The sequence below is a fragment of the Streptomyces sp. NRRL S-31 genome, assembly GCF_000718775.1.
Lineage (GTDB): Bacteria > Actinomycetota > Actinomycetes > Streptomycetales > Streptomycetaceae > Streptomyces.
Genome location: NZ_JOCB01000053.1, coordinates 1 through 51,408 on the forward strand (window position 1 = coordinate 1; position 51,408 = coordinate 51,408).

The following is a 51,408-nucleotide window of genomic DNA, read 5'->3' on the forward strand; positions in this document are numbered from 1 at the left end:
GCGGGGGACCGCGCGGCCGGCCACGGCGGACCCGCCGCCGTACGACGCCCCGCGCTCCGCCTCGCCCAGCGCGCCACCGGCCGGCCGGCCGTACTCACCCGGACGCATCGCGCCGCCGCCTGGCCCGCCACACCGCCGCGCCCGCCAGCAGGACGACCACCGCGGCGCCGACCGGCAGCCCCAGCGAGGGACCGCCGTCACCGGTCTCTTCGGCGTTCCCGGGGTTCCCGGCGTTCTCCGTGTTCTCCGTGTTCTTCGCGTTCTCCGTCCTCTCCGCCGAGGAGACCTGTTCCCCGCACCCCTGGTGCGGATAGCCGGAGATCGCGCACAGCAGGGCGTTCGAGTCGTAGCGCAGCGGTTCGGCCACGGCGGCCAGCGCCTCCGCGGCCGACGCGTCCCGGGGCACGCGCGCGCACGCCGTGCGGCCCCGCGGCGGCGCCTCGCCGGACGGCGCGTCGGCGGCCGTGCCGAAGTCGAGCACCAGGGCCACCCGCTTGGTCCCGGACTTCGCGGGCGTGTCCGCGCAGATCCTGCCGAAGTCCGCCGCACCGCGCGGCCGGGCCGCGTCCGCGGAGTCCGCGCTCACCGCGAACCGGAACCCCTGCACCGTGCCGTCGTCGGGGCGGGCGGACGCCGGCCCCTGGGTGGCGTACGTCCAGTGGCCGCCGGTGCGCTCCCAGAAGGACCAGTACCGGTAACCGGTGGCGCCGGCCCGTCCGGCGGTGCCGAGGAGCAGCAGCGCGGCGACCAGCACCGGCACGGCACGGCGGACGGCGGTCACGGCTGCCGCTTCTTCCGGCCGCTGAGCAGGAAGCCGATGCCGATGCCGGCGACGAGACCGATGCCGACGATCCACCAGACGCCTGCCTTGGAGTCTTCGCCCTCGGCCGCGTCCGGCGCGGACTCGTGCGCGCCGGAGTCCATCCGCGGGGCCGGTCCCTGCGCGTTGAGGGCGCTGACCAGGCTGGTGCCGCCGAAGTCGCCCGGCTGCTTGCCGAGGGCGTGCGCGGCGAGGATCAGCTGGGCGTACGCGGCCGGGCCGCTCTGCCGCGCCCACGGGCCGGCGTTCTTCTCCAGCCAGGCGTACGCCTTCCGGGCCGGTCCGGTCCGGCCGTTCGCGGCGAGCGCGACGACGGCGTCCGCGGTGTTGCCGAAGTCGGGCTGGTCCGTGGCTCCCGGCAGGGCCGACCGGAGGTGACCGGTCTTCGCGACGGCCGCCGCCAGGTAGGCGCCGGCGTTGCCGGCCACCTGCTCCCGGGTGGGGTGCCCGGCCTTGACGCAGGCGTCGTCGGCCGGGGCCTTGCCCGCCCCGGCGGCGAGGCCCTTGCCGAGCGCGCCCAGCAGACCGGCCGCCGTGGCGTCCGCGTTGGCGACCAGCTCGCCCTTCTTGTCCGGCTGGTAGGCGAGGGCGCCGCCGCCCTCCTGGTCGCAGGGGATGGACCAGGCGGGCAGCGCGTCGTAGGGGGACTTGCCGGACTTGCGCACGTCCGCCGGGTCGGTGCCGGCCGCGGCGAGCGCGCCGATGACGACGGAGGTGGAGTTGGTGTCGCTGGGTCCGGCCGCGTAGTAGCTCCAGCCGCCGTCCGCTTGCTGCACGGACTTCAGCCAGTTCACGGCCTTCTCCACGGCGCCGCCGTGCCCGCCGGTCGCGGCCAGCGCCTGGACGGCGGCGGCGGTGCTGTTGGTGTCGGCCTTGACCGTGTCGTCGCACGGCTTGCCGGGGGCGGCTCGGAAGGCGGCGAAGGCGCCGTCCGCGCACTGCTGCCCGGTGAGCCAGTCCACGGCCGCGGCGGCCGGCCGGTAGCCGAGCGTCCGCTGCGCGATCAGCGTGAGCGACTGCCGCCACACGCCGTCGTACGTCGGATCGGCCTTGCCGTAGAGCCCGGCCGGGGCCGTCGTCTTCGGGGACGGGGACGGGGACGGGTCGGCGGCCGTGGCGGGCGCTGCGGCGGCCAGCACGCCTACGGCGGCGAGAGCCGCGGCGCTGCGGCGGACGTTCATGGTCGGCGACTGCCTCTCCTGCGGGGAGCCGGGCAGCGCGCGGGTGACCCCCCGGGCGGCCCGGCTCCGTGAACCTCGACGGTGCCGTGCGCGGCGGGCCGCCGACGCACGGGAGTCGGTCAACGTCCCGCCCGGGGCGTTCCGGCTCACCGTTCTCGGCGGTTCACGGACCGGGGCAGCCCCTGTTCGGGCGCGATGCCGAGGAACCGGGGAAGGGTCGGCGCCGGAATTGCACCGGCTTCCCCCCGTACGGGTGTGCTGACGACCCCGCCACCTTACCGGCCGCCCCGCGCGCGCCGTGGGGTGGCCGTGGGCACACGGGAGCGGTGACCGGGGTCTCACCGGGCGGCCGGGCCGGGGGCGTACGGCGGCACGGTCGCGCCGCCCGCGTGGCGGGGGGCCGTCGGGTCACGCACCGACGCGGTGATCCAGAGCTGGGCGGGGGGAGTTCACCCGCCCCGGTGTTCCACTCCTCGGGCGTCCCCACTGCTCGGCCACCACGACGGCCGGCTGGCCCGCCTCCTCGCCCTGCTCGCCGAGCCGCTGACCCCCTGGCAGCTCGCCACGCGCATGGAGTGGAACCGCCCCTGGGCGGAGATCCCCCACGGCTCCCGCACCATCGCCGTCTCGGAGGCCGAGTCCCACCTGCGCCGGCTGGTGAAGCTGGGGCGGGCGGAGCCGGTGGCGGGCAGCGAACCCGTGGCGTACGTGGCGGTGTGACGGGCGCCGGTCCCGCCGTGCCGGGCCGGGTCAGGCGGGACCTTCCGCCGCGACGGCCTGCCGGCCGAACCGGTCGACGGCCGCCGTGTGGCACCGCAGGGCGTACGCCACGCACTCCAGCTCCTCCTCCGGGAGGCAGCCGGAGCCGGGGTGGCCGGCCGCGGGCAGCGCGCGGGCCCGGTCCCCGGGCGCGTGCAGGGCCCGTGCCGCGACCCGGATGTCCACCGCCGCCGCGATGCCCCGCGCCGCGGACTCCGGGTAGCCGGCCGCCGTCGCCGCGTGCCGTGTCCGCTCCCGCCGGTCCCGGCTCAGGTGCGGGGCCAGCTTGAGCAGGCCGTCGTTGATGGCGGCCCGGCGCAACTCCAGCCTCAGGGCGGCACCGCTGACCCGGCCGGTCGCGGGCGCGGTGGGCGCGGCGACGGTCACCATGGTCTGCCACAGCGGTTTCAGTCGCCGGTGGGCGCGGACCAGCCGCCGCCGCTCCGCCACCAGCGGACCGGCCTGGCCGACGATGAAGGCCACGGCCACCAGCGCGGCCTCGACGATGGCGAACGGCGGCGCGACGTACGTCGACAGCCAGTCCCAGTCCCGGCCGTTCCACCGCGCGCCGATCGCCGCGAGCTTGGCGAGGTCGAAGACCAGCCCGAGGGCGTAGGCCTCCTGGAGGAAGATCACCGCGCGGCGCAGCCAGGTCTCCTCGACCTCCCGGTACCAGCTCCACAGCAGACGGGCCGCGACCAGCGCGGACACCAGGTGGGCGACGAGGTAGAGCAGCACGAACTCGCGCATCCACGGCGTGTCGGCGTAGTAGGTGTCCAGGTCGCGCAGCCGCTCCACGCGGTGGTCGCCGAGCAGGAACGTCGTCCACAGGCCGACGATGACGGCGGCGTACGCCCTGCGGACCAGACGGGTGCGCCGGCGGCGCGCGGCGGACGGCGGCTCACGCCAGGTGATGATGAGCCACAGGCAGGCGCCGCAGTAGACCGTCAGCAGCGAGTACACCCACAGGGCGGCGAAGTTGGGGATGCCGGACAGGACGTTGATGCGGTGCAGGGCCGTCGGCGGCAGCGAGCCGAAGACGACGGCGCCGACGCCGAGCAGCAGCGCGGTGGCCCGCAGGATCGGGTCCTGCCAGGCACGCCGCAGCAACGGCACTTTGATCACGAAGGCCACGGCGAGCAGTACGGCCGGGACGGCGTAGGCCGCGAGGGAACCGGCGATGTCCCAGCGCATCAGGGTCCGCCGATGTTGCCCAGCGAGGAGGACAGCCGGCCGGTGAGGGTGTCCTGGGTGGTCCGGCCGGCCGCGCCCGGCCCGACGACCTTGGAGAACTTCGCCGCGAGGCGCAGCCCGCACTCCTCGGCCTCCCACTCGGCCGCCGCCGCCGCGGCGGCGGGCGACCGGGTGGCCAGGGCGACCACCCGGTCCCAGGGGATGTCCTCCTCGGCGCGGGCGAGCAGCCGGCGGGCGGCGGCGGGCAGTCCGGCCGGGTAGTGCACGTCCAGCGTGCCGTAGTGGATGTGGCCGATCTCGTGCCCGGTGATGACGAACTTGTGCGGGTCCGGCGCCCGTTGCTCGACCACGACGATGTAGTCCTCGTCCCGGGCGAGGGTGATCCCGGAGATGTCCAGATCCGGCGGGAAGGCGGTGAACCGCAGCCGGACCGGGCGGTCCAGCCGAGGGCTGAGGGTGGCGCACAGCGCGTGCAGGAACGCCTCCGGGCCGGCCGGCCGCGCGAGGGTGCCGACGGTGTCCCGCACCAGCCGGTCCAGGAAGCGCTTCGGCGAGCGGGCGCTGCGCGGGGACTTCGGCCGGCTTCCGGGCGCCGGTGACCGCGCGGACGTCACGGCGGCCGACTCGTCAGTCACGCCCGGTGTCACCCGCCCGCTCCGACGCGACGATCATCTCGGCCAGGTCGGCCAGGGTGGCGAGCTGCCGGGCGTTCATCTGCGGGGCCCGGGCGGCCAGCCGGATCAGACCGCTCTCGCGCAGCCGCAGCAGCGGGTCCGCCTCGGCCTCCAGGCTCTGGAGCACCGGTTGCAGGGCCTCGTGCAGCGCCTCCGGCTCGTCGGCCGTGAAGAAGCCCGCCGGCAGACCGAAGAACCGGCGCAGCCGGTCGGCGTGTTCGAGGCTCGGCATCCCGCTCTTGCGCCACTCGCTCAGCCACTGCCTGCTGGTCCCGGCGATCCTGGCCAGCTCGTCCAGGGAGTACCGCTTGCCGTCCGGCCGGCGCCGGGTCTCCCGGATGAAGTCCAGCCGCCGGCGGACGCGTTCGGCCAGGGAGGTCTCCGTGGCCCGGCCGCCGGAGAGCAGGTCGACGACGACACCCACGGGGACGCCGGTGCGGTAGGACAGGCCGGCCACGTCGAGAGCCTCCGGCAGCCGGCCGGGCCTGCCGGTCAGCTCGCCGAGCCGGTCCAGGACGTCGGCCAGCGCGGCGTAGGCGTCACTCACCGAGTCCCCCCTGGGCGTGCGTCCATTCGGTGGCTTGCCGCGAGGCTACCCGCTCGCCCGTGCGGCGACCAGACGTGACAACGCTCCCTGCCGAAGAGCGCAGCAATCGTTGACAGTTGAGGGCGCGGTGGGTGAGGATCACTGCACGGAGAGCAAGATCCCGACCCGCCTCGGGTGCCGCCTATGGGGGAGCGGCACCCGGGGCGTTCCGTGCCCGCCCCGTCCTCGGGGAGGGCGCGGGCGTCCATGCCCCGGCCTGCCCGGACACCCGCGGCGAGTTCCCGCCGACGCGGATCGCCGCGGCCCGTCCGGTGCTCTCCGGCGCCCCGGACCCGCCCGACTGGGGCCGCCCGTACCTGGCCGGGCGGAGGAGGCGGCCGAGGGGGTGCCGGGGTACGCGGCGCGGTGCGCGGTCGGCGGTGCGCCGGCCCGGTCCGCCGGGCGTCTGGCCGGCGCAGCGCGGATCGCGGGCCGGCCGGGGTCGCCGGGCCCGCCGTACGAGACGGCCGCGGTCCGCGCCGACCCCGTCGCGCCGCGTCCCCTGCCGGCGGGAGGTCCGGGTGCGGGGCCGCCGTGACCGGATCGCCGGGTGAGGACCATGCGCTCGGGGGGCCTGGGAAGGGTCGCGTGGGGCCAGGCTCCGGGGGACGGCATGGAGCCGGTCGGCCGAGTGGGCGGATGAGGTGGCAAATGGTGGAGAACGGTAGGAATTGGGAGGTTCCATCCCGCTCCATCCGTTTTATGCTGGAAGTCGCCTACGAGGCGAGTGAGGGAGTCCAACCGGAGTAGCCGACTCAGGCGAGGCGCACAGGCATCCCGCCCGGGCCGACAGCGACGGTGGGGCTGAGAGGTCGAAAGGCAGCAGTCGGGCCGGACGACGACCCCCATCACCTGATCCGGGTCATACCGGCGAAGGGAACCCGTCTCGTAGGTTTCTCGTTGCCCGCTCAGGTGCGCGGGGCCGGCTCCGTCAGGTCGATCAGCCGGCACACCGTCTCTATGTCGATCTTCACCTGGGCGATGGACGCGCGGCCGGACAGCCAGGTGATGAGGGCCGAGTGCCAGGTGTGCTCGATGACCCGGACCGCGGAGAGCTGCGCGGGGGTGGGGTCCTCCAGGCCCATGGCGTCCAGGATGATCGCGGTGGTCTGGCGGGAGACCTGGTCGACCTCGGGCGAGACGCTGCGGTCGGCGAAGGTCAGGGCGCGGACCATCGCGTCGGCCAGGTGCGGCTCCCGCTGGAGGGCGCGGAAGGCGCGCATCAGGGTCTCCGCGACGCGCTCGGCGGCGGTGGCGCCCGCGGGCGGCTTCTTGCGCAGCGTGCCGTGCATGTGCTCCAGCTGGTCCTGCATGGTGGCGACCAGCAAATGCACCTTGGACGGGAAGTAGCGGTAGAGCGTGCCGAGCGCCACCTGCGAGGACTCGGCGACCTCCCGCATCTGCACCGCGTCGAACCCGCCCCGGCCGGCCAGCTGGGCGCTGGCGTGCAGGATCCGGCGGCGTCGGGCCTCCTGCCGCTCGGTGAGGGGTGGCGAGGCGGGGCGCGGGGTGCTGGCTTCCGCAGGCATGGGCACCGTTCCGTGACAGTCGGTGAGGGCGTCCGCAAGGGCTCGTGACCGGTCGGCGCGGCGGGGTCGCGCGTCGTGGCGTGAATCACCTGATCCACTGCTCACAGCGCCCTTACCTGCCGGTAGATTCAGAGCCTCCTGAACGATCAAGTCTGTAACTTGTTCTAGATTAGCGTCCCGTCGTAATGTCGCGGGACAGTGCAGGCAGAAGGGGGCACGGAGTGACCGCTGAGGCCCGTCAAGCGGGTGCCGACCAGGAACCCGCTGCCGACGGGGAGCGACCGCTCGACATCGCGCTCCTCACCTACAAGGGGAACCCGTTCTGCGGGGGACAGGGCGTCTACGTACGGCACCTCTCGCGCGAGCTGGCCCGCCTCGGACACCGGGTCGAGGTCATCGGCTCCCAGCCGTACCCGGTGCTGGACGAGGGCTACCCCCGGCTCACCCTCACCGAACTGCCCAGCCTCGACCTGTACCGCCAGCCCGACCCCTTCCGCACCCCGAAGCGGGACGAGTACCGGGACTGGGTCGACGCCCTGGAGGTCGCCACCATGTGGACCGGCGGCTTCCCCGAGCCGCTGACCTTCTCCCTCCGCGCCCGCCACCATCTGCGCGCCCGCCGCGGCGAGTTCGACGTCGTCCACGACAACCAGACCCTGGGCTACGGGCTGCTGGGCGACATCGGCGCCCCGCTCGTCACCACGATCCACCACCCGATCACCGTGGACCGGCAGCTGGAACTGGACGCGGCCGGCACCTGGCAGCGCCGCTACTCGGTGCGCCGCTGGTACGCCTTCACCCGCATGCAGAAGCGCGTCGCCCGCCGGCTGCCCTCGGTCCTCACCGTCTCCGGCAGCTCCCGCCAGGAGATCACGGACCACCTCGGCGTCCGCGGCGACCGGGTCCACGTCGTCCACATCGGCGCCGACACCGACCTGTTCGCGCCGGATCCATCCGTCGCCGAGGTGCCGGGCCGGATCGTCACCACCTCCAGCGCCGATGTGCCGCTCAAGGGGCTGGTGTTCCTGGTGGAGGCGCTCGCCAAGGTGCGCGCCGAGCACCCGGACGCCCACCTCGTCGTCGTCGGCAAGCGCCCGGCCGAGGGCCCGGTCGCCCGGGCCGTGGAGCACTACGGCCTCGAAGGCGCCGTCGAGTTCGTCAAGGGCATCTCCGACGCCGAACTGGTCGACCTGATCCGCTCGGCCGAGGTCGCCTGCGTGCCCTCGCTGTACGAGGGCTTCTCGCTGCCCGCAGCCGAGGCCATGGCCACCGGCACCCCGCTGGTCGCCACGACCGGCGGCGCGATCCCCGAGGTCGCCGGCCGCGACGGCGAGACCTGTCTGGCCGTACCGCCCGGCGACGCCGGCGCGCTGGCCGCCGCCCTGGGCCGGCTGCTGGCGGACGCGGGACTGCGCGACCGGCTCGGCCGGGCCGGCCGCGAGCGGGTGCTGGAGAAGTTCACCTGGGCCCGCGCCGCCCAGGGCACCGTGGCCCACTACCGCGAGGCCATCGCCCGCGCCGCCGGCCCCCAGGCTCGAAACGGCTCGCGCGCGGGGGCCCCCGCCGCGGCCCGGACCCCCGGCCGCCCCGCGGCCCCGGTAAGTGTTGCAGGCGTCTCCTCCGAAAGCAGGGCCACGTGCTGACCGTCGACTTCTCCCGGTTCCCGCTCGCCCCGGGCGACCGCGTCCTGGACCTCGGCTGCGGGGCCGGACGGCACGCCTTCGAGTGCTACCGGCGCGGCGCCCGGGTCGTGGCCCTGGACCAGAACGGCGAGGAGATCCGCGAGGTCGCCAAGTGGTTCGCGGCGATGAAGGAGGCGGGCGAGGCACCCGAGGGCGCCACGGCCACCGCCATGGAGGGCGACGCGCTCGCGCTCCCCTTCCCCGACGACTCCTTCGACGTCGTCATCATCTCCGAGGTGATGGAGCACATCCCCGACGACAAGGGCGTGCTCGCGGAGATGGTCCGCGTGCTCAAGCCGGGCGGACGCATCGCGATCACCGTGCCGCGCTACGGCCCCGAGAAGGTCTGCTGGGCGCTGTCCGACGCCTACCACGAGGTCGAGGGCGGCCACATCCGCATCTACAAGGCCGACGAACTCGTCGCCCGGGTCCGCGAGGCGGGCCTGAAGCCGTACGGCAGCCACCACGCGCACGCCCTGCACTCGCCGTACTGGTGGCTGAAGTGCGCGTTCGGCGTCGACAACGACAAGGCGCTGCCGGTGCGGGCGTACCACAAGCTGCTGGTCTGGGACATCATGAAGAAGCCGTTCGCCACCCGGTTCGCCGAGCAGGCGCTCAACCCGCTGATCGGCAAGAGCTTCGTGGTCTACGCGACCAAGCCGCACCTGCCGCGACTGGCCGGGGAGGCGGACGCCCGGTGACCACCCCCCGGACAGAACACCTCGTCCTGCCCGGGGTCCTCACCGCCGGGCAGGCCGCCGCGACCGTCGCCGGCATCCTCGCCGTGCAGCGGGAGGACGGCGCGATCCCGTGGTTCCGGGGACACCACCTGGACCCCTGGGACCACACCGAGGCCGCCATGGCCCTGGACGCGGCCGGCGAACACGAGGCCGCCGAGCGCGCGTACACCTGGCTCGCCCGGCACCAGAACGGGGACGGTTCCTGGTACGCCGCCTACGCGGACGGCGACCACGACGACGTCACCGACCGCGCCCGCGAGTCCAACTTCGTCGCCTACATAGCCGTCGGGGTGTGGCACCACTACCTCTCCACCGGCGACGACACGTTCCTGGACCGCATGTGGCCCACGGTCTACGCGGCCGTCGAGTGGGTGCTGCGGCTTCAGCGGCCGGGCGGGCAGATCGGCTGGCGGCGCGAGGACGACGGCACCCCCACGGCCGACGCCCTGCTCACCGGCAGCTCCTCCGTCCACCACGCGCTGCGCTGCGCGCTCGCCATCGCCGAACAGCGCGAGGAGCCGCAGCCGGACTGGGAGCTGGCGGCCGGGTCGCTGCGCCACGCGATCCGCCGGCACCCCGAGCGGTTCCTGGACAAGGACCGCTACTCGATGGACTGGTACTACCCGGTCCTCGGCGGTGCCCTGACCGGAGCGGAGGCCAAGGCCCGGATCGAGGAGTCCTGGGACCGCTTCGTCGTCCCCGGCCTGGGCGTGCGCTGCGTGGTGCCCAACCCCTGGGTGACCGGCGGTGAGTCCAGCGAACTCGCCCTGGCCCTGTGGGCGGTGGGCGAGTCCGACCGCGCCCTGGAGATACTCCAGTCCATCCAGCACCTGCGGGACCCGGAGTCCGGCCTGTACTGGACGGGCTACGTCTTCGAGGACGACGTGATCTGGCCCCGTGAGCTGACCACCTGGACGGCGGGCTCCCTGCTGCTCGCCGTGGCCGCGCTGGGCGGCCACGAGGCCACCTGCGCGGTCTTCGGCGGCGAACACCTGCCGACCGGCCTGGCTCCCGACTGCTGCGACTAGCCGACGGAGTTCGGGGACAGGCCCCGGCAGGGCACGGCAAGGCCCACCAGGGCTCAGTGGCGCTGCATCCGGTTGGCTATGGCATGGCCGACGAAGAGGTAGACCACGGCGGCCAGGCCGTAGCCGGCGACCACGCGGGCCCACGCCTCGTCGAACGTGAAGAGGTCGTGGGACCAGCCCGCCAGCCAGGATGCCGCGTCGTGGACGAACCGGACCAGGCCGTTGGCCCGGTTCGCGTCCAGCAGGTACATCAGTATCCACAGGCCGAGGATCAGCGCCATGGCGTCGGCGACGACCGCGATGACCGTCCCGGCCTGGTTCGCACCGTTGCGATATCGAGGGGACATGTCTTCCGGATTGCCGGGCGGGGTGCGGTGAAACCCCCGAGGGAGCCCGGACGGGACCCGGACGCGCCCCGGAGACGACCCGGATGGCGTCCCCCGGGTGGCGCAGTGCGGCGGTCCGGGTGACGCTGCCGGAGGAACCAGACCGCTCGGGGAGGACACGTCCGGAGGACCTCGTGCCCGTACCGATACGGCGCCTCTTCGTGGCGCTCACCCTGTGCTGCGCCCTGGTGGCCGGTGCCACCGCCTGCGGCAGCGGCGAGAAGAGCAGTACGAAGGACACCGCGGCGGCGGCCCAGGCCCAGCCCGCCGCCGACAGCCCCAGCCCGACCGCGTCCGTGGAGCGCCAGAAGCTCGCCAAGACCCGTTTCGTGGCGAACGCGGGCCTGGCCGCCGGCGCGACCTACCAGTGGATCGTGAAGCCCTGGAAGGCCGGCAAGTTCAAGAAGGGCGCCCACGGCCGCAAGACGGCGCTGGTGAAGGCCGGTCTCGCCGGTGCCTTCGCCTACAACCGGCTGAAGGCGGCCCAGCGGAACGCCCAGGGCGATCCCACGCTCTCCAAGGCGCTCGCGCCGCTCGGCGCCGGCATCGACGGCCTGAAGAACCTGGCGTCCAAGCTCCGCAAGGGCGACGACAGCGCCGTGGGCCCCTTCGAGGGCATCATCAGCCAGGTGAAGGACGCGGGCCAGAGCGCCGGCGCGCCGGTCAAGGACCAGGTGCCGTCGGGGTCGCAGCTGACCAAGGGCTAGGCGGTGTCCTTCCGGTCGGACGACCGGTGAGGCCGCCTAGGCGTTCAGCTCCGCCGGCACCCGCAGGGTGTGCGGGTCCGGGGACAGGGCCGGCAGGTCGGTCACCGGGCCCGCGCGCCACGACTCCAGCCGTTCGGCGACGCGTTCGCGCGGACCGACCAGGGAGATCTCGTCGGCGAAGGCGTCCGGCACGGCCCGCACGGCCTCCTCGCGCCGCCCGGCCAGGAACAGCTCCTGGATCCGCCGGGCCTCGGCCTCGTACCCCATGCGGGCCATCAGGTCGGCGTGGAAGTTGCGGGCCGCGTGGCCCATCCCGCCGATGTAGAAGCCGAGCATGGCCTTGACGGGCAGCAGCCCCTCGGCGACGTCGTCGCAGACCTGCACCCGTGCCATCGGCGCGACCAGGAACCCCGGCGGCAACTCCCGTACCACGTCCCCGTACACCTCCGGCCGGCTCGGCGCCCAGTACAGCGGCAGCCAGCCGTCGGCGATCCGGGCGGTCTGGGCGACGTTGCGCGGCCCCTCGGCACCGAGCAGGACGGGGAGGTGCCGGCGCAGGGGGTGGGTGATCGAGCGCAGCGGCCTGCCGAGCCCGGTGCCGTCCGGCCCCCGGTACGGCAGCGGGTGGAACCGCCCGTCCACCTCCACCGGCGCCCTCCTGCGCGGCACCTGCCGGACGACGTCCACGTACTCCCGGGTCGCGGTCAGCGGCGACGCCGGGAACGGGCGGCCGTACCAGCCCTCCACCACCTGCGGCCCGGACAGCCCGAGCCCGAGCAGCAAGCGTCCGCCGGAGAGGTGGTCCAGGGTGAGCGCGTGCATCGCGGTGGCGGCCGGTGAGCGGGCGGCCATCTGGGCCACCGCCGTACCCAGTCTGATCGTCGACGTCCGCGCGGCGATCCAGGTCAGCGGGGTGAAGGCGTCCGAGCCCCAGGACTCCGCCGTCCACACCGAGTGGTAGCCGAGCCGTTCCGCCTCCTGGGCGAGGGGCACCTGGCCGGCGTCCGGACCGCGTCCCCAGTACCCGAGTGCGAGACCGAGCCGCATACGCCTGCCTCCTGACGGTCCGTCAGTTCACGACCGGGAGGCGACTGTACGACAACGGCCCCCCGCCCGGAAGGGCGAGGGGCCGGACGCGACGGCGTGCGGGGCTCAGCCGCGCTGGATGCCCGAGGTGTCCTGGAGCACGCCGCGGCGGCCGTCCTGGGTCTGCGCGACCAGCGCGGCACCGCGCTGCTCGACCGCCAGGTACCAGGTGCCCGGGGCCAGTTCGGCGATCGGGGTGGGCGAGCCGTCCTCGGCGAACAGCGGGCGGGTCACCGGCACGGCGAACCAGAACGGCGAGAAGTCCGCGGCCGGGGGCTGCGCCGCCGGGGCGTGCTGCGCGGGCGGCTGCTGCCCGAACGGCTGGCCCGGCTGCGGCTGGGCGCCGTACGGCTGCTGCGGCTGGGCGCCCGGGTAGCCGTAGCCACCGGGCGGCTGGGCGCCGTAGGGCTGCGGGGCGACCGGCTTCGGGGCGGGGACGAGGGAGCCCTGGAGGGCCGGGACCAGCGGGGTGGCGACGGCCGCGGCGGCCAGCAGCAGCGCGGCGATGAGGCCCAGGATCAGACCGGAACCGGCCCCGACGTCGAGCAGGTCGGACTTGTCGAAGGCGCCCAGCGGGTCGATGATCGACCAGAGCGCGGTCCAGGCGGCGAAGACGGTGAAGGCGACGCCGACCTGACCGAGGTCCAGCCCGACGACCTTGCGGGGCTGGGGGAGCGCGCGAGCGAGGACGACCAGGACCGCGCCGATGATTCCGCCGACGTACATGCTCATCACCAGGCCGAGGTTGTCCCAGGCGTTGGGGATGTCGCTGCCGTCGGTGTCGAACGTGTCGAGGAACGACGCGATGAACAGCAACACCGCTGCTCCGATCACCACGCCGTCGCCTCTAGTGAGGGAGCGGATATTCACTTCAGGTCCTTCGTAGGTCGTCTCGTCGTCGGTAGACACTATCGCCCACAAGATCCGGCTGTCCGGCCGGTTCCGCCCGCCGGTCAGGACCCGCGCAGGAAACCCACGATTCCCCCGGAGATCCCCCGCGCCGCCCGCTGCCGCCAGGCTCCGCTGGTCAGCAGTGCCGCGTCCTTGCTATCGCGCATGTTGCCGCACTCGATGAACACCTTGGGAACCGTTGACAGATTGAGACCACCGAGATCGGTCCGCGTGACCAGGCCGGTGCCCCCGCCCAGGTAGTTGGAGGGCGGCTCGCCGGTCTCGCGGCGGTAGCCGTCCGCGACGCTCACCCCGAGGTCGTGGGACGGGCCGACGATGTCCCGGGTGTCCGCGGCACCGGCGTGCACGGACCCCGGCAGGATGACGTGGAAGCCGCGGTTGCCGGGGGCGGAGCCGTCGGCGTGCAGGGAGATCGCCGCGTCCGCGTGTGCCGTGTTGCCGATCCGGGCCCGCTCGTCCACGCACGGCCCCCACTCCGGCCGGCCCTCGTCGTGGGTCAGCCTCACCGTGGCGCCCTGCCGCTCAAGGAGCGTGCGCAGCCGGTGCGCCAGGTCGAGGGTGAACCGCGCCTCGGCGTAACCGTCGTCGGTCGAGGTCCCGGTGGTGTCGCACTCCTTGCGGTGGGTGCCGATGTCCACGGGGCGGCCGATCTCGGCCGGGTGCCGGAAGTTGCCCGGGTTGTGCCCCGGGTCGACGACGACGACCTTGCCCCGCAGCGGGCCGCCGCCCGGCCGGGCGGAGCCGGACGCCTTGCCGTCGCCGCCCCCGTCCGGGGCCGCGTCCGGGGCGGGGGACACGGCGGCGGAGCCCGTGCGGTCCGCGCCGTCCGCGCCGCCGCCGTCCACCGCCTCGTACACCCCCCAGCCGAGCAGCGCGCCGGGCACCAGCGCGGCGAGGGCGACGGTCAGCGGGCGGCGCCGGGTCCGGCGGGCCTGCGGGGAATCGTGGTCCGGGCCTGTGTACGACACGTCTGCGACTCTAACCGGGGGGCGTCAGATGCCCGCCCCCGTACGCCGCAGGACACGCAGCGAGCCGGTCGCCGAGACCTCGGTGAACGCCCCGGACTCCAGGGCGCGCAGGTAGACGCGGTACGGCGCCTGGCCCGTGAACTCGTCCTCGGGGTCCGGGAAGACGTCGTGGACGACGAGGAGACCGCCCTCGGCCACGTGCGGTGCCCAGCCCTCGTAATCGGCGGTGGCGTGCTCGTCGGTGTGGCCGCCGTCGACGAACACGAGACCGAGCGGGGAGTTCCAGAGCGCCGCGATCCGCGGGGAGCGGCCGACGAGGGCGACCACGTGCTCCTCCAGACCGGCCCTGAACAGCGTGCGCCGGAACGTGGGCAGCGTGTCCATCAGGCCGATTTCCGGATCGACCGTCTCCGGGTCGTGGTAGTCCCAGCCGGGCTGCTGCTCCTCGCTGCCCCGGTGGTGGTCGACGGTCAGCGCGGTGACCCCGGCGGCGCGGGCCGCGTCGGCCAGCAGCACGGTGGAGCGCCCGCAGTACGTCCCGATCTCCAGCAGCGGCAGCCCGAGCCGCCCCGCGTCCGCGGCCGCCACGTACAGCGCCAGCCCCTCGTCCACGGGCATGAACCCCTTGGCCGCCTCGAACGCGGCCAGGATCTCGGGCTTGGGGGCGGGAGCGGGGGCGTGCATGGCGGGCCTTTCCGGTCGTACGGCTCGTGCGGCGCCCCATGCTGCCGTACCCCCGGCCGCCGGTGCGACAGGGGGTACGGGGGCGCGGGGACCGGACGGCCGGGCAGGCCGGCCGTCCCGGGCGTCAGGCGCTCACCGTCTCCCCGGGCAGCGAGAGGTCCAGGTCGACGGCGCGCTCCTCGCCGGAGTGCGTCGCCGACGAGGCCAGCGGCCCATGGCCGGCGGCCTTCGCCGCGAGGACGTACGCGCCCTCGGCCGGGACGGCCAGGGCGTACGCCCCGTCCGCGCCGGAGACGGTCGCTCCCGCCTGCCGCCCCCGCCGGTCGATCAGGGTGACCTTGGCCCGCGCCACCGGGGCGCCGGCGGCGTCCAGGACCCGTCCCCGGAAGCCCCGCAGCACCTCCTCGGCCCGCTCCAGCACGGCGTCCTCCTCGCTGCTCGCCCGAAGCTGCGTGTGGTGCGGCACCGGGCGGGCGGTCTTCGGCAGGCAGAGCGCCAGCAGCAGGCCCACGGCCACCGCGGCGGTGGCGATCAGGAAGGAGACCCGGAACCCGTGCATGGTCGGGACGGCGACGCCGCCCACGTCGTTCGCGGTGTTGGCCAGCACCATGCCGATGACGGCGCTCGACACCGACGTGCCGATGGACCGCATGAGGGTGTTGAGTCCGTTGGCCGCGCCGGTCTCGGCGGCCGGGACCGCGCCGACGATCAGTGCGGGCAGCGAGGAGTAGGCGAGGCCGATGCCGGCGCCGAGGATCACGGACGTGACGACCGTCTGCCAGGCCGCGTCCATCAGGCCGAGGCCGCCGCCGTAGCCGACCGCGATGATCAGCAGGCCGGTGATCAGGGTGGTCCTGGGGCCGTAGCGGGCCGACAGACGGGCGTACACCGGCGCCGTGAACATCATCGTCAGGCCCAGCGGGGCCACGCACAGACCCGCGACGACCATCGACCGGCCGAGGCCGTACCCGGTCGCGGTGGGCAGCTGGAGCAACTGGGGCAGGACGAGCGAGACGACGTAGAAGGCGACCCCGACCATGATCGAGGCGAGGTTGGTGAAGAGGACCGCCGGGCGGGCGGTGGTGCGCAGGTCGACCAGGGGCGCCTGGGCGCGCAGTTCGAACAGGCCCCACAGGACGAGCACGGTGACGGACGCGGCGAACAGGCCGAGCGTGGTGCCCGAGGACCAGCCCCAGTCGCTGCCCTTGGTGATGGGCAGCAGGAGCAGCACCAGACCGGTGGACAGGCCCACCGCGCCGACCAGGTCGAAGGAGCCCTCGGCGCGCATCGGGGACTCGGGGACGACCAGGAGGGTGAGGACGATGGCGAGCACGCCGAGGCCGGCGGCGCCGTAGAACAGGGCGTGCCAGTCGGCGTGCTGGGCGACGAGGGCGGCGGCGGGCAGGGCGAGGCCGCCGCCGACGCCTATGGAGGAGCTCATCAGGGCCATGGCGGAGCCGAGCCGCTCGCGCGGCAGCATGTCCCGCATCAGGCCGATGCCCAGCGGGATGGCGCCCATGGCGAAGCCCTGGAGCGTACGGCCCACGATCATGGTGAGGAGCTGGCTGGTGAGAGCGCTGATCAGGGCGCCGACCACCATCACGGAGAGGCTCAGGACGAGCATGCGCCGCTTGCCGTAGAGGTCGCCGAGCCGGCCCATGATCGGGGTGGCGACGGCACCGGACAGCAGGGTCGAGGTGAGGACCCAGGTGGCGTCGCTGGGGGCGGTGTCCAGCAGCTGCGGCAGGTCCTTGATGACCGGCACGAGCAGCGTCTGCATCACCGCGACCACGATGCCCGCGAAGGCGAGCACCGGAACCACCGCGCCGCCCGCTCGGCGGTCGGGACGGTCGGTCGTCGTGTCTGTCATGGAGTGAGGCCTTCCGCGCGTCATAAGTTCCCGGTAAACCTCGTATGCACAGGCAACTATTCCGTTGCTTCGGGACGCTAAAGAAGTCTTGACCGTTCCATGGGTTCCTGACGCACCGTCACACTCTGGCGGTTTGGTGGAACATGTTCTACTCTGGCGCGCCAACCGGTGGCGGGCGGCGCGGCCGACCGCGCAGATCTTCGCCGCAGCCGCCCGTGAGGACATGGAGATGTTCTTCCGCCGTCACCGTCTCAGGAGCCCCATGCCCATCGACGCAGCGCAGGCCCTCGCGGCCGGACCCCGGACCGGCCGGATCACCTGGGACCACAGGGACGTGCAGCTCTACCACCTCGGGATCGGCGCCGGCCGCCCGGCCACCGATCCCGACGAGCTGCGCTACACGCTGGAGTCCCGGCTGCACGTGCTGCCCAGCTTCGCCACCGTCGCGGGCAACGGCTCGCCCGGAGTGATCGGCGGACTGTCCATGCCGGGCGTCGACGTCGACCTGGCGCGCGTCCTGCACGGCGGGCAGACCCTCCGCCTGCACCGCCCGATCCCGCCCCGGGGCACCGCCACCACCACCGGGCGGATCGCCGCCGTGTACGACAAGGGCACGGCGGCCGTGCTGGTCATGCGCACCGAGACCGCCGACGCCGACGGCCCGCTGTGGACCGGCGACGCCCACATCTTCGTCCGCGGGGAGGGCGGCTGGGGCGGCGACCGCGGCCCCTCCGCCCGGCTCGCCCCGCCCGCCGGCGACCCCGACCGGACCGTCGAGTGCCCGGTCCGCGAGGACCAGGCCCTGCTCTACCGCCTCAGCGGTGACTGGAACCCGCTGCACGCCGACCCCGACTTCGCCAAGCGCGCCGGATTCGAACGGCCCATCCTGCACGGGCTGTGCACCTACGGCATGACGCTCAAGGCGGTCGTCGACACGCTGCTCGACGGTGACGTCACCCGCGTCCGGTCGTACGGCACCCGGTTCGCGGGCGTCGTCTTCCCGGGGGAGACCCTGCGCGTGCGCATGTGGCGGCGGGGCGGCACCGAGGTCCGGGTGGCCGTGAGCGCCGTCGAGCGGGACGACGCGCCCGTCCTCGCCGACACCGTCGTCGAACACGCCTGAATCCGGTACGACCCGTACGCCCCGAGGGGAGCCGCACCATGCGCGCAGCCGTACTGCACGAGACCGGCCAGGAGGAGCCGGAGGTCCTCGACGACGTCGAGGCGGTGGGCTATTGGGGCTCAAGAGGGGCTGAGGAGAGGAAACAAGAGGGGCTGAGGACAAAAAAAGAGGGGAAGAGGGGCCGAGGACAAGAAAGAGGGGGCACCCGGCGGGTGCCCCCTCTTCACCGCTGCCGTCAGGCAGCCACCTCGGCTGTCTCCTGGGCCGGCTTGCGGTGCCGGCCGTGCGGATTGGCCTCGCTCTCCTGGGCCGCGATCGGACCCCGGTGCCGGCCGTGGCCGGCGGTCTCGGAAGAGCCGGCAGACAGCTGCTCAGTCGTGCTGGTGTCGCTCATCGGACGTATCCACCCCGTCAACATGATCTTTCGTACAGCCGGGCGAGTCTAACCGGCGCACCACGGTCCCCATCCAGGCGCACACGCCAACCGGCACTGGTTCGTTACAAGACGCCCCGGAGAGACCGCTCCGAGGGCACCGGCCGGGCCGCCGCCGGCACCGGGAAGTCCGGTCCCGCCGACGGCCGGGCCGCCCTGGCGCCTGCCCGGCGGCCCCCTTCCGGGGCCTGTCGGCCAAGCGTCCCGCCTCCGCGGGCTCAGGCGCGGACGAGGCGTTCCAGGGGTGCCTGTTGCAGGGGTACCGGCCGGGCCGGTTCCGCTGTCGGTGCCGGGTGGTCCGGTGCCGCCGCCGTCGGCCGGGCCGCTTCCGTCGCCGGGCTGCCCGCCTCGGACGCCCGCACGGTGGTCCCCTCCCGCGCGGCCCGGACGGTTCCCTCCCCGGTGGGCCCCGTCGGTCCGGTGGGCCCCACCGGGTCCGCCTCCCGGACCGGCGCCGTCAGGTCCGAGACGCCGCACGGGGTCGTGGCCGTGACGTACGGCAGCCGCAGCACCCCGTCCCGTGTCCACACCCCGGTCCCCGCCAGCCAGCCCTCGGGCGCGGCCAGCTGCCGCAGCCGGCGCTCGGCCGGCCGCCAGGTCCCCACCCAGGTGCCGAACGCGCCGTCGATCCGCAGGCCCACCCCGCACCCCTCCGGCATCAGCGCCTGCCCCGGCTGGACCGCGAACGGCGTCACCACGCAGTCCGGCAGCCGCAGGCACCGCGGGAACCGCACCGGCAGGGCGCTGCCCAGGACGCCCCAGCCCAGCCGTGCCCGTCCGGGCGAGGGCGCGTCCGAGGAAATCAGCAGCAGCCCGCTGTCGGGATCGGCGAGCAGCAGCCGGTCGTCGCTGTCGTCCGTGATCTGGAGCAGCGGCGAGACCTCGCCGCCGCGCGCCAGGTCCACCACGACCGTCTTGGTGCACCCGTCCAGCTCCCGGTCGAGCGCCAGCAGCCGCCCGGCGCGGTCCAGCCAGACCCCGCCCGAGCAGCGCCCCGGCACCTCGGCCAACCGCTGCGGACCGGACGTGCCGCCCGCCACCAGCCACACCGTGCCGGAGCGCGGCCCGACAGCGAGGGCGTACGCCCGCACGCCACCCGGCGCCGGCGGCAGCAGGGTGAGCCGGGTGCCGGGCTCGGGGCACTCCAGGCCGCCCAGCGGCAGCTCGCCGGTGCCCGGCCCGGTCGGGTAGAGCAGCGAGAAGACGTGCCGCCCGGCCACCTGCCGGTGGATCAGCACCCGGCCGTCGCCCATCGGCTGCACCCCGGTGCCCGGCTCCTCCGGCTGGTTCCCCGGCAGCGGCACCGCGTACGGCTCCGGGCCGTCCAGGGTCCACCGTTCCGGGAACCAGCAGCCGGAGCCCCCGCGCAGCGCGAGCCGGGCGGCGTACGCGCCGTCCGCCGTGATCGCGCACCTCGCCCCCGGCACGCCGTCGGGTCCGCCCGTGGACACGGGTTCGGCCACACAGACAGTCATCGTTCGGTCACCTCCGGCGACGAAGCTAGTTTTCGCGGCACCGGACACGCGCCGAGCCCGGCGCGCGCTTCACACATACGGGTGGTGCAGAAGCGATTCACCCGAGGAAACCGGGACGGGTGTGCTGACCGGGGTCAGACCGGACGCATGCGGTACGGCCCCGCCGAGCAGCCAGGTAGCCTTGGCCCGTGCCCCGTCTGTCTGAAGTCATCGCCGCGCTGGAAGACCTGTGGCCCGCCGAGCGGGCCGAGTCCTGGGACGCGGTCGGCACCGTGGCGGGCGACCCCGGTCAGGACGTCACCCGGGTGCTGTTCGCCGTCGACCCCGTGCGGGAGACCGTCGACGAGGCGGTCCGGCTCGGCGCCGACCTGCTGGTCACCCACCACCCGCTCTACCTGCGTGGTACGACCACGGTCGCGGCCGGCCACTTCAAGGGCCGGGTCGTGCACACGCTGATCAAGAACGACATCGCGCTGCACGTCGCCCACACCAACGCCGACACCGCCGACCCGGGTGTCTCCGACGCCCTCGCCGGCGCCCTGGACCTGAGGGTCGTACGGCCCCTCGTGCCGGACCCCACCGACCCGCACGGGCGCCGGGGCCTCGGCCGCGTCTGCGAACTCGACCACCCGCTGACCGTCCGCGAACTGGCCGCGCGCGCCGCCGAGCGGCTGCCCGCCACCGCGCAGGGCATCCGGGTGGCCGGCGACCCCGAGGCCGTCGTGCGGACGGTCGCCGTCAGCGGCGGCTCCGGCGACAGCCTCTTCGACCAGGTCCGCGCGGCCGGCGTCGACGCCTTCCTCACCGCCGACCTGCGCCACCACCCGGCCTCCGAGGCGGTGGCCCAGAGCCCCCTCGCGCTGCTCGACGCGGCGCACTGGGCCACCGAGTGGCCCTGGTGCGAGCTGGCCGCGAGCCAGCTCGACGAGATCTCCGACCGTCACGGCTGGGACCTCCGCGTCCACGTCTCCAAGACGGTCACCGACCCCTGGACCGCCCACGCGGCGTCCACCCCAACCCTCTAGCCCACGGGAGCCCCCAACTGAACGCCGCGCCCGCCGACCAGATCCGACTCCTCGACGTCCAGGCCCTCGACGTCCGCCTCCAGCAGCTCGCGCACAAGCGGAAGTCCCTGCCCGAGCACGCCGAGATCGAGACGCTGACCAAGGACCTCACCCAGCTGCGCGACCTGCTCGTGGCCGCGCAGACCGAGGAGAGCGACTGCGCCCGCGAGCAGACCAAGGCCGAGCAGGACGTCGACCAGGTGCGCCAGCGCGCCGCCCGGGACCAGCGGCGCCTGGACTCCGGCGCGGTCACCTCGCCGAAGGACCTGTCCAACCTCCAGCACGAGATCGTCTCCCTCGCCAAGCGGCAGGGCGACCTGGAGGAGGTGGTGCTGGAGGTCATGGAGCGCCGTGAGGCCGCCCAGGAGCGGGTGAACGAGCTGACCGAGCGGGTCGGCTCGGTGCAGTCGAAGATCGACGACGCGACCGGCCGCCGGAACGCGTCCTTCGAGGAGATCGACGCCGAGGCCGCCTCGGTCACCAAGGAGCGCGAGGTCGTGGCCGCCTCCGTCCCCGCGGACCTGCTGGCGCTCTACGACAAGCTGCGCGCGCAGCAGGGCGGCATCGGCGCGGCCAAGCTGTACGCCCGCACCTGCCAGGGCTGCCGGCAGGAGCTGGCCATCACCGAGCTGAACGAGATCCGCCGGGCGGCGCCGGACACGGTGGTCCGCTGCGAGAACTGCCGTCGCATCCTGGTGCGTACGGCCGAGTCGGGTCTGTAAGGGCGACCGGGCGCGGGGACAAGGGGCTTCAGGGGTGCGGGAGTTCATCGTCGAGGCGGACGGCGGGTCACGGGGCAACCCCGGGCCCGCGGGCTACGGGGCGCTGGTGCGGGACGCGGCGACGGGGGAGACCCTGGCGGAGGCGGCGGAGTACATCGGCGTCGCCACGAACAACGTCGCCGAGTACCGCGGTCTCGTGGCCGGCCTGCGCGCCGCCCGCGCCCTCGACCCGGGCGCGCCGGTCCGCGTCCGCATGGACTCCAAGCTGGTCGTGGAGCAGATGTCGGGCCGCTGGAAGATCAAGCACCCCGACATGAAGCCGCTGGCGGCCGAGGCCCGCTCCGTCCTCCCGCCGGACCAGGTCACGTACGAGTGGATCCCGCGCGAACGCAACAAGCACGCGGACCGCTTGGCCAACGAGGCGATGGACGCGGGGGTCAAGGGCGGCCAGTGGTCCCCGTCCGCGTCCCGGGCGGCCCTGGACGTCCCGTCCGCCGTCCCCGAGCCGTCGGGCCCGCCCGGCGACGCGACGGCGGGCGCGGCGAAGGCCCGGGCGGCACTGGCCCGGGGCCGCGCCACGGGCGGAACCGGGACCACCACGGCCGCGGACGGCCGTACCGCCGACGCCGTGCACGACCGTGCCGCCGGTCCGGCGGACTCCCGTGCCGCCGTGCACGGCCGTGCCGCCGGGGCGGCGCCCGCATCCGAGGCACCGGGCGGTACGCCGTCCGCCGAGGAGCGCCGTACCGCAGTCGTCGAGGAGCGCCCTGCCGCCCCCGCCGACGGGAGCCCTGCCCACTCCGGTGGGGAAGCCCCGCCCGCCCCCGCCGAGGAGCACCGCTCGGCGCCGGGCTGGAGTGCCGCGCCCGACCTCGGCGCGCCCGCCACCCTCGTGCTGCTGCGCCACGGTGAGACCCCCCTCACCCCCCAGAAACGCTTCTCCGGCAGCGGCGGCAGCGACCCCGCCCTGTCGGCGGCGGGGCGTGAGCAGGCCCGGCGGGTGGCGGAGTCCCTCGCCCGGCGCGGCACCGTCCAGGCGATCGTCGCCAGCCCCCTCGCCCGTACCCGTGAGACCGCCGCCGTCGTCGCCGCCCGCCTGAACCTGGACGTCACGGTCGAGGACGGCCTGCGGGAGACGGACTTCGGCGCCTGGGAGGGCCTGACCTTCGGCGAGGTCCGCGAGCGCCATCCGGAGGACCTGGACGCCTGGCTCGCCGACCCGGAGGCCCGCCCCACCGGCGGCGGCGAGAGCTTCGCGGAGACGGCGGCCCGGCTGGCCGTCACCCGGGACGAGCTGGTCGCGGCACACGCGGGCCGTACGGTGCTGCTCGTCACCCACGTCACCCCGATCAAGACGCTGGTCCGCCTCGCCCTCGGCGCCCCGCCCGAGTCGCTGTTCCGGATGGAGCTGTCGGCGGCCTCGCTGTCGGCGGTGGCGTACTACGCCGACGGCAACGCGAGCGTGCGCCTCTTCAACGACACGTCCCACCTGCGTCCCTGAGCCCGGCCGCACCCCGCGCCAGTTCCTCGATCCGGTCCCAGTCGCGGGCGGCCACCGCGTCCGCCGGGACCATCCAACTGCCACCGACGCAGCCGACGTTGGGCAGGGACAGATACTCCGGCGCGGTGGCCGGGCCGATCCCGCCGGTCGGGCAGAACCGGGCCTGCGGCAACGGGCCGGCCAGCGACCGCAGGTAGGCGGTGCCGCCCGCCGCCTGCGCCGGGAAGAACTTCATCTCCCGCACCCCGCGCTCCAGCAGCGCGACGACCTCCGAGGTGGTCGACACCCCGGGCAGGTACGCCACCCCGGAGCCGCGCATCGCCTCCAGCAGGGCCTCCGTCCATCCCGGGCTGACCAGGAACCGCGCCCCCGCCGCCGTACACGCCTCCACCTGCTGCGGCGTGATCACCGTGCCCGCGCCGACCACCGCGTCCGGCACCGCGCCGGCGATGGCGCGGATCGCCTCCAGCGCGGCCGGGGTGCGCAGCGTCACCTCGATCGCGGGCAGCCCGCCGGCCACCAGTGCCCGGGCCAGCGGGACCGCGTCGGCGGCGTCGGAGAGCACCACGACGGGCAGGACCGGCGCGAGGTCCAGGACCGAGGCAGCGGGGGAGGAGGGCAGCGGCGAGGTCATGCCCTCATCGTGCCCAGCGGCTACATTCGACGCAACGAGCGTTGCGCGCTCTGCAATGCGCGCCCACGCTCATGCGGGAGGATCAGTGGACCTGCTCCACCAGTACGTCGAGGGCCCACGCCTTGCCCGGCTTGCCGGGTGCCTCCGCCTCCACCACGTACCCCAGCTCCCGCAGTGCCTCCACCAGCGCGGCGGGGTCCTCGGGCGCGGCACCGGCGGTCAGCAGATCGCGGACCATCCGGCCCTTGGTCGCCTTGTTGAAGTGGCTGACCACCTTCCGGGTCGGCGCGTGCAGCACCCGTACCGTCGCCGTGCGCCCGGCCACCTCGCCCTTCGGCTTCCAGGCCGCCGCGTAGGCGGACGAGCGCAGGTCCAGCACCAGCCCGTCCCCGGCCGCCTCCGGCATGACCTCCGCCATCGGGGCCCGCCAGTGCCCGGCCAGCGCGCCGAGCCCCGGCAGCCGCACCCCCATCGAGCACCGGTAGGAGGGGATCGGGTCCGTGACCCGCACGGCGCCCCACAGCCCGGAGAAGACCAGCAGCGACTCGGCCGCCCGCCGCCGCGCCCCGGCGTCCAGCGTGGCCAGGCCGAGGGCGTCGTAGAGGACGCCGGTGTAGATCTCCCCGGCGGGGCGGGTGCCGGCGGTGCGCAGCCCGGCGTTCTTCGCGACCTCGCCGCGCAGGCCCTCGCTCAGTCCGAGTACCTCGCGGGCCTTCTCCTCGTCACCGGCGCACAGCCCGACCAGCTCCCCGAGCACGGCCTCCCGCGCGGCGGCAAGCCCCGGCAGGGACAGCGACCCGAGTTCCAGCGGGGCGCCCTCGCCCGGGCTCGCCTTGCCTTCGGAGGGCGGCAGCAGGACCAGCAACACGTACTCCTTACGTAGACCTCCGCGCCAGGTTACGGCGTACGCCCGGCCGGCCGAGCGCGCTCGCGGCCGGCACGGCGAGGACCGCCGGTCCGCGGCGGGGTGGCGGGCCCGGTAGCATGGTCGGCACGGCAGACGAGCCGGGCGGACGGCCGCGTGGAGTTCCCTCAGGGGGCTCCCCGAGGAACGTCCGGGCTCCACAGGGCAGGGTGGTGGCTAACGGCCACCCGGGGTGACCCGCGGGACAGTGCCACAGAAAGCAGACCGCCGGGGACCTCGGTCCTCGGTAAGGGTGAAACGGTGGTGTAAGAGACCACCAGTGCCCAGGGTGACCTGGGCAGCTAGGTAAACCCCACCCGGAGCAAGGTCAAGAGGGGCGCCGTCACAAGCGCCCTGCGCGGACGTTCGAGGGCTGCCCGCCCGAGTCCGCGGGTAGACCGCACGAGGCCGGCGGCAACGCCGGCCCTAGATGGATGGCCGTCGCCCCGGGGCCCGCGAGGACCCCGGGGAACAGAACCCGGCGTACAGCCCGACTCGTCTGCCGCTAGGCTTCAGCCGCGCCGGATTGCTAGACCTGCGGGTCCAGGGAGCGGAGCAACTCCAGCAATCCCTGAGCCGGAACCAGCTGTTCATCGGTCACCGGGTCGGGGCTGAAGTGCATGAGGTCGTTCCGGAAGTTGCGGCACTCCTCCAGCGCCGTCAGGAAATGCTCCTGGTCGATGCTCCACCCAAGGGCGGCCCAGTTCTCGGGAACCTTCAGCAGGTGCTTGTACGCTCCGAAGCTCAGGTCCGCGGCGGACCGCACTTTGGCAGCGAGTCCCTTGGGCACGACGGCCCTGATCCGGTCGAGCGGAAGACACCGGTCGACCACCCGGCGCAGGCGCTGTTCGATCTCCTCGACGAGGACGAAGGGGCGCACGCGGGTACCGAACTGGACGGTCAGGTCGGCGGCGGTGATCAGGCCACAGACCTTGTGCTCGTGGTCGCGGACAACGACATAGCCAGACTGCTGGATGGCCCCGATCCAGTCGAGCAGGTCGTCGGAGCGGTCCGCTTCCTGTCCCCGGGCTGTCGCGGCGTCGAGACCGGCGTCCGGGTCCGCCATCCGGGCCCGGCCGATCGACTCCCAGCTGACGACGCCGCGCAGCCGCCCGTCGGGGTCCAGGACGGGCAACTGACTGTAGCCGCGCAGGACCATGAGGGTGATGGCGGTCTGAAGGCTGTCTCCGAGGCGGACGCACTCGGGCATGCGGTTGGCGGAAGCGAGGTTGCTCACCCGGTAGGCGACGGTCTCGACCTCGGCCTCATCCTCGGGAAGATGACCGGCGGCATGTGCGGCGCTCTGCACCGCGGGTGACTGGACCGGGCTGCCGGACAGCCGGGTCACCGCGCTCGTCCCCGATTCGTCCGGCTCGGCCCCGCCGGCCAGGATGGCGATCTGACTGTCCAGCGTGCCCTCCGTGAACGGAGGGACAGTGACCAAGCCCCGTGCCTCAAGGTCGTTCATGATCTGCTCGGTTGCCGCCGGATGACGTCGCTGGACGCCCCATACGGCGAGAAAGTCCCGGATGGAAAGGGCCAGCGGCTCCTCGGCACCGCGCCTGCGCACCTCCTCGTACAGCTCGGCGGGCTCGGTGAGGGTGGCGGCGAACTCGTCCGCGTCGGGCCGCCCCGGGTCGGGCTTCCCCTCGGCCAGCGCGGCCACGCGCTCCGCAGCCCCGAACCGGCTGAGCTCGAAGACAGTGAGCAGAGATCCCATGCTGTCCAGCAGATCGGACTGGAACATCTGCCGGTCGAGGCCCTTGACAAGCCACTCCACCCGCCGCACATGCCGCATGCCGTCGGGGGCGTCCGCCCGGTACTCGTAGTCGCCCCTCACCCGGCCGATGGCGACGCGCAGGGACTTCAGCGGCAGCACAACCAGATCACCGGGCTGCATCTCGCGGGCGAAGCGGTAGAGCTGGCCGGCCCAGTTACCGATCGTGTACGGACCTTCGTCGGGATAGGCGGCGGCCACGGCCGCCTTGATCGCGTCGCGGGTGGTCGCGCCGCCGAGATCTCCGCTGCGGAGCCTGTCCCAGCCGACGGCGAGAACACCTTCCTCCAGGGCCGCCCGCTCCCGCTCCCCGTTCTCGCCCGCACGCACCACCCAGGCCCGCATGCCGCCCCTCCCTGTGAGCCCCGCTGAACAAGTGATCGCGTGGCGTGACCTTATAGCAGAGTCCATCAACCGCCCTTAAAAACCGGTCGTTTGGCCTGTGTTGAGCAGTGCTTTCAGGCGCCTGCCCGGCTTGCGTGCAGCCCGTAGACTGATCGACAGCACGGGGAACGGGGTGTGGGACGTGACGTATGGGGTGGGGGTACGAGAGCGCCGATGAAGCCGCTGGACACCGAGACCGACCCGCGGGTGGTGGGCCCGTTTGAACTGCTGGCCAAGCTCGGTCAGGGCGGCATGGGCGTCGCCTACCTGGCGCGCAGGATCCCGCTGGAGGGCTTCTCGGACGAGCTGGCCGCGGCGTACAACATGGTCGCGCCGGACGAGGCCGCCGAAGGTGAGGCATCGCGTCTTGTCGTGGTCAAGATGATCCAGCCTCAGCTGCTGGACGGCGAACCGCAGTACCGGGAGCGGTTTGGCCGGGAGATCGACGCCGTACGGGCCGTGGTGAGCGACCGGGTGCCGGCGCTGATCGCGTTCGACGAGGACCCTGCGGACGGCCGACCGTGGTTCGCCATGGACCACATTGCGGGACCTTCCCTGACCACCATGGTGCAGAAGGCCGGAACCTTTGGTCTGGGCCCGTACGCTGCGCTCGGACTGGCACTGGTGGACGCGCTGAGGGCCATCCACGACGCCAACATGCTGCACCGCGACCTGAAGCCCGACAACGTGGTCCTGGGACCGGATGGCCCCGTCGTGCTCGACTTCGGACTCGCCGTCCTGATCGAGCGGGCGTCGAGCGAGGCCCTGACGAAGACGGGGACCAGGATGGGGACCCGTCCCTATATGCCGTGGGAGCAGTACCGGGATGCCAAGCGAGCCGATCGGCCCGCCGATGTCTACGCGCTCGCCGCCACCCTCTTCTTCGCCCTGACCGGCAGGCCGCCGTACCCCCACGGGCCCAGCACCTCGGAGCCAGTGTGGGACGGGGTCGGACTGCCCTTTCTGCCGCTGCTCGCCAAGACGCTGGTGAGCATTCCGGCCCAGCGCCCTGATCTGGACGCCGTCGAGGACAGCCTGATGACGCTGCTTGGCGACGCCGACCTGCCGCCCAATACGGCGGCGCAACAGCTCAAGGAACTGGTCGCGTCCGCTGGATTAGCGCCGAAGCTGCCCGCTGGGGCCCTCAGTGACGACCTCGACCCGGAGGTCCAGGATCTGGCCCGGCAGGCGATCGAGACCGCCCTGCCGGAGATGGACCTGGGTTTTTTCGGCATCGTCACCACGGACGAGATCGAGCGGGCGGCAGAAGCCGCGGACCGCGCCGACGGCTATACACCGACCCTCGCCGACCCGGCCCCCGGCCCTGCACCGGAACCTGAAGCCAAGCCCGCGCCGACGAGCTACCGTCTCCCGCCCCCTGCGGACCCGAGCCCGGAACCGCAGCCTCCGGCTCCGCAGGCGCCACCGCGCAGCGCGCAGAAGGTGGCAGCTGGCCTACGGCAGCGCTACGCCCGCCGGGGAGATCTGTAAGGCACGGGCGCCCGCTCACACAGCGCGCGGGCACGGGGACGAGCCGTGACGAATCCGCATGCGGCCCCTTGGCTCCACCCGCACAGCGCTACCCTCGACACGACCCGCACCACCTGAGAGGACCCCCCATGCCCGCCCTGGACGGCCCCCCGCCCGCCGGCTCGGTGATCGAGGTACGGGACGAGGAATGGATGGTCCGCAAACCCAAGCAGGTGCGTCCCGGCGAGTTCCTGATCGAAGCGGTCGGTGCCTCCGACCTCGTCCGCGGTCAGGAGGCGAAGTTCCTCGTCCCGACCATGGACACCGTGCGCGTCCTCCTTCCCGAGAACACCGAACTCGTCGTCGACAACTCCCCGCACTTCCGCCGCGGCCGCCTCTTCCTCGAGGCCGTCCTCCGCAAGACGCCGCTGCCACAGCGCGAGCGGCGCCTGGCGCTCACGCACGGCTTCCTCCTCGACCGCATGGATTACCAGCTGCGCCCGGCGGCCAAGGCCCTGGCCAACCCGCTGCGTCCGCGCCTCCTGATCGGCGATGTCGTGGGCCTCGGCAAGACGCTGGAGATCGGCGTCATCCTCGGCGAGCTGATCCGCCGCGGGCGGGGTGAGCGCATTCTCGTCGTCACCCCGGCTCCCGTCCTGGAGCAGTTCCAGCACGAGATGTGGACCCGCTTCTCCCTCCCCCTGGTCCGCCTCGACAGTGCCGGTATCGCCCGGATCGAGCGGAAGATCCCCGCGGGCCGCAACCCGTTCACGTACTACAAGCGCGTGATCATCTCCATGGACACGCTCAAGAACCCCAAGCGCTACCGTCCATGGCTGGAGCACATCCGCTGGGACGCGGTCGTCATCGACGAGTCCCACAACCTCATCAACCAGGGCAGCGACCGCCGCGCCCTCGCCGACCTGCTCGCCGAGAACACCGACGCGCTGATCCTGGCGAGCGCCACCCCGCACAACGGCGACATGCCCGCCTTCACCGGCCTGATCCGGCTCCTGGACCCCATGGCGGTCCAGGACTCCCGCAAGCCCACGCCGGAAGAGCTCAAGCCCCTGATGATCCGCCGCACCAAGGTCAGTGCCGAGGTGGCCGAGCAACTGTCCGGGCATTGGGCGCCGCGCGGCGGCTCCCACCCTCTGCGCTGCCAGGCCAACGCGCTGGAGGAGGAGGTCTTCCAGGAACTGGCCGGCCACTGGCTGGTCCAGCCGGACAAGCACGTCACCGCCGACGACCGGCTCTTCCCCTACGTCCTGCTCAAGTCCTTCCTCTCCTCCCACCGCGCCCTCTTCGCCACGGCCCGCAAGCGCCTCACGCAGACCGGGCACACCCTTCCCGAGCGGCACCGGATCACCGACTCCCCGCTGTCCGGCATCGAGGAACGCACTGCGGAGGCAGCCAGTCTGCTGCGTCTGATGGAGCTGGCGCGCGCCATCGAACGCGCGGCGAAGGGGCCCGAGGGGATGAGCGCCACCTCCAAGCTCAAGGGGCTGGTCGACGAACTGCGCCGTATCAAGGTGCGCCCCGGCAGCCCCACCCGGGCGGTCGTCTTCTCCGAGCGCCGCGAGACTCTGGACTGGCTCGGCGAGGTGCTTCCGCCGCTGCTCGGCTGGACCGACGCGGAGGACGCCAAGACCGCGGTCAAGGTCCTGCACAGCAGCGGCGTCTCCGACCGGGTCCAGCAGGAGTACGTGGACGAGTTCGCCCGCGCCGGCGGCGACATCCGGCTGCTGCTCACCGGCGACGGCGCCTCGGAGGGCGTGAACCTGCACCGCCAGTGCCACCACCTGATCCACTGGGACCTGCCGTGGAGCCTGATCAGAGTCGAGCAGCGCAACGGCCGTATCGACCGGTACGGGCAGACGCAGCGGCCCGAGTTCCGGGCGATGATCCTCCAGTCGGCGGTCGAGGGCGCTCTGGACGACACCCACATCGCCGAGAAGATCCTCACCCGCGAGGAGCGGGTGCACGACGTCCTCGGCGCGGTCGAGGCGGCGACGAAGGTGAACGACGGCGCGCTGGAGGAGAAGCGCGTCATGGAGGCGCTCTTCAAGGGCGAGCCGCCCCAGCAGGCCCTGGACGGCCTCCAGACGGTGTCGATGGACGACCTGGACGAGCTCGAAGCCGGGCGAACGCCCGCGGACCTGCCGCTCGCCCAGCAACTGAACGCCGAGTTCGGCACGGACGGCGCCCCGTACGATGACGTGGACGCCGCCTTCGACTTCGACGACGACTTCCAGGAGGACGCGGGCTTCTCGTTCGACGACGACCCCGCAGACGAGGCCCCGGCCGTGGTCCCGGACGGGGACACCGACGTCGGGGAGGCCGAGGACCCGGACCGCGCACCCCTGCGCGTCGTGGAGGAGCTGCGTCTGTTCTCGGACCGCCGCGACTACGTCCTCGCCGGACTGGAGGAGCTCGCCGACCTGGAGGCGTTCCGGCTGGACACCACCGTCCACGGCCACGACCTCAGCTTCGACACCCCCGAGGACCTCGCCGACCGGCTCGACGTCCTGCCCGTCGGCTACCTGCGCGACCACGGCATCACCCGCCGTATGAAGCTCACCTTCAGCCGGGAGGACGCCGCCGACTCGCTGCGCCGGGCGCGGGAGGACGCCGACTCCACCTCCCTGTGGCCGGACGCCCACTACGTGGGCGAACTCCACCCCGTCCTGGAGTGGATCACCGACAAGGTGCTGGTGCAACTGGGCCGTCAGCGGGCCTACGTTATTCAGGTGGACCGGGCCCGAGTCCCGGAGCCGGTCTTCCTAACCCAGGGCGTGTGGTCCAACGAAGAAGGCCGCCCGACCGTCCTGGCCTGGCTGGCCGTCGACCGGCTGGGCCGGCCCGGGGAGGAGCCCCGGGTCCGCAAGCTGACGAGGCCCCTCCTCGACGAGTTGGGCCTGCGCCCGGACATGCCGGACCACTTCGCCCAGGGCGACCCGGCCGCTCTCCAGCCGCTCGTCCCCGAAGCCGTGGCCGCGACCCGCCGTGAGATGGACCGGCTGCGGGCCGAGGCAGAGGAACACGTCGACGAGCCGCTGCGCAAGTTCGAGGCAAAGGTTGGCCGTTGGCTGGCAGAGCCGCTGCCCGGCTTCACCGGCGGACGCGGCGCTCGCGAACGGGCCGCCGAGAACCTCGAAACGGCCGCGACTCGGCTGCGCACGACCGGTGACCCGATGATCCGGGTCCTGGCCGCTCTGGAGCCGAGCTCATGACCACAGGAGCCAGCGTGAAGTTCGACGCTCTGATCAACGAGGGCGAATACTTCCCGCCCTTCTACCTCGACGAGATCCTGCCCAAGCAGCTGAAGAGCGGACGGCTCAAGGAGTGGGCGGCCGAGGAGCGCCAGGGCCGCCCCACGCCCCGCCAGGGCCTGCGGGACCTGACCGGTCCCTATCTCGGCGTGCGGCTCACCGTGGGCGGCGAGGCGGAGAAGCTCAATTTACTGCCCGATCCGGAGGGCATCGCCGCCCAGCAGGCGGCGGCCGAGGCGCTGAAGACACACAGCACCACGGAGGAACCGCCCGTCTTTCAGCCCGCCCCCGCCGCGCGCGCCTTCGGTGACGGTCCCGAGGGCGAGTGGCGGGCGAACCTGCATGCCTGGCACGGGCGCGTCCTCGACGCGCTCGGCTTCACCCCGCGCCGCCCCGGACACCTCACCGTGCACAGCGCAGCTGGCCCCGTCGCCGTACCCGTTGTCCACAGTGAGCCAGGCATCGCCGTGCTCACCGGTGGCTTCGCCGACGACATCGCCGGCACACGCGGCGACGGCTCCGCCAACCGCCTCGCTGTGCCCGTCCGCGTGGCCTCCGGCAAGACGCTGACCACGGTCACCGACCTCGCCGCCTGGCTGCTTGCCGCCGACAACGCGCCCCGCTACCTCCTGCTCCTCTTCGGTGGCGTCATGGTCCTCGCCGACCGGGAGAACTACGCGCGCGGCCGCCACCTGGCGGTCAGCCTGGAGACCGCCCTGCCCCGCAAGGGGGTCAAGGGCGCGTCGGCCGGCGAACTCGACGTCATCGCGTCCCTGTTCGGCGCGCCGTCCCTGCGCCCGGCCCGGGACGGCGGTGACGACGACATTGCGCGCCTGGTGGCCGAGTCCCGCGACCACTCAGTGGGAGTGACCAGCGATCTGCGAGAGGGCCTGAAGAAGTCCGTCCAGCTCATCGCCAACGAGGTCCTGGAACTCGCCGACAAGCAGGGCGTCAAGCCCGACGACCTGCCCGAATGGCTTCCGGACGCGCTCACCGAGCGGGACGCCCTGCCACGCCTGCTCACCAAGGAGTCGCTGCGCTACCTGTACCGCATCCTCTTCCTGCTGTACGCCGAGGCCCGTCCCGAGCTGGGCATCCTGCCGATGAAGAGCGAGGAGTACGTCCAGGGGTACAGCGTCGCCCGTCTGCGCGAGCTGGCGGTCCAGGAGAAGCTCTCCAGCGCCTCCCGAGACCGCCACCATTTCCACGACTCCCTGGAGCTGCTGTTCAGGAAGGTCTTCGAGGGTCACCCCGTGGCCGACACGATCACCTCCCGCGATGCCCTGCACGACCTCCCGGCCGAGAGCGCGGAGCTGTCCGAGGATGACGGGTACGAAGGCGTCCGCATCGAGGCCCTGAAATCACGGCTCTTCGACCCCAAGTCGATAAAGCTGGTCGACCAGGTGATCACGCACCCCGACGACATCGCCCCCGACGGCACGGTCACCGATCAGCCCCGCCGCCTGGACCTGCGCCTGCGCAACAAGGTTCTGCACCAGGTGCTGCGCAACCTGACCGTCGTCGAAGGCCGGCGCGGCGGACGGGGCGGCTTCATCTCGTACGCCAACCTCAGCATCAACCATCTGGGGGCGGTGTACGAGGGCCTGATGTCCTACACCGGTTTCATCGCGGACGAACCGCTGTACGAGGTCGCCAAGGGCGGTGATCCCAGCGGCGGTTCGTGGCTGATCCGCGCGAGCCAGGTCGCCTCGGGGCGCTACCCGGACGGCCCCGGCGACAGCGTCTTCGTCAGCACGGAATTGAACCCCGAGACCGGCCGGCCCGTGCCGGTTCCGCACAAGGTCGGCTCGTACGTCTACCGCCTCGCCGGCCGCGACCGCCAGACCAGCGCCTCCTACTACACGCCGGAGTCCCTCACCCAGGCGACGGTGGAGCAGACCCTGCGCTTCCGCCTCGACGAGAGCGGCGAAGTCGATCCGAAGGAGCCGGAGAAGGCGTGGGTCAACGCGGCCGATGTGCTGCGGTGGCGGGTCTGCGAACCGGCCCTCGGCTCCGGCGCGTTCCTCAACGAGGCCGTCAACCAGCTCGCGGAGCTGTACCTGCGGCTCGCCCAGCGCGAGCGGGGCGTGGAGATCGACCCCGAGGACTACCAGCGCGAGCTGCAGAAGGTGAAGGCGTACATCGCCCTGCACAACGCGTACGGCGTCGACCTGAACGAGACGGCCGTCGAACTCGCCGAGATCTCCCTCTGGCTGAACACCATGTATCAGGGCATGAAGGCCCCTTGGTACGGCCTCCACCTCCACCGGGGCAACTCCCTGATCGGCGCGTCCCGCAAGGTCTACCCCGGCAACAGCCTGAGCAAGGGCGGCTGGCTGACGACGAAGGACCCGAAGAAGCCGAGGCATGTGCCACTGGGCGAGAAGCTCAAGGCCCGCGAGGTGCACCAGTTCCTGCTGCCCGCGATGGGCTGGGGCTCCATCGGCGAGAAGGTCGGCCTGCGCACGCTGAAGAAGGGGACGCCGGAGAAGACCGTCAAGGCGGTCGTCGACGGTGAGGTCGTCGACTGGCTGGAGCCGGAGCTGGTGGAAGCGCTGCGCAAGTGGCGGTCCGCCATGCGGCGCAATCCCAGGGGCGTGGCCAAGCGGACGGGGACGGGGAAGGCGAAGGCCGCCCCGAGGCCGGAGCGAGTGGCCGAGAAGGATGCCAGGTCGGGCCAGGGGACGTTCGACCTGGGCCTGGAGATCTGGGAGCCGCTGTCGTTCGACTTCGCCTCGGCGGACAGTGGTGGTGCCGGTCGTGGTGCCGCAGCCCGTACGGCCGCTGCGGCGGAGGACGACGACTGGGACAAGGTGAAGACGACGCAGACCGGACGGCTGATCAAACTCGCCCGGCGTGTCGAGTACCTGTGGGAACTGGTCGTCATGCGGCTGAAGCTCTCCGAGCAGGAGATCGCGCGGCACGTGGACGTTTGGGGTACGACGGTCCCGCAGGACCGCAAGCGCCGGCGTGCGCCGATGGACCGGGACGCGGTCCTGGAGGCCCTGCACCGCAAGGGCAGCCCCTACTGGCGGCTCAAGCAGCTCATGAATGCCTGGTGCGCGCTGTGGTTTTGGCCGCTGGAGGAGATCGGCCTCCTCGACGGCACGGACCGGTTCGAGTACGCCCCGCACGGCGAGGACCTCACCGCGTTGCAGAAGGGCCACTCCGACCGGCGGGTCGCCCTCAAGTCCCTCGACGACTGGATCGAGTTCGCGGAGGCCGTGGTCGGCAACGAGGACGCGTTCGCGGAGGAGGGCAAGCAGGTCTCCATCGTGTCCTTCGAGGGTGTCGAGGATCTGGAGGAGCTGGACGAGAAGGAGCGCGAGCTCGACCGGAAGATGGTCGCGGGCCTGGCGTGGGCCCGGCCGGCGGATCTCGGGCACACGTTTCCGTGGTACGGGACGGTGGAGCGGGTCGCCAAGGACCGGGGCTTTTTCCACTGGGAGCTGGACTTCGCGCATGTTTTCGCGGAGGGCGGGTTTGACTTGATGGTGGGGAATCCGCCGTGGGTCAAGCAGGAGTGGAAGGAGAGCGGGGTCCTCGCCGAGTTCGAGCCGTGGTTCGAGCTGGCCGAGAAGCCGAGCAATGAGGCGTGGGCCGAGCGCAAGGCCGAGGTGATGGGGTGGTCTGGGGTTCGGCCGGCGTTCTTGGGTGAGCTGGCTGTTCATGCGGCGATGGCCGGGTTCTTCGCGTCGGTTGATACGTACCCGGAACTGGTGGGGACGCAGCCGGACCTGTATCGGTCCTTCATGTTGCTGGGGTGGCGAGCCGCCGGTGAGCGGGGGACGGTCGGGTTGGTTCACCCTTCCACGCATTTGACGGGGGCGAAGGAGGGGCGTCTGCGGGCAGCGGCCTATCGGCACCTGCGGTTGCATGCGGACTTCGTGAACGCGCTGCATCTCTTCGCTCTACCCGTCGGACATACCACCCATTTCAGCATCAATGTGTACGGCTGCGCACGTGACATTTCTTTCCAGCACCTGAGCTGGCTCGTGCACCCGCTTGTCCTCTCCCAGTCTGTGCGCCATGACGGTGTGGGTGCAGTGCCAGGCATCAAGCACCGCGATGCATGGGACTTGCGTCCGCATAAAGGTCGTGTCCTGACGGTGAATTGGCAGACGCTAGTCGAGTGGCAGAAGCTGGCTGGAGAAGACAACCCGCCTCCGGTGGAGGAGACCAAGGCTCTGTTTCCTGTCACGGTCGACGAGGAAGCGGCCATTGGTGCGCTCGCGAAGTGGTCGCACCGACTCGGTGCCCTTAACTCGCGCATCAGTCCGGGCTTCCACGAGAAGAATGACCGCACGGCGGGCTATTTCACCTGGGACCCTGGTCAGGCGAGGGACAACAGGGATGTCATCCTCCAGAGTTCGTTTATCGGTGTCGCAACGCCCTATTACAAGCAGCCGCCTGACGGTGGCTCAAAGGCTCCGCGCGATTTCGACACGTGGGCCCATGTGGACTTGGCCGTAGACGCCGTTCCACGCACGAACTACCGTCCCGCAGGTTCCCGCTCCCGGTTCGTCGACGCGCAGGACCGCTGGGTGGACCATGACCGGCTTGCACAGCTCTTGGGCGATCCGGCTGCGGTTGCGGCGGCGGAGGCTGACGTCAGGGCGGCGGATCTCGAGCTGGAGGGTGAGGAGTTCGACAAGGCTGTTGATGCGCTTCTGCACGCTGCAAGCATGCGGCCGTACTCGGAGTTCTACCGGGTGGCCTGGCGCCGTCAGATCGCCTCGAACACCGAGCGGAGCCTTTTCGCAGCCCTTGTTCCACCGGGACCCGTTCACGTCGACCTGGTGAACTCCCTAACACTGGCCAACGCCAGTGAGACCGTGCTGGCTGCGGGTTTCATGGCGGCGCTGCCCCTGGACTACTACCTGCGCGCCACCGGCCGAGGTGACCTCCGCATTGGTGAGGCCAAGACCCTTCCCGCCCCCACGCCAGGCCACCCCCTCACCCCTGCCCTGCTCCTCCGCACCCTCCGCCTCAACTGCCAGACCAATGCCTACGCCCGCCTCTGGGAGGAACTGTACGACCCCGCCTGGCAGCAGGACACCTGGGCTGCGGGCAAGGCATGGCCCAAGGACACGCCCCCGCTCACCCAGGGCATCGGTCCCACCTGGACCCGCGACACGCCCCTCCGTACGGAGTTCTCCCGTCGCGCGGCCCTGATCGAGATCGACGCGCTTGTCGCCGTCTGGCTCGGGATCAGTGCCGAAGAGTTGGTGGCCATGTACGACGCCAGGTTCCCCGTACTCCAGCAGTACGAGGAGAACATGTGGTTCGACGCCACGGGCCGCCGTATCGCCAAGGCACACCAGCAGCACGGGTACGGCCAGCCCAAGGATGCCTGGAAGCAGCTGAGCTCGGCGGAGGGCTTCCCGGAGGAGTACAAGGTTCCGGACGGTTACACGGACCCCCTCTACCGGGCCCACCGCAAGGCCGAGATGCGCGCCGCCCACGACGAGTTCAGCCGTCGCCTGCGTGAGGCGGGCTGACCGCGCGTACACACGAGAGCCCTGCCAGCCTCCGAGAGGAACCGGCAGGGCTCTCGCGCACGTGCGAGTCTCAGACGCCCGACTCCGACACCGCCAAGCCGACGAACCCCGCCCACGCCTCACGCGACACCGTGTGGACAGGCCCAGCGACGACCTTGGAGTCCCGGACGTGCACAGCGGCCGTACCGGCCACTACCTCCGCGCAATCGCCACCCTCAGCTCCGCCGCCCGGTCGATCGTCCGCGGTGACGGAATCCTCCGCCCCTGCTCGAACGACGCGACCGTCCGTCGCCGTCCAGTACCCGAGCCGCTTGCCGAACTCCGTCCGGTCCAAACCGGCCCGCACCCTCAGCGTCTTCATGGTCTGCCCGAACGCGACGACGACGCCCTCCCCCGCCTTGCCCGCCGCCCGATCGCCGGAGGTCGAGGCCCCGTCGCTCGCCTGCTCCGTCATCACCGACCACCGCCTCCCCGGCCCAACGCCCCCACAGGGAACGCCGTTACGCCACGCGCCTCGTACACGGCACCGCACCGCGCGTGCACCCCGGCCACGTCAGCGCGACACCACTGGTCACGCTACGCGACCAAAGGAATCGTTGGCGGCATGACGAGCAAACCCGCTACCTCCACCAGCACCTCCCCACGCAGCCCGATCAGCGATCACTTGGCGACCGGCACCGTCCCTGGCCACCGCCGCACCTTCGCCATGCGCTTCACCTCCTCCCTGCGCGGTGCCCGCCTCGCCCGCCGTCTCGCGGTAGTGCGTCTCGACGCCTGGGGCATCCCCTGTGGCGCCCGGGCCCACGACGACCTCACCCTGATCGTCGCCGAGCTCACCACGAACGCCGTACAGCACGGACACATCCCCGGCCGCGACTTCCACTTCCGCCTGGACGCGGCACCCGACGGCCGCACGGTCAGGTGGAGGTCACCGACACTCGCGCCGAGTGGTTACCGCGCGTCCCCGCCCCCACCGCAGTCGCCCAGGAGCACCCCGGCCTCGACGAGAGGGGGAACGGCCTACTCTTCGTGTCCCACCTGGCCGCCCGCTGGGACTGGCATCCCCGCCTCGACGGACCGGGCAAGACGGTCTGGGCGGAGTACGCCCTGTAAGCGATCGAAACGCCCCCGCTCATGTACATCTGCTACATTCATGACATGAGTGAGCCGGTAATCGAGTCCATGGCCGAGGTCCGTAACCACCTCGCCGACGTCATCGACCGTGCCCGCCGGGAGGAGACTCCGACGATCATCACCCGGCGCGGCAAGCAGGAAGCCGTCGTGATCGACATCGAGGAGTACCAGCGGCTGCGCCGGCTCGCCGAGGAGACGGAGGATGCCTGGCTGAACCGGCTGGCCGACGAGGCCGAGTCCGAGGGGACGGAAGGGTCCGTCTCGCTCGAGGAGATGGCCGCCATGCTCCGCGACCGTCAGGCCTGACCGCCCATGGGCCATGTCACTCGCTTCACACCGCACGCCCAGCGGGACCTGCTCAAGATCCCGCGCCCGGATGCCCTCCGGATCCTGTACCGCCTCACCGAACTGCAGAAGGCGATGGACTCGGGCGACACCGCGGGCTTCGACATCAAGGCCCTGCAGGGGCACAGCGCGCGATGGCGGCTGAGAGTAGGCGACTATCGCGTCGTCTACACGGTCGAGGACGGTCAATTGATCGTGTGGGTCCTGGCCGTCGGCAATCGCCGAGAGATCTACCGTCAGATCCCCTGAGCCCGCCGAAGGCCTTCAGCCCTCCGATCCTGCCGAACGCGGCGGCGTTGTCGGACCCCCGCCGTAGAGTGGAACGTGATCGATTTCGATCGGTCGACGGGACGGGAACGGGAGACGGGGGCCACAGCGCGTCATGAGACCGACACTGGCCGCGCAGACACTGCGTGACACCACAGTTGAGTACCTGACCACGACCTTCGCACTGGCTGAGCCCGACACCCAGGACGCCCTGGAGGCCTTCCTCACCGACCCGGCGGACGGCCTCTTCCGGGGGCCGTATCTGCGCCTGCGGCGGCCTTTCCGGCCCGCGGCGGACGGCTGGCAGCGGCACCTGGACTGGTATCCGGCGGACTTCCCGGTGCCGTACGCGCATCAGGCCGAGGCGTTCGCCCGGCTGACGAGCAAGGACGGGCACCGGCCGCAGCCGACCCTGGTCACCACCGGTACGGGTTCCGGCAAGACCGAGTCCTTCCTCATCCCCGTCCTCGACCACTGCCGGCGGGCGAAAGCGGCCGGGCGGTTCGGCGTCAAGGCCGTTCTGCTGTATCCGATGAACGCGCTCGCCGGCGACCAGGCAGACCGGCTCGGCGACCTGCTCGACAAGGATCCCTGGCTGAGCGAGGTCACGGCGGGGCTGTACATCGGCGAGGCATCCGCGCGCGGCAGCTCGCCGTACGGGCGGGTGGAGGTGGACCGCGCCGAGATCCGCCGCAACCCGCCGGACATCCTCATCACCAACTACAAGATGCTGGACCTGCTGCTCCAGCGGCAGCAGGACGCCCCGCTGTGGCGGGATGCCGACCTCGCCTACGTCGTCATCGACGAGTTCCACACGTACGACGGCGCCCAGGGCACCGACGTCGCCATGCTGCTGCGGCGCCTCGCGGCCGTCGTGGGCGCCGCCGAGAAGGGGCGCCCGCTGGGGTCCATCTGCCCGGTCGCGACCTCGGCGACCCTCGGGTCCGGCAGCTCCGTCGGCGGCACCCGGGCCATGCTGGACGTTGCCTCCCAGGTGTTCGGGACGCGGTTCCCGGACGACGCGGTGGTGGGGGAGGACCGGCGGGACGTGGAGGAGTTCCTCTCCCCGGTCGACCGCTCGCTGCCGCTGCCGACCCCGGACGAACTCGTACGCCTGCCCGACCCGGCGCGGTTCCCCGACGGGCTGGATGCCGTCGCCCGAGCCACCGTCGGCTGCGACACGTCCGATCCGCGCGAGCTGGGGCGACGGTTGCTGGCCCACCCCTACACCCATGCCCTGCTGCGGGCGAAGGACGGTCCGCTGACCGCCGCCGAGGCACTGGAGGCGTTTCCGGACGCGTCCGCCTGGCGCGGCGTGGCCGTACAGGACCCGCCGACCGCCGCCGCCGCTCTCGCCCGGTTCGTGGCGCTCGTCTCCGTGGCGCGCGAGCCGAAGTCACCGGACGGCAAGGACCGGCCGCTGCTGCTGGTGGAGACCCATCTGTGGCTGCGCGCGCTCTCCCGTGTGCTGCGGTTCGTCGCGCCCGAGCCGGTGTTCTCCTGGGCGGACACCGACCAGGCCGCACTCGCCGAGGACAACCGCGTCGGGCAGGACCGTGCGGACGCCGAGCGGCACGCCGTGGCCGTGGCCGCGCAGACCGAGCGGCGGCGGCGCGTGCAGCGCTCCGGGCGGCTGCCGGCCGCCTATTGCCGCCACTGCGGGCGCTCCGGCTGGGCGGCGATCTGCCCCGACCGCAACCCGCTGAACCTGGTGCACGCGCCGGACGAGATCTACCGCGCCAGCGTGGCCCGCGGCGCCGCCAAGGGCCGGGTGCGGGCGATGATCGCCGCCACCCCGGCCGAGGCGGCGGAGCAGGCCCGCGCCACGCTGGCCCGCCGGGCCGCCCGGCGTGCCCGCAGGGGTGCCGCGCACGACGCGACGCTGCTGGTCCTGGAGGACAACGGCAGGGCCCTGCGACGGCTCGACCCCGACGAGGTCCTGCGCGACGACGACAGCGTCGCCGCGGCACCCGAGAACGGCGTGTACGTGTGGACCTGGTTCGATAATCAGGAACAGAGCGAGTACGCCCAGCAGGACCGCTGCCCGGCCTGCGGGCAGTCCCAGGGCATCCGCTTCCTCGGTGCCGGTGTCGCCCCGCTCGCCTCGGTGGTCGTCACCCAGCTGTTCACCGGCGGAGAGCTGCCCGACCGGGACGAGGAGGGGCGGGACCGCCGGAAGACGCTGATCTTCAACGATTCCGTGCAGGACGCGGCCCACCGCGCCGGTTTCGTCGCCAGCCGCTCATGGAAGTTCTCCCTGCGTTCCCTCATCCACGAGCAGCTGTCCGTACGGATGCGGGACAGCGAGGAGTTCGCGGCCGACGGTGTCCCGCTGAACGAGCTGATCTCCGCCCTGGTGAGCCGTGCCGCCGTCCAGGAGGAGCGGCTGCTCTCCTCCGTCGTGCCACCCGACCTGCACGACATGGACCCGGTCAAGCGTCTCCTCGCGGGGCGCAAACGCATCCCGGAGTCCACCTGGGAGCTGGTCGGCGAGCGCCTCGCCTTCAACACCCTCCTCGAGTTCGGCCTGCACTCGCGCCTCGGACGCACACTGGAGCTCACCCGCACGGTCGCGGCCGAGGTCCATCTGCCCGACCCGGAGGCCGCCGCCAAGGCAGCTGACGCCCTCTTCGAGGTCCAGCTGAGCAAGGCGCTGCCGGGCGCCGCGGACGCGGACGCCGGAACGCAGGGAGTCGTCCTTCCCGAGACGCACAGCCCGGAGCGCCTGCGCTACTTCGAGGGCTATGTGCGCGGACTGCTGGAACACCTCCGGCACAACGGTGGCATCCACCACGTCTGGTTGGACACGTTCATAGACGAGGAAGGCCGCGGCCGCTACCCGCACCTCACCACTCTCCGCGCTCCCGGCATGCCGGCCTTCGGCCGCAACTCGGAAGCCCCCGCCTTCGTCTTGGTCGGAGCCCGCAGCGGCCGCACCGACTTCGAGCGGGCCGACAGCCGGGACAGCTGGTACGTGGACTTCACCCAGCGGTGCCTCGGCCTGGACCGGGAGGCAGCACAGGAGTATGTGGCGGACCTGCTGCGGGAACTGTCCCGTGAGAGCATCGGCGTCCTGGCCCGGCGGCGTACCCATCAAGCCGACAAGTCCGACAACGCAGGGGTCTACGGACTGACCCCCGGGCACGTCCGGGTGCGCCCACTGGACGACGAGCAGACTGCGCGCGCCGCACTCACCTGCCCCGAGTGCGGCTGGACCCAGACCGTGCCGCCGGAGCGGGCCGCGGTCTGGCAGGGTACGCGCTGCCCGCTCAAGCGCTGCGAGGGCACCCTCACCCGCCCCTCACCGGACGTCGGCGGGCGCGCCACCCGCGACTACCGCTCCGACTACTACAGGCGTCTGTACCGGGAGACCAAGCCGTACAGCGTGGTCGCCGCGGAACACACCGGCGTTTTGACCCGCAAGGAGCGGGAGGAGGTGGAGAAGGGCTTCCGACGAGGTGTCCGCGGGCACACCGACCCCAACGTCCTGTCCTGCACACCGACCCTCGAACTCGGTATCGACATCGGGCAGCTGGAGGCTGTCATCCTCGCCTCCCTGCCACCGTCCACGGCCGGTTATGTCCAGCGGGTGGGCCGCGCGGGGCGCTCCACCGGCACCGCGTTCATGGTCACGCTGGCCGACACCAGCCCCCGCGCGCTGTACCACCTCGCCGAACCGAAGAACCTCATCGCCGGTCCCATTCTGCCGCCCGGCTGCTTTCTGTCGGCGGGTGAGCTGCTGTGCCGCCAGTACACCGCCTACCTGATCGACCGGGCGGCCCGTGGCACCCTGGAAGGGGTGCCGCCCCTGCCGGACCGGGTGACCCAACTGGTGGGCCGGAGCGGCTGGTTGAGGGGATTCCGGGACGCCACGAAGGGACGCCTGGACCTCGCGGACGCCTTCCTGGACCTGTTCCCCGAGATCGAGGGCGTGCCCGGCTCCGGGGCCTCCTCCGACGCGCGCAAGACGCTCCGGCGCTACGCGGCCGAGAAGCTGGCCGAGCGGCTGGACGACGCCCGGAAGGCCTGGGAGGCGGAACGGGCCGAACTCGCCCGGCGTCGCGCTCTCATCAACGACGCGGCCGACTCACTCCAGGAGCCCGTGGAGGACGAGGCACGCGAGCGGCGCAACCTCATCCGCGAGGCGAAGGGCGTCTCCCAGCTCCTGCAGAAAATGAGCCAGGCGGACGCACAGGGCTTCCTCGTCGAGCACGGTCTGCTGCCCAACTACAGCCTCGTCGAGGACGGCGTCCGGCTGGAGGCCCAGCTCTCCTACAAAGAGCCGTCGCGCAAGACCCGTAGGCCGGACGCGGCCCAGGCTGACGGGGCCGAGAAGCCGAAGGCCCGCTGGAACAACGAACCGCGCGTCTACGACCGTCCCGCCGAAGCCGCGCTCACCGAACTCGCCCCGGGGAACGCCTACTACGTCCGCGGCTACCGCCATGTCGTCGACGGCTTCGAGCTCGGCCCGACGAGGAAGGACTCCGCCGACGGCACGCCGGTGGGGCTCCAGACCTGGCGGGTGTGCAAGGAATGCGGCCACGTACGCACCGGTGAAGGCGCCGCGCAGGACACCTCGCCCTGCCCGCGCTGCGGCGGCCCCGGTATCGGCGGACGGACCTCCCTGCACCGGGTCGTCGTGCCCCGTAAGGTCACCGCACACGACAAGCGGGACGACGCACGGATCGTCGACGACCACGACAGCCGCACCCAGACCCTGTACACCACCGTCACTGCCGTCGACATCGCCCCGGACAATATCAAGAAGAGCTGGCGGCACCACAAGGCCACCTTCGGCGTGGATCACGTCCGCGAGGCGGTCATCCGCCGCTTCAACCTGGGCAAGCGGCGGCACGGCAGGCGCAACGACACCTGCTTCGCCGGCACCGAGGTCGCCATCACCGGCTTCACCGTCTGCCCGCGCTGCGGCGGCGCCACCGACCGTGAGCCGGGGCACGCCCCGGTCCAGGAGGCGCTGAGCCAGTCCCTACTCGGCCGGCCCGAACTGGCCCACCACCGGCCCTGGTGCCCCACCCGGCGCCGCGACAAGCAGGCCGAGCCGGATGACGTGCCGGTCATCACGGCCACCGAGCACCGCACGGAGGCCCTGCGCATCCTGCTGCCTGCAGCCACGCTGAACGTGCCGGAACGCCTTGCCTCTTTCGCCGCGGCCCTCCATCTCGGCCTCGCCCTGCGCTACGGCGGCGATCCGGCGCACATCCGCTCCGCGCCCGCCACCGAGCCCGACCGGGAGACCGAGCTCACCCGCAACTACCTCGTCCTGTACGACGCCCTGCCCGGCGGCACCGGCTATCTCCAGCGCCTCGTCGAGCGCGACGGTGAGGAGATCAGACTGGTGCTCGCCGAAGCACAGCGGGCACTCCGGGAATGTCCGTGCCGGGACACCGCACGGCGCGCCTGCCATCGCTGCCTGCTCGGCTATGCCCCGGAGCGGGACTACCCCTTCCTCGACCGGCAGGAAGCCCTGTGGATGCTGGACAACCTCCTGGGCGCCGACGGCCGCAGCGGGTGGGACTTCCACAAGAAGAACAAGGACGAGGCCGACGCCCGACTCCGCTTCGCCGACCAGGCGGAGAGTGATCTCGAACGCCGCTTCATCGACTGCCTGGACCGCTGGCTCGCGAGCCAGGACAACGGCGCTGTGGCGGATCACGCCTCGACGCCCACGGGCCGTCCCGGCAAACAGTTCACCCTCACCAGGCCGGACGGCAGCCAGGTCCGCTGGGAGGTGGTGGCCCAGAAGGAGCTGCACGGCTACCGCACCCGCCCGGACCTGCTGTTCCGTCCGGTCGCCGGAGACACGGCGAGTGACGGGGCGGGCCCGCTCCCGGTCGCCGTGTACCTGGACGGCTACCGTTGGCACGCCTCCTCCCACGCCAACCGGATCGCCGCCGACGCCGCGAAGCGCGCCCGGCTGCGCGCCGACGGGATACTCGTCTGGCAGATCACCTGGGACGACGTCGTCGCCTGGGACCGTGCTCTGAACGGTGAGGGGGCGCCGGACCCCGACGCCCCCGCCGACCCGCTCGCCGCCGTCGTCGCGGGCCGCGCGGCTGACGCCGCCTGGCCGCCGTACGACGTGACGTCGGCCGGCGGTCCCGGCGCGGTGGTGCGCGAGCAGTGGCGCAGAGCACGGCGCGATCCCGCCGACGTGGACCGACTGCTGTTCGCCGGTGCCGTGCCCGCCCTGCTCGGGTTCCTACGTGATCCTCGCCCGGGCAAGTGGCAGCAGCTCACCCAGCTCGCGGTGAGCGTGCCAGCTGTGCTGCGCAGGCGGGAGGTGGTCGACGCGGATCCGGCCTCAGCGGTGCCTTGGATAGAGGCGGCCCTCCGCGGTGACACGACTCCTCCGGTCTCGGGCCAGGGCCTGAAACTGCTTGCCTTCCGGGACGATTCGGGGCTGCCGCTGGTCGTGGTCGGGGCACGACGGGCCGACGGCAAGGCGTGGCGGTGGAGCGCCCTCGCCGTGCTCGACGACCGGCCGGAGGCCGTCGCTGGAGACCAGGCCGACCATCGCAGGCGCTGGAAGGCATGGCTGTGCTGGGGGAACATCATCCAGTTCCTCGACCCGGCAGGGGAGGGAGCGGCCGACGGGCTGGCGCTCGCCCGCACCACGCTGGACGGCTTCGACGCCGGACTGCTCGCGATGACCGCGGGGCAGGGGAGCGGGCTGCTCGCGGCAGTGAGGAACGAGACCCCGGGAACGGGGCTTGCGCTGCCGGACGACGAGCCTAAGCCGGTCGCCGCGACGACGCCCGAGCCGGCGGAGAACAGGCCAACCGCCGGGACGGCCCGTGAGGACATGACCCCGGTGGAGCGCACCGCGTGGGAGCTGGTCCTGGGGGAGCTGACCAAGTGGGGTGACCCGGAGGTCGCCGCAATGGCCGAGCGGCTGGCAGCGTTCGGTGACGTTCCCGCGGGCAAGGCGAGTTGGGACGTCGGCGGTGTGTCCCGCACGGTCGAACTTGCCTGGCCAGGGCCTAGGATCGGCATTGTCCTGGCGGAGGACGCCGAGGACACCGAGTACATGGCGCAGTGTGCGGCGGCCGGTTGGCAGGTGCGTGCACCGGACGCCTGGGACGTGGCGGAACTCGCTCGCCTGCTGGGCGAGGAGGGGGGCGTGCGATGAGGCACGGGGCGGGTCGTCCGGCGGGGCGAGGCAGGACGCGGGTCCAGGTTATCCGGCAGGCACACGCCGACGCGGAACGCCGGGGCCCGGCCGTTGCGGAGGCCGTCACCGACTTCGTCCAACGCCTGCGCGCCGACCGGAACAACCGCGCCCTGCGGCTGTCGTTCCTGCGGCAGGCCGGGAACAACGGAGACCTGTACCTCGCACGCGCCGACGGCCATTGCATGGTGCTGCTGCTGTCGACGGACGGCGGAGACGAGATGCGGGTCCTGGCGGTACGTGACGGAGCCCGAGCCCGCGACGAACTCACCCGGCTCACCGTGGAGATCAACCCGATCTCGGGCGGGGTCGAGGTCGTCGACCAGAGTGAGGTCAGCGCCAACGTGGTCGCTCTCACCGAGCGTGCCACCCCGCTTTTCGCCGGATACGGCCACCGTACCCTCGTCGACCTGGGTGTTCTCCCCTCCCTGCTGCCGGCACTCGACAAGGTCACCACCGAAGAGCAGCTAGATGAGCTGCTCACCCACAACCTGCCCGAACTCACCCGCGACGTCCTCCTCGCCCTGCGCAACCGTATGGACCCAGAGGACGTACGGCGGCACATCACGGACCAGTGGCGCGCGGACGAGGAGGTGAGCACCGACGACTGGGCGCGGGCAGCACAACGTGCTGTGTCCCAGGCGGAAACCGACGATGACGCCGTACTCGACGCGCTGGGCAGGAGCTTCGACACGTGGCGACTGTTCCTCCACCCCGAGCAACACCGCGTCGCCTCAGCCGACTTCAAGGGATCGGCGAAGGTGACCGGCGGCCCCGGCACCGGTAAGACGGTCGTCGCTCTGCACCGCGTCCGCCACCTGGTTGACCGTCTGCCGCCCGGGCACACACGTCCGGTACTGCTCACCACCTACAACACCAACCTCGCCCTCGATCTGAAGGAGAGACTGCGGCAGCTGGGTGGCGAGAACCTCCTACGCAGGGTCGACATCAAGTCCGTCGACGCGCTCGCCCGCGAAATCGTCCAGGAGTCGAACCTGAACGTGGGCCTGCCCTTGGATGATGCCGCCGCCATGCAGCTGTGGCACACCGTGCGGACCGAGACCGGCCTGCTGGACCACGACGCGGACTTCCTCGACGCCGAGTTCAAGCACGTGATCCTCGGCCACCGATGCGGTTCCTGGGACTCCTACCGGCGGGTCACCCGCGCGGGACGCCCCCGCATCATCACGGCCCAGCGTCACGAGGTGTGGCAACTCGTGCAAGCCTACCGGGCACATCTGGCGGCCGCGCGGCGCACGACGTACGCGCTCATCGCGGATCAGGCGGCCGGCCTCGAGCAGCGCCGCATGGCCCGGGTCGAAGAGCAGACCCGTTACAAGGACGAGCATGGTGGCCGGGACCTCGTCCACCGGGAGGCAGGCAGCGGGGTGTGGCTCACGCCCCGCTATCGGCACATCGTGGTGGACGAGGCGCAGGATCTGTCCGCTTCCCACTGGCGGATGCTGCGCGCAATGGTCCGCAAGAGCCCCAACGACATCTTCCTTGCTGGGGACGCCCATCAGCGCATCTACGGCAACCGCGTCGTCCTCAGCCACCACGGCATCGAGATCCGCGGCCGCGCCTCGCGCCGCCTCACTCTCAACTACCGCACCACCCGCCAGATCCTGGGCAGCGCCAACCGTCTCATCGAGGGTGAGACCTTCGACGACCTGGACGCGGGCAGTGACACCCTCGACGGCTACCGGTCCGTACTGACCGGTCTTGCACCTCAGTTCTGGCGCGCTCCGGACCGGCGGACCGAGATGCGAGCTGTCGCCACGCTCATCAGGGAGCGTCACGACACGTACGGCACGCCGTACTCGGCGATGGCTGTCGCCGTCCCGGACGGTGCTTCGGCCCAGGAATTCGCCAACGTCTTCGTCAGCGAGTTCTGCCTCCCGGTCGTGGAACTCGGCAAGGACGGTGTCCGGTCGGACATCGACGCGGTTCGTATCGGCACCATGTACCGCTTCAAGGGATTGGAGTTCCAAAGAGTGTTCCTGACCTCGGTCGGTGAGGGGCAGGTACCGCACCAGCGCATCGAGCAGTACAAGATCATGGACACGGACCGCTACCAGCACGAGGAGCAGCGAGCCCGTTCCCTGGTGTTTGTCGCGGCAACACGTGCCCGAGATGAGCTCATCATCACGTGGAGCGGCAGGGCCAGCCGTTTCCTCCCGCCGAACGTCGACGAGACCGCTTACCGCACCACTGACCTACTCAGGCCAGATGAACCGACATCTGGGTCATCAGGGGCCACCGCTGCTTGAGGTGGCCTGCGTGCCAGCACGGCCGTCGTGGGACGCTGGCGACGGAGGCAGGCTCTCCATACCGGTAGCGGTCAAGTCGTCAGCCTGTCTGCCGCCAGCGCTCCTGGTTCCGGCAGGGTCCGGACTGAACCGGAGCATCGACCTTTCTTTACGTAGCCATCAAGGTAGCCATGAAAGCGTCCTCCCTGCATGTCTGTGCAGGTCATAGCAGTGCGGCGGCTCTCCCCGGCGTACAGCCCGACTCGTCTGCCCCTAGGCTGGCCGGCATGGAGATCCTCGGTCTGTGCGGAAGTCTGCGGTCCGGTTCGCTGAACGCTGCCCTGCTGCGGTCGGCGGCGGAACTGACCCGGCCCCCGCGCGCGTTCGTCGTCGACCGGGGCCTGGACCGGCTGCCCTTCTTCGACGCCGAGGTCGAGGAGAGCGCGCTGCCCGGGGTCGTGGCGGAGCTGCGGGCCGCCGTCGGGGCGGCGGACGGTCTGCTGATCGCGACCCCGGAGTACGCCCACGGCACCTCCGGCGTGCTGAAGAACGCCCTGGAGTGGCTGGTCGGCGGCGGTGAGGTCGACGCCAAGCCGGTGGCCCTGGCCAGCGCGTCGCCCGCGGTGACCGGCGGTGACCGGGCCCGGGCCTGGCTGGCCGAGACGCTCGCCGTGATGGGCGCCCGGGTGATCCCGCGGGAACTGCGGGTGCCGCAGGCCACGCTGAAGATCGTCGACGGCCGCGTCACCGACGAGCCGACCCGGCAGGACCTGGCCGGCCTGCTGGACGACCTCGCCCGGGCCGTCGCCGAGGCCCGCGAGGACAGCGGCACCCTGGCGTCCTGACGGCAGGCCGTCCCGGAGTCCCGGCGGGCCCGCGGCGGGTCACTCCTCGAACAGGGCCTCCTGCTCGCCCTCGGCCGTCCGCCGCAGCCGCCGGTTGCGCGCCCCGATCACCACGGCCGTCGCCGCGGCCGTCGCGCCGAGGGCGGCCGGGACCATCCAGCCGCGGTCGAAGACGTGCCAGAACGCGTGGTCGAGGGAGAGGCGCCCCGGGCCGGTGACGGCCAGGCAGGCCGCCGCAAGGCCCAGGCTCGCCGCGTGCTCGTAGCCGCCCTCCTGGGCGAAGAAGCCGTTGGGCAGGTGCACCGCCGCCGCCCCCGCCATCGCGCCGGCCGCCGCCGCGCCCGCCGCCGGGGTGGCGAGCCCCAGGGCCAGCAGCAGACCGCCGCCCGTCTCCGCCAGGCCCGCCGCCGTGGCGCTCGCCTTGCCGGGCGCGTAGCCGACGGACTCCATGAACTGGCCCGTGCCCGCGAGACCGTGCCCGCCGAACCAGCCGAACAGCTTCTGCGTGCCGTGCGCCGCCAGCACCCCGCCGGTGCCCAGTCGGAGCAGCAGCAGGCCCAGATCACGTCGGTCGTAGCAGGTCACGATGGCTCCCGGAAGGCAGGACGGGCGGACAGGTCCCCTCCCCGTGGTCCCACCCTCGCACCTCGGGCCCGGTCCGGCCCGCCCTGGCTGCCGTTCGGGTGGCGGGGCCGGGGGAGCGGTGTGAGCCTGACGCCATGACGATTCAGCCGGCCAAGCTCGGCGACCCGGTCGTCCGGGCCTTCGTCCACGCGGTCAACTCCCATGACCGGGAAGGGTTCATGGCCCTGCTCGCGCCCGACGCGACCATGTCCGACGACGGTTTCGACCGCGACCTCGCCGACTGGATCGACCGGGAGATCTTCTCGTCCCACGGCCACCTGGAGGTCGACAACGAGTCCGCCGGCGGCCGGACCCTGCGGGCCCGCTACCGCAACGACACCTGGGGTGAGATGCGCACCAGGTGGAGCTTCACCGTCGGGGACGACGGGCGGATCGCGCGGTTCGAGACCGGGCAGGCATGAGCGCACCTTCTTCGGCACGGCCGACTCCTGCGGTGCCGGGTACAGAGGGGAGATCCCGGGCCGGACCGCCGCTGAAACCGCCGTCCCGGGCGAAGGACGAGCGAGCCTGGCGGAAGCGGGTGGCACATCGGATTTTCATAACGCGGCAAATTCCTCGCCGTCCTGCCCCTCTCCGGGGAAACCCCTGCTCGGCGCGGTGTACGGTCCCCGGGTGCGTGAATGTTCCCGGCTCAGCCGGCGTGCCGTCCTCGGGCTGACGGCCACCTTATTGCCCCTGTCCACGGCCACCGAGGCCGCCGCGGCCACCGTCATCGGGGGTGAGCGGCTGGCCCGTACCGGCGTCCAGGTGCGGGGCGCCTCGGGACTGCCCGGAAAGCTCACCGCCCGCTCCTGGCTGGTCGCCGACTGCACGAGCGGGGAGGTGCTCGCCTCGTTCGGCGCGCACCGGCGGCTCGCGCCCGCCTCGACGCTGAAGATGCTGTTCGCGGACACCGTGCTGGGCAGGTTCGACCGGGCCGAGCGGTACCGGGTCACCGACGCCGACCTCGCCGACGTCCCGGCCGGCTCCAGCCTCGTCGGCATCAAGCCCGGGATCACCTACACCGTCGAGCAGTTGTGGCAGGGCGTGTTCCTGCGCTCCGGCAACGACGCCGTGCACGTGCTGTCCCACATGAACGGCGGCATCGCGAGGACGGTCGCCGAGATGCAGGCCAGGGCCGAGGACCTCCAGGCCCGGGACACCCACGTGGTCAGCCCGGACGGCTTCGACCACAAGGGGCAGCTGTCCTCGGCGTACGACCTCACGCTCTTCGCCCGCCACGGCCTGAAGGACGCCGCCTTCCGCGGCTACTGCGGCACGCGCACCGCGGACTTCCCGGCGGGCGGCAACAAGACCTTCCAGATCCAGAACACCGACCGTCTGCTCACCGGAGCATGGGGTCTGAAGACATACGACGGCCTGATCGGTGTCAAGAACGGCTACACCAGCCATGCCGGCAACACCTTCACCGGCGCGGCCACCCGGGGCGGCCGGACCCTGCTGGTGACCGTGATGCACCCGGAGGCCGGCGGCAACGACGTCTACGAGCAGACCGCCGCGCTGCTCGACTGGGGCTTCACACACGGGCGTTCGGCACGGGCGGTGGGCACGCTGGTCGAACCGCTCAGCGAGGGCGGGGCGAGCCCGAGCCCGGCGCCGGTACGGACGGTCGTGCGCGCGGCGGCCGGCGCGCCCGGCGCGTCGGCGGGCGGCGGCTCGGCATGGCCC

Annotated in this window: 36 protein-coding genes, 1 other RNA gene, 3 pseudogenes and 1 riboswitch; of the genes and pseudogenes, 20 read left to right on the top strand and 20 right to left on the bottom strand. The window is 72.4% G+C overall.

All coding sequences use genetic code 11. The features are described from left to right. Positions 1-94 precede the first annotated feature (94 nt). A complete protein-coding gene (locus tag IF37_RS0121015; protein WP_030744736.1) occupies positions 95-781 on the bottom strand; it encodes an SCO2322 family protein in 687 nt (228 codons plus the stop codon). Further along, a complete protein-coding gene (locus IF37_RS0121020; RefSeq protein ID WP_030744737.1) occupies positions 778-2,001 on the bottom strand; it encodes a prenyltransferase/squalene oxidase repeat-containing protein in 1,224 nt (407 codons plus the stop codon). Before IF37_RS0121020 ends, IF37_RS0121015 begins: the two co-directional genes overlap by 4 nt. A gap of 486 nt (positions 2,002-2,487) precedes the next feature. On the opposite strand from IF37_RS0121020, the pseudogene IF37_RS0121025 reads away from it, so the two are divergent. Beyond that, positions 2,488-2,721: pseudogene (locus tag IF37_RS0121025) on the top strand (MBL fold metallo-hydrolase); the annotation flags it as partial. A 30-nt stretch (positions 2,722-2,751) separates the two neighbouring features. Here the strand turns inward: IF37_RS0121025 and IF37_RS0121030 are convergent. The 4 genes from IF37_RS0121030 to IF37_RS0121045 form a co-directional block, all read right to left on the bottom strand. Continuing rightward, positions 2,752-3,954: an MAB_1171c family putative transporter gene (locus IF37_RS0121030; RefSeq protein ID WP_030744739.1), complete on the bottom strand. Its 1,203-nt coding sequence runs from the start codon at positions 3,952-3,954 to the stop codon at positions 2,752-2,754. Then, the gene (locus tag IF37_RS0121035) at positions 3,954-4,589 is read right to left on the bottom strand and encodes a hypothetical protein (protein ID WP_253915815.1); all 636 of its coding nucleotides are present in this window, start codon (positions 4,587-4,589) and stop codon (positions 3,954-3,956) included. Before IF37_RS0121035 ends, IF37_RS0121030 begins: the two co-directional genes overlap by 1 nt. Continuing rightward, positions 4,582-5,175, bottom strand: a complete 594-nt coding sequence (locus IF37_RS0121040; RefSeq protein ID WP_030744743.1) for a helix-turn-helix transcriptional regulator — start codon at positions 5,173-5,175, stop codon at positions 4,582-4,584. The genes IF37_RS0121035 and IF37_RS0121040 overlap by 8 nt, the downstream gene beginning before the upstream one ends. Positions 5,176-5,933: 758 nt before the next feature. Beyond that, a riboswitch (TPP riboswitch) is annotated at positions 5,934-6,110 on the top strand. 12 nt (positions 6,111-6,122) lie between these two features. After that, positions 6,123-6,743 (bottom strand): TetR family transcriptional regulator, encoded by a 621-nt coding sequence (locus tag IF37_RS0121045; RefSeq protein ID WP_030744745.1) that lies wholly within the window; start codon positions 6,741-6,743, stop codon positions 6,123-6,125. A 221-nt stretch (positions 6,744-6,964) separates the two neighbouring features. Between IF37_RS0121045 and IF37_RS0121050 the strand changes: the two genes are divergently transcribed. The 3 genes from IF37_RS0121050 to IF37_RS0121060 are packed head-to-tail and all read left to right on the top strand — an operon-like array spanning position 6,965 to position 10,193. Continuing rightward, positions 6,965-8,386, top strand: a complete 1,422-nt coding sequence (locus IF37_RS0121050; protein ID WP_030744747.1) for a glycosyltransferase family 4 protein — start codon at positions 6,965-6,967, stop codon at positions 8,384-8,386. Continuing rightward, positions 8,380-9,126 (top strand): class I SAM-dependent methyltransferase, encoded by a 747-nt coding sequence (locus IF37_RS0121055; protein WP_030744750.1) that lies wholly within the window; start codon positions 8,380-8,382, stop codon positions 9,124-9,126. The genes IF37_RS0121050 and IF37_RS0121055 overlap by 7 nt, the downstream gene beginning before the upstream one ends. After that, positions 9,123-10,193, top strand: coding sequence for a prenyltransferase (locus IF37_RS0121060; RefSeq protein WP_030744753.1), 1,071 nt, complete (start codon positions 9,123-9,125; stop codon positions 10,191-10,193). Before IF37_RS0121055 ends, IF37_RS0121060 begins: the two co-directional genes overlap by 4 nt. A gap of 53 nt (positions 10,194-10,246) precedes the next feature. Here IF37_RS0121060 and IF37_RS0121065 read toward each other — a convergent pair whose 3' ends face one another. Further along, positions 10,247-10,540 (bottom strand): hypothetical protein, encoded by a 294-nt coding sequence (locus tag IF37_RS0121065; protein ID WP_030744756.1) that lies wholly within the window; start codon positions 10,538-10,540, stop codon positions 10,247-10,249. A 173-nt stretch (positions 10,541-10,713) separates the two neighbouring features. On the opposite strand from IF37_RS0121065, the gene IF37_RS0121070 reads away from it, so the two are divergent. Further along, entirely contained in the window at positions 10,714-11,286 is a 573-nt protein-coding gene (locus IF37_RS0121070; RefSeq protein WP_030744758.1) for a hypothetical protein, read from the top strand. A 36-nt stretch (positions 11,287-11,322) separates the two neighbouring features. Here the strand turns inward: IF37_RS0121070 and IF37_RS0121075 are convergent, their stop codons facing one another. From IF37_RS0121075 to IF37_RS0121095, 5 genes are all read right to left on the bottom strand, one after another. Beyond that, positions 11,323-12,333 carry an LLM class F420-dependent oxidoreductase gene (locus IF37_RS0121075; protein ID WP_030744760.1) on the bottom strand — a complete coding sequence of 337 codons (1,011 nt, stop codon included), beginning with the start codon at positions 12,331-12,333 and terminating at the stop codon, positions 11,323-11,325. Between the two features lie 105 nt (positions 12,334-12,438). Then, positions 12,439-13,242 (bottom strand): DUF5336 domain-containing protein, encoded by an 804-nt coding sequence (locus tag IF37_RS0121080; protein ID WP_173456942.1) that lies wholly within the window; start codon positions 13,240-13,242, stop codon positions 12,439-12,441. Between the two features lie 83 nt (positions 13,243-13,325). Continuing rightward, a complete protein-coding gene (locus tag IF37_RS0121085) occupies positions 13,326-14,252 on the bottom strand; it encodes an N-acetylmuramoyl-L-alanine amidase (RefSeq protein WP_030744765.1) in 927 nt (308 codons plus the stop codon). 24 nt (positions 14,253-14,276) lie between these two features. Further along, a complete protein-coding gene (locus IF37_RS0121090) occupies positions 14,277-14,936 on the bottom strand; it encodes a class I SAM-dependent methyltransferase (protein WP_030744767.1) in 660 nt (219 codons plus the stop codon). A 124-nt stretch (positions 14,937-15,060) separates the two neighbouring features. Next, a complete protein-coding gene (locus IF37_RS0121095) occupies positions 15,061-16,806 on the bottom strand; it encodes an MFS transporter (RefSeq protein WP_030744769.1) in 1,746 nt (581 codons plus the stop codon). Between the two features lie 262 nt (positions 16,807-17,068). On the opposite strand from IF37_RS0121095, the gene IF37_RS0121100 reads away from it, so the two are divergent. Beyond that, positions 17,069-17,929 carry a MaoC/PaaZ C-terminal domain-containing protein gene (locus tag IF37_RS0121100; protein WP_030744771.1) on the top strand — a complete coding sequence of 287 codons (861 nt, stop codon included), beginning with the start codon at positions 17,069-17,071 and terminating at the stop codon, positions 17,927-17,929. A 235-nt stretch (positions 17,930-18,164) separates the two neighbouring features. On the opposite strand, the gene IF37_RS44980 is transcribed toward IF37_RS0121100, so the two are convergent. Further along, complete coding sequence (locus tag IF37_RS44980) at positions 18,165-18,323, bottom strand: hypothetical protein (RefSeq protein WP_173456944.1); 159 nt, start codon at positions 18,321-18,323, stop codon at positions 18,165-18,167. Positions 18,324-18,580: 257 nt separating this feature from the next. Beyond that, positions 18,581-19,837: a hypothetical protein gene (locus IF37_RS0121110; protein ID WP_030744773.1), complete on the bottom strand. Its 1,257-nt coding sequence runs from the start codon at positions 19,835-19,837 to the stop codon at positions 18,581-18,583. 188 nt (positions 19,838-20,025) lie between these two features. On the opposite strand from IF37_RS0121110, the gene IF37_RS0121115 reads away from it, so the two are divergent. The 3 genes from IF37_RS0121115 to IF37_RS0121130 are packed head-to-tail and all read left to right on the top strand — an operon-like array spanning position 20,026 to position 23,124. Next, positions 20,026-20,862 carry a Nif3-like dinuclear metal center hexameric protein gene (locus IF37_RS0121115; protein ID WP_030744775.1) on the top strand — a complete coding sequence of 279 codons (837 nt, stop codon included), beginning with the start codon at positions 20,026-20,028 and terminating at the stop codon, positions 20,860-20,862. A 17-nt stretch (positions 20,863-20,879) separates the two neighbouring features. Beyond that, on the top strand, positions 20,880-21,623 hold the full coding sequence (locus tag IF37_RS0121125; RefSeq protein WP_079165820.1) for a zinc ribbon domain-containing protein: 744 nt from the start codon (positions 20,880-20,882) through the stop codon (positions 21,621-21,623). A 34-nt stretch (positions 21,624-21,657) separates the two neighbouring features. Next, entirely contained in the window at positions 21,658-23,124 is a 1,467-nt protein-coding gene (locus IF37_RS0121130) for a bifunctional RNase H/acid phosphatase (protein ID WP_030744779.1), read from the top strand. Here the strand turns inward: IF37_RS0121130 and IF37_RS0121135 are convergent. Both IF37_RS0121135 and yaaA read right to left on the bottom strand, forming a co-directional pair. Then, a complete protein-coding gene (locus IF37_RS0121135) occupies positions 23,096-23,758 on the bottom strand; it encodes a bifunctional 4-hydroxy-2-oxoglutarate aldolase/2-dehydro-3-deoxy-phosphogluconate aldolase (protein ID WP_030744782.1) in 663 nt (220 codons plus the stop codon). The genes IF37_RS0121130 and IF37_RS0121135 overlap by 29 nt on opposite strands. A gap of 82 nt (positions 23,759-23,840) precedes the next feature. Further along, on the bottom strand, positions 23,841-24,623 hold the full coding sequence (yaaA, locus tag IF37_RS0121140; RefSeq protein ID WP_030744784.1) for a peroxide stress protein YaaA: 783 nt from the start codon (positions 24,621-24,623) through the stop codon (positions 23,841-23,843). 136 nt (positions 24,624-24,759) lie between these two features. Here yaaA and rnpB point away from each other — a divergent pair. Beyond that, positions 24,760-25,164, top strand: an RNA gene (rnpB, locus tag IF37_RS40910) — RNase P RNA component class A. A 27-nt stretch (positions 25,165-25,191) separates the two neighbouring features. Here the strand turns inward: rnpB and IF37_RS0121145 are convergent. Further along, entirely contained in the window at positions 25,192-26,784 is a 1,593-nt protein-coding gene (locus IF37_RS0121145) for a CBS domain-containing protein (protein ID WP_052845290.1), read from the bottom strand. A 213-nt stretch (positions 26,785-26,997) separates the two neighbouring features. On the opposite strand from IF37_RS0121145, the gene IF37_RS40905 reads away from it, so the two are divergent. From IF37_RS40905 to IF37_RS0121160, 3 genes are all read left to right on the top strand, one after another. Beyond that, positions 26,998-28,314 carry a serine/threonine-protein kinase gene (locus IF37_RS40905; protein ID WP_030744788.1) on the top strand — a complete coding sequence of 439 codons (1,317 nt, stop codon included), beginning with the start codon at positions 26,998-27,000 and terminating at the stop codon, positions 28,312-28,314. Positions 28,315-28,442: 128 nt separating this feature from the next. Then, entirely contained in the window at positions 28,443-31,526 is a 3,084-nt protein-coding gene (locus IF37_RS0121155) for a DEAD/DEAH box helicase (protein WP_030744790.1), read from the top strand. Positions 31,527-31,540: 14 nt separating this feature from the next. Then, a complete protein-coding gene (locus tag IF37_RS0121160; protein WP_037856841.1) occupies positions 31,541-37,066 on the top strand; it encodes a DNA methyltransferase in 5,526 nt (1,841 codons plus the stop codon). A gap of 70 nt (positions 37,067-37,136) precedes the next feature. Here IF37_RS0121160 and IF37_RS45870 read toward each other — a convergent pair. Both IF37_RS45870 and IF37_RS45875 read right to left on the bottom strand, forming a co-directional pair. Continuing rightward, positions 37,137-37,289: pseudogene (locus IF37_RS45870) on the bottom strand (DUF397 domain-containing protein); the annotation flags it as partial. Continuing rightward, positions 37,283-37,520: pseudogene (locus IF37_RS45875) on the bottom strand (helix-turn-helix domain-containing protein); the annotation flags it as partial. The pseudogenes IF37_RS45875 and IF37_RS45870, both read right to left, overlap by 7 nt. 704 nt (positions 37,521-38,224) lie before the next feature. On the opposite strand from IF37_RS45875, the gene IF37_RS0121175 reads away from it, so the two are divergent. The 5 genes from IF37_RS0121175 (at position 38,225) to IF37_RS0121195 (ending at position 49,095) form a co-directional block, all read left to right on the top strand. Continuing rightward, positions 38,225-38,506 (top strand): type II toxin-antitoxin system Phd/YefM family antitoxin, encoded by a 282-nt coding sequence (locus IF37_RS0121175; RefSeq protein WP_037856848.1) that lies wholly within the window; start codon positions 38,225-38,227, stop codon positions 38,504-38,506. A 6-nt stretch (positions 38,507-38,512) separates the two neighbouring features. Beyond that, positions 38,513-38,794 carry a type II toxin-antitoxin system RelE/ParE family toxin gene (locus IF37_RS0121180; RefSeq protein WP_030744795.1) on the top strand — a complete coding sequence of 94 codons (282 nt, stop codon included), beginning with the start codon at positions 38,513-38,515 and terminating at the stop codon, positions 38,792-38,794. Positions 38,795-38,927: 133 nt separating this feature from the next. After that, the gene (locus IF37_RS46395; RefSeq protein ID WP_030744797.1) at positions 38,928-45,962 is read left to right on the top strand and encodes a DEAD/DEAH box helicase; all 7,035 of its coding nucleotides are present in this window, start codon (positions 38,928-38,930) and stop codon (positions 45,960-45,962) included. Beyond that, complete coding sequence (locus IF37_RS0121190) at positions 45,959-48,271, top strand: UvrD-helicase domain-containing protein (RefSeq protein WP_052845292.1); 2,313 nt, start codon at positions 45,959-45,961, stop codon at positions 48,269-48,271. The genes IF37_RS46395 and IF37_RS0121190 overlap by 4 nt, the downstream gene beginning before the upstream one ends. A gap of 266 nt (positions 48,272-48,537) precedes the next feature. Continuing rightward, positions 48,538-49,095, top strand: coding sequence for an NADPH-dependent FMN reductase (locus IF37_RS0121195; protein WP_030744800.1), 558 nt, complete (start codon positions 48,538-48,540; stop codon positions 49,093-49,095). Positions 49,096-49,134: 39 nt separating this feature from the next. Here IF37_RS0121195 and IF37_RS0121200 read toward each other — a convergent pair whose 3' ends face one another. Continuing rightward, entirely contained in the window at positions 49,135-49,680 is a 546-nt protein-coding gene (locus tag IF37_RS0121200) for a DoxX family protein (protein WP_030744802.1), read from the bottom strand. A 134-nt stretch (positions 49,681-49,814) separates the two neighbouring features. Between IF37_RS0121200 and IF37_RS0121205 the strand changes: the two genes are divergently transcribed. After that, positions 49,815-50,141, top strand: coding sequence for a nuclear transport factor 2 family protein (locus tag IF37_RS0121205; RefSeq protein ID WP_030744805.1), 327 nt, complete (start codon positions 49,815-49,817; stop codon positions 50,139-50,141). Between the two features lie 211 nt (positions 50,142-50,352). Beyond that, a partial coding sequence (locus IF37_RS0121210; protein ID WP_173456946.1) for a D-alanyl-D-alanine carboxypeptidase family protein occupies positions 50,353-51,408 on the top strand: 1,056 nt, incomplete at its 3' end.

What these genes read in the sequence shown, in the direction of transcription:
- IF37_RS0121020 (WP_030744737.1), bottom strand. Translation starts at nt 2,001, where the DNA reads ATGAACGTCCGCCGCAGCGCCGCGGCTCTCGCCGCCGTAGGCGTGCTG.
- IF37_RS0121030 (WP_030744739.1), bottom strand. Translation starts at nt 3,954, where the DNA reads ATGCGCTGGGACATCGCCGGTTCCCTCGCGGCCTACGCCGTCCCGGCC.
- IF37_RS0121045 (WP_030744745.1), bottom strand. Translation starts at nt 6,743, where the DNA reads ATGCCTGCGGAAGCCAGCACCCCGCGCCCCGCCTCGCCACCCCTCACC.
- IF37_RS0121065 (WP_030744756.1), bottom strand. Translation starts at nt 10,540, where the DNA reads ATGTCCCCTCGATATCGCAACGGTGCGAACCAGGCCGGGACGGTCATC.
- IF37_RS0121075 (WP_030744760.1), bottom strand. Translation starts at nt 12,333, where the DNA reads ATGCGGCTCGGTCTCGCACTCGGGTACTGGGGACGCGGTCCGGACGCC.
- IF37_RS0121090 (WP_030744767.1), bottom strand. Translation starts at nt 14,936, where the DNA reads ATGCACGCCCCCGCTCCCGCCCCCAAGCCCGAGATCCTGGCCGCGTTC.
- IF37_RS0121095 (WP_030744769.1), bottom strand. Translation starts at nt 16,806, where the DNA reads ATGACAGACACGACGACCGACCGTCCCGACCGCCGAGCGGGCGGCGCG.
- IF37_RS0121100 (WP_030744771.1), top strand. Translation starts at nt 17,069, where the DNA reads ATGCCCATCGACGCAGCGCAGGCCCTCGCGGCCGGACCCCGGACCGGC.
- IF37_RS44980 (WP_173456944.1), bottom strand. Translation starts at nt 18,323, where the DNA reads ATGAGCGACACCAGCACGACTGAGCAGCTGTCTGCCGGCTCTTCCGAG.
- IF37_RS0121110 (WP_030744773.1), bottom strand. Translation starts at nt 19,837, where the DNA reads ATGACTGTCTGTGTGGCCGAACCCGTGTCCACGGGCGGACCCGACGGC.
- IF37_RS0121135 (WP_030744782.1), bottom strand. Translation starts at nt 23,758, where the DNA reads ATGACCTCGCCGCTGCCCTCCTCCCCCGCTGCCTCGGTCCTGGACCTC.
- IF37_RS0121145 (WP_052845290.1), bottom strand. Translation starts at nt 26,784, where the DNA reads ATGCGGGCCTGGGTGGTGCGTGCGGGCGAGAACGGGGAGCGGGAGCGG.
- IF37_RS40905 (WP_030744788.1), top strand. Translation starts at nt 26,998, where the DNA reads ATGAAGCCGCTGGACACCGAGACCGACCCGCGGGTGGTGGGCCCGTTT.
- IF37_RS0121155 (WP_030744790.1), top strand. Translation starts at nt 28,443, where the DNA reads ATGCCCGCCCTGGACGGCCCCCCGCCCGCCGGCTCGGTGATCGAGGTA.
- IF37_RS0121175 (WP_037856848.1), top strand. Translation starts at nt 38,225, where the DNA reads ATGAGTGAGCCGGTAATCGAGTCCATGGCCGAGGTCCGTAACCACCTC.
- IF37_RS0121180 (WP_030744795.1), top strand. Translation starts at nt 38,513, where the DNA reads ATGGGCCATGTCACTCGCTTCACACCGCACGCCCAGCGGGACCTGCTC.
- IF37_RS46395 (WP_030744797.1), top strand. Translation starts at nt 38,928, where the DNA reads ATGAGACCGACACTGGCCGCGCAGACACTGCGTGACACCACAGTTGAG.
- IF37_RS0121190 (WP_052845292.1), top strand. Translation starts at nt 45,959, where the DNA reads ATGAGGCACGGGGCGGGTCGTCCGGCGGGGCGAGGCAGGACGCGGGTC.
- IF37_RS0121195 (WP_030744800.1), top strand. Translation starts at nt 48,538, where the DNA reads ATGGAGATCCTCGGTCTGTGCGGAAGTCTGCGGTCCGGTTCGCTGAAC.
- IF37_RS0121205 (WP_030744805.1), top strand. Translation starts at nt 49,815, where the DNA reads ATGACGATTCAGCCGGCCAAGCTCGGCGACCCGGTCGTCCGGGCCTTC.